Source organism: Paenibacillus sp. CB74 (assembly GCF_055687625.1).
Map to the genome: position 1 here is coordinate 4,612,458 of NZ_CM146009.1, position 57,671 is coordinate 4,670,128.

Sequence of the window (57,671 nt, forward strand, 5' to 3'; positions counted from 1 at the left end):
TTCTTGCGTTGGGCGCAAACGGCATTCAACAACTTCCGTGCAGTTCCACCATCCACAGGGATCGTTCACCAGGTTAACCTGGAGTATCTTGCTTCCGTGGCAGCAACGAAAACTGTTGACGGCGAGACCGTTGTATTCCCGGATTCCCTCGTAGGTACTGACTCCCACACCACCATGATCAACGGACTTGGCGTTGTTGGTTGGGGTGTTGGTGGAATCGAGGCCGAAGCAGGTATGCTGGGCCAACCGCTTTACTTTGTAACACCGGACGTTATCGGTTTCAAACTGACAGGCAGCCTGAGTGAAGGCGCAACAGCAACGGATCTGGCACTGACAGTTACCCAGTTGCTTCGTAAAAAAGGCGTTGTTGGTAAATTCGTAGAGTTCTACGGACCTGGTCTTGCCAACATCGGTCTGGCTGACCGTGCAACAGTAGCCAACATGGCACCAGAGTACGGCGCAACGATCGGTTTCTTCCCTGTCGACAGTGAAACGTTGAACTATCTGCGCAGCACTGGCCGTCCTGACGAGCAAGTGGAGTTGGTTGAAGCTTACTACAAAGCTCAAGGCATGTTCCGTACTTCCAGCACCGTTGACCCTGAATTCACAGATGTGATTGAACTGGATCTCGGCTCTGTTGTACCAAGTCTTGCAGGACCAAAACGTCCACAGGATCGCATCGAGCTGACACAAATGAAAGAAAGCTTCAACAGCATCATCCGTACACCTGTAGATAAAGGCGGATACGGGCTGAGCGATGAGAAAATCGAACAAACCGTACCTGTCAAGCACCCGAACGGTTCCACCAGTGAACTGAAAGCAGGCGCTGTTGTGATCGCGGCGATCACAAGTTGTACGAATACTTCGAATCCAAGTGTTATGGTTGGAGCAGGACTGCTGGCGAAAAAAGCAGTTGAACGCGGCCTGACCAAGCCAGGATATGTGAAAAGCAGTCTGACTCCAGGTTCCCTTGTTGTTACCGAGTACCTGGAAAAAGCAGGCCTGATTCCATATCTAGACCAACTCGGATTCAACGTTGCCGGCTACGGCTGTGCGACTTGCATCGGTAACTCCGGCCCACTTCCAGACGAAGTGAGCGAAGCGATTGCTGAGAACGATATGACCGTTGCGGCTGTATTGTCCGGTAACCGTAACTTTGAAGGCCGTGTGCACGCACAGGTTAAAGCCAACTACCTGGCATCTCCACCACTCGTTGTGGCATATGCACTTGCAGGTACTGTGAATATTGACTTTGAAACCGATCCAATCGGTTATGATACGAACAATGAGCCTGTATTCCTGAAAGACCTCTGGCCTAGCTCCGAGGAAATCAAGGATACCATTGCTAGTTCCCTGAACGCTCAGATGTTCCGCAACAAGTACGAGAACGTATTTACAGCCAATGAGCGTTGGAATGCAATCTCTGTACCGGAAGGTGAATTGTACGAGTGGGATCCAAATTCCACGTACATTCAGAATCCTCCGTTCTTCCAAGAACTTGGCGACAAGTTGAACGATATCGCAGATATCCGTTCTGCACGCGTTATGGCATTGCTTGCGGATTCCGTAACAACGGACCATATCTCGCCAGCAGGTAATATTGCGGTATCCAGCCCGGCTGGACTGTACTTGAAAGAGCATGGCGTAGAGCGCAAAGACTTCAACTCCTACGGCTCACGTCGTGGTAACCATGAAGTAATGATGCGTGGTACGTTCGCCAATATTCGTATCCGTAACCAGGTTGCTCCGGGCACCGAGGGCGGTATCACGAAGTACCTGCCAACGGACGAAGAAATGTCCATCTACGATGCTTCCATGAAGTATCAAGATGAAGGACAGAACCTGATCGTTATCGCAGGTAAAGAGTACGGTACAGGAAGCTCCCGTGACTGGGCGGCAAAAGGTACATTCCTGCTCGGCGTCAAAGCCGTTATCGCAGAAAGCTTCGAGCGGATTCACCGTAGTAACCTGGTCGGCATGGGCGTAATGCCATTGCAATTCCAAGAGGGTCACGGCTGGTCCAGCCTTGGTCTGAACGGACGTGAAACGTATGACATTACGGGTCTCAGCAATGATGTGAAGCCAGGACAAGAGTTGAAAGTTACCGTAACTCGTGAAGACGGTACGCAGTTCGACTTCCCTGTTATCGCTCGTCTGGACAGTATGGTTGACGTGGATTACTACCATAACGGCGGTATCCTGCAAACCGTATTGCGTCAAATGATGAAAAAAGCTTAATGATATGAATCATTAAAGTAATGAAATGATATAGAAAAGCTCCCCACCATGTGCAATCTGCACAGGAATGGGGAGCTTTTTTTGCTTTGCTTTTCATATCGGCATACCTTTTAAAATCATCAATTCTCAATTCAACGACCTGCTAATGCCCAATGTGATGTGAGGCTTGATCGAACAGTTGAATCGTGCCCATGATCAGAAACAGACACGACAGAGCAATTAACGAACCTCCGACCCATCTAGACATGATCAATCGCTCCGTAATCTGTTTTTCCGAAGCATCCGTTACCTTGTGTGGATACACGAGAAACATTAGCCCTACACTAATGAACAGTATCGCGATGATAATCAACGTAATCCCTCCTTACACGTGACTCTCCTTAGAGGTTAACTTCGTCGTCTCGCGGGATTCTCCTCCCACCAACACCCTTTTCAGGCCAATGGCCATGGTGAAAATGATATATCCAATCAAGCCGCCGAGCGTGTTAAGCATCAGGTCATCCACATCAAATATGCCCATGCCAGTCACTAACTGTGTCATCTCATAGCCCAGACTGAGCAGCAGGGACAGCAGGAATACCTTTATTCCAGAGAATAGTTTGTTGCCCGTCAGAACAGGAATGAAGATACCCAGTGGGATAAAAGCCAGAACATTCCCTACCAGATGGATAGCTGTACCTGGACGATGTGATGACAAGCTGTTCCAGTCTCGTGAAATTTCCTGAAATGGCGTCAGGTTGACGGTTCGCGTATGAATCAGATCCGGTTGTTGCAAGAATGCCATCAGTCGAACCTTCACGATGCCAAAGTCGACAGCACTTCCTTTGAACAGGATCAGCTTCGTCAGCAGATATAAATAGATAATGAACACGGCAGTCCAAAGGATGTAATGTTTGCTTTTCTTCTGGTTGTTGTGTTTCATGTTGTTTGGCCTCCCTTGTGTTGCCCTGTTATTTCTTTACGGTGACAATGACTCCGTCCATGTTGTCACCCGATATTTCAGTTTCGCCGTGCTCAGGTATGTAAACAGTCGTATCTCCAGTGGCCCGATAATAGCGGATATGATACGTCTCATCCTCTACTTCAACAGAGATGTTCTCCTTCTCCTTCAACATATCTAGGTACTCCTCCAGTACCAGATTGTTCTTATGCATGATCGCACTGTGGGGCAACCCCACATACCGAAAGTGCCATGGTTCATATTGAATACCCGTGATGCTTACTTTATCTTTCGGGTAACGCAAGATAAATCCATATTTCCATGCATTTTTCTCCAGCCAGTCACCCTCCGGTGCTTCATTCATGGCAGCCAGACTTGAACCGACATCGAGGGATAAGCCAAGATTATGCTCACTGTGACCTGCAGGAAGTGCATAGTCTGAACCCATTTCCTGATATAGCTCGTCCTGCTTCTCAAAGTCCCTGTACCCACTGCTCATGAGAAAATATCGAACTCCCTCTTCCCCTGCTGCCTCAACCATCTTCTGAAACTCCTGCGCCACCAGTCGGGATAACATGATTTTCCGATCCATTATTCCATATCCACGAAGCAGATCATCCTCATCCGCCACATATACAATATCGGATCTAACCCCCTCCTCGTAAACGGGGTATTGCTTATTAACCAGTAACAAATTGCCCTTATGTACCTGATCCTGAATATTTCCTGTGACGGATACCGTATAACCTGCGGGATTTTCACGCGTATTCTGAATCTCGATGGGCAGCTCATTCTTCTGCTGAAGCCATCCCGGTGATTGTGTAACAATATATCCAACCAAAACGATACATATTAAAAAGCCCCACTTTTTCATGCTTGTTCCTCCTTTTAACTCATACATCAAGGATAGACAAAACAAGTTAAAGAAAAAGCAGGGCAATTTTAAAGTTTTTCTTAAATTATACGTTGAACCTTATTGGAATACCGGCAAACGAACTTCGAATTGCGTCCGTACCACATCGCTCTGGGCCGAAATCGTACCGTCATGCTGCTCTACAATATTGCGGGCAATAAATAGGCCAAGGCCTGTCCCACCCTCTTGAGGGGTTCGGGCACGATCTCCTGTGTAATACATATCGAAGATATGTGGCAATTCCTCCGGACGAATATGTCCCCCATAGTTAATCACCTGAATAATGATCCGGTCTGCATCACGATATCCGTTAATATCCACGTACATGCCGTCCTTGCCGTGCCGTGCAGCGTTAATCAGCAGATTCTCGAACACACGAGCCAGCAGCTCACCATCACCGGAGATGGTAAGTTCAGTGTCTATTTTCAACCGGGTAATCAGATGATTCTTTTCAAATACAGGATAGAGCTCTTCGTTCATCTGCTTCAGCAGTTCGCTAAGATCCAGCCGTGTTTTGTTTATAGGCAACATGCCATAATTCATGCGGGTAATTTCGAACAAATCATCAATCAGCTTCTCCAGACGCTGTGATTTGGTGAATGCAATCGATGTAAAGTGTCTTACTTGCTCCTCTGTCAGTTGATCATCCTTCATGAGCAGGTCCAAATATCCAAGCACAGAGGTCAGCGGCGTTCGCAGGTCATGCGCAAGGTTTACGATGAGCTGGTCTTTGCTGTTCTCGGCAAAGTCACCTCGTTCCACCGCTTCCCTTAGCTTCTCACTTGCCAGATTCACATCCTCCGCAATCGTACCTAACTCATCCTTCGAAGAAATCTGTACACGATGCTGAAAGTCTCCATTCGCCAAGTGATTAATGCCTGCGGAAATCTCTTTGAAATACGTGACATAGGGCCTTGTAAACAAGTAGAAAAACAAAATCGCAAGCGGGATGAAGAGCAGCATAAAAACATATAGATCGCCAATACTTCTCATGATATTACGATATTCCGCAAGCGGATCTTCTCTCCTGACCCCTGCATAATACATCTGCAACAGCCTGTACACGATAAATGTTACGACGCCAGAAGACAGCATGCTCAGACCGACCAGCATAATCATCGTTGTGCGAAAGCTTCTGCGTTTAGTCATTGAACGTGTACCCCACGCCCCAGATGGTTTTGATAAACTTGTTCTTGTCCACATCTTCTCCGAGCTTCTTGCGCAGCGTCCGAATATGTACCATAACGGTATTGCCACTTTCGAAATAAGCCTCTCCCCATACCTTTTCAAAAATACTTTCTGCGCTAAAGACCTGTTTTGGATTGCTCGCAAGCAACACTAAAATATCAAATTCCTTCGGTGTTAACTCCAGCGGTTTACCGTAAAGCGTCACGCTATGCTGCTCCGGTACAATGACAAGTCCGCCCTTTTCCAGAATCGAGCGCTGAACCGCCGCTGTGGACTGGCTGAATTGCAATGAGCGCCGCAATTGAGAATTCACGCGTGCTACAAGCTCCATCGGGTTAAACGGTTTGGTCATATAATCATCGGCACCCATCACCAGCCCCGTAATTTTATCCATGTCCGAGGTTTTGGCACTCAGGAAAATGATCGGAAAATGATGCTGCTCCCGTATTTTACGAGTCACCTCGTACCCGTCCATACCCGGCATCATAATGTCCAGTACGGCCAAATCAATGGCATGTGTCTGAATCGCCTGTAGTGCCGACTGTCCGTCAGATGCCTTGACGGTATGATATCCTTCTTTTTGTAAATGTAAAGCCACCAGATCCGCGATCTCTACTTCATCGTCCGCAATCAGAATCGTAATTCGCTTCATTGCTTATTTCACTCCTATATGGGATGCTGAGCAATATAACACCTTTGAATCTAACAGATAAGTACAAGATAAACAATTGAAAGCAATGTTTCCTCTTCCAAAGGGGAAAATCCGGTGATAGCGTATGCTTCCGAAGCAGCTTTCTGGAAGAAAGCTTTTAGGCGAGCGCTTCGCTTCTCCAGGTTTTTTCTGTCCTCTCCGTTCAAGTGTAAAAGAAATAGCTCATTTATATAAACACAAATAAAAAAAGGAAGAGGTAGCTATGAAACTGGAGCGTTTGTTAGCCATCGTTGTACTGCTTATCAACCGGGGGCGATTACAGGCAAAAGACCTGGCCGATATGTTTGAAGTTTCCATCCGGACGATCTATCGGGATATCGACACATTGGGACAAGCCGGGATTCCGGTCGTGACCTATCAGGGAGCAAGCGGAGGCATCAGTCTGGCGGAAGGGTATCGTCTGGATCGCAATCTGTTAACCGACAAGGATCTTGTTTCCATCGTCACTGCCCTGCGCAGCATATCCACCTCACATACAAATGCTGCACGTGAACTACTGGTGGAGAAGCTAAGCAGTATCGTTCCGGAAGCCAAAAATGAAGATTTTCAAGCCAGCACGCACCGATTCATCGTGGATCATTCAACGTGGACGCACCCTGAAGCGCTACAACAGAAATTAAAAGTTATTGATCAGGGAATTGATCAGCTTCAATGCATTTATTTTGCCTATTGCAGCGCCGAAGGTGCACAGACCTATCGTACAGTTGAACCCCACACGCTTGTACTGAAGAGGCACGCGTGGTATCTGTATGCTTTTTGCCATGAACGAAATGAATTCCGCATGTTCAAGCTGGTTCGTATGAAAGACGTCTCTCTTGCTGCAGAGCACTTTGAACGAAAATCCATCAACCTTCAAGACCGGCCGTGGCAGCAGGAATGGAGCCGGCCAGACAACCAGATTGGGATTACCCTGAGATTCCATGCCCGTGTCCATCATCTTGCGGAGGAATGGTTCGGTATTGAAAATGTATTGCCTGACGGGAACGGCTATTATATCAGCCAGGTCGCTTTTCCAGAAGATAACTGGCTGTACGGCTTCATCTTGGGCTTTGGGGCGGATGTTGAGGTGCTGGAACCGTTGCATATTCGGGATAATGTGTGCCGTATAGCCGAACAAATTGTTCAAAATTATAAAACCTCCGCTCAAACCTGACAGACAGCTGTCCAGTTCCTCCCCGTATACTTCAAATATGTTCAGGTTGAAGTTGCATATATACCCAAGGAGGAATGAAAGATGAACGTTACTGTATGTCAAAGCTGCGGCATGCCACTCACCACCCCTGCCCAATTCGGAACGGAGGCAGATGGAGGCACAACCCGTGAGTACTGTATCTATTGTTACAAGGATGGGAAGTTTGCACAGCCAGGAATCTCGCTTGAAGGCATGACGGAGATGTGCACCGCCATTCTGAAGGACGAGGGCATGGATGAGGAATCCGCTCGTTCGATGCTGCGTAATCAGCTTCCTTTTTTGAAACGTTGGCGCACGAATACAACGGATCAACACGAAGTATCTCCGGCTGCAAACTCTGCCACTTCTGCTATACCGGGTCAGGTTACAACAACTCAATCGTTATCTGCCCAGCCCGTTCGTTATGTCACCCTTCCGGGCAAACGCCTAGCCGGCATATCCGCCCGCACAACCAATGCCATTGAGATTAGTGGCAAAGGCTGTATCCAAGGTCTCTGGAACAATTATTTTGCCTCAGAGCATCTCCCTGCACCCGAAGCTGCTCGTTATGGCTGTTACACGAATTATACCGATGGCATAAACGGAGAGTACACCATACTGGTAGGGCATGAGATCAGTTCGGAGGAATCATTGCCTGAAGGATTGGACGACATTCTGCTCCCGCCTGCAACTTACGCCGTATTCACTTCCAGAAAAGGACCAATGGCAGAGGTTGCTCACGAAGCCTGGGGAGCCGTATGGGCATGGGAGAAGCAAAGTGATCGTACGTTCACCGGAGATTTTGAATTGTATGATGAACGCAGCCTGAATCCCGAAAATGTACAAGTCGATATATACATCGCCGTTCGAGATAGTAGATAAAACCAACACTATATCAACTCAGACTGGATCCAAATTTTCCTCACATCCTTCTGCATATCATGCAAGCTGCCGAGTTCACCCGGCAGTTTTTTTGATGTTCCTCCCGTGATACAACCGCCTATAGTACCAAGTTAGTTAGCATGTAACCTACCTATTCAACCAGATAATATGCCTCATAAGCGGGTACCATTGACTTCCTTAAAATTGGGACTATTCACATAACAACCGATTCCATCCTCCCACACAAAACCTTTCAAATCAGGTTCTTTACTCCTGAATTTCCCTAAAACCGTTTACATCTCCTGAATACGGGGTAAAATCACTACAATCCAATTGGAATTACGCTTTAAACTCTTCTATTTCGTCTAACAAGTCACATATACCTATATGCGCACCTGGCAGGGTAACCTGTCGAAATACATAATTCACAAATATGCTTCAAAGGAGGAACCAAGATGATCCGCATGCCTATTCAGCAAATGATCCCGTACCATCACCAATATCCGCGCAACACGGCGACCACTGCTCCTAAAAAGGAGAATGAGAACACTCAAGGTCTATCCTTTCATGAAATTTTACAGCAAAAAATGGCGAAGAAAAATGCTTCTCCTTCCCTTAGATAAAATGAAAGCTGGACGATTGCCAGTCCGGTTATGAACCGTCTTTCCGCAGCTTGGCGGGAGGACGGTTATTGGCGTTGAATCGCAAACAACTGTACAGTTCTCAGGCATGTTTCTATAATGGTTTAAATATCTACGATTACCATGACATTATACGAACTGTAAAAGGGGATTTAGCACATGAACACCATCGGTTGTTTTCACGCTCACTATTCCAACATCGCCTTAATTGAAGAGACGCTCGCTGCTTATGAAGTTGAATTGGTGCATTACGTCGATCCAGGCCTGGATCGTCTTAAACATGACGCTGACTTTTCAGATGTCGTCATCCACGAGAAAGTAGCTCAGACGCTCCGATGGATCGCCGAGTGTCATGCCGATGCCATTCTGGTCACGTGTACCCTGTTTGCGGCAGTACTGGAGCAGGAAGCCACAGAGGTCCCTGTGCCTGTGATCGGCATAGATGATCCGCTATTGCAGGAGATGCGGCAAGTACCAGGAGATTACATCATAGCCTTCACCAACCCGGCAACCATTGAAGGAACGATGGCACGGCTGAATCAGGCATTACAGCAAGAGAATGAGAATGAGCATCCCTACATTGCAAATACATATCAGACGGAAGCGGTGTGCATCCCTGGGACATTTGAGTTGATTATGCGTGGAGATCAGCAAGGGTATTTCGAAGCGGTGCGTGAGGGATTACAGCAGATTGCTGAGCAGTATCCGAGTAAAACGGTAGTGGCAGCTCAACTGTCTATGGCTCCCGCTGCTGCACAGGTTACTGCAGACACAGGCATTGCGATCCATAGTCCGTTGGCATTGCTTGCGGCGCATTTGGAGAAGAATTTGGGCATAGCACCGCAATGAACTCACTTACTAACTAACACCACTAATTAAGGAGGTGAACTAATATGCATTTCCTCTATATTGTTGTTCTGTTTATCGTAGGTTTTTCCTGTTCTGCATTTCTATACGGAGGTGCCCCTAAACTTAGTGATGCCCTCCTATTTGTTATCACAGGCATTTTATATAAGCTATGGACCACGAACAGTCGCAAAGCTAGTTTTGAACAACACGGAGAGCGCTCATAGAGTTTAAAATCATATCATTGAATCAAAAAAAGCCGTCCTTCTCTGCAATGACAGAGAAGAACGGCTTTATCACTATTTCAGACTGCCCAGCTTAAGCTGTACCAGCGCCTAGGAGCGTGTCCGATATTCCTCAGCCTTTTCCTGCATGCCCGCTGCTACAGCCTCATTCTCGGACAATCCTTTATCCGCCGCAAAGGCACGAATGTCCTGCGTAATGCGCATGCTACAGAACTTCGGTCCGCACATCGAGCAGAAATGAGCTTCTTTGGCCCCTTCTGCCGGCAGCGTCTCATCATGGTAGGATAAAGCCCGTTCCGGGTCAAGTGACAGGTTAAACTGATCCCGCCAGCGGAACTCGAAGCGTGCCTTGGACAATGCATCATCCCGGCGCTGAGCACGCGGATGACCTTTCGCCAGATCGGCAGCATGAGCTGCGATCTTGTAGGCGATGACTCCTTCCCGTACATCATCCTTGTTAGGCAAGCCCAGATGTTCTTTTGGCGTAACGTAACAGAGCATCGACGTGCCAAACCAGCCGATCATAGCCGCACCAATGGCGGACGTAATGTGATCGTATCCCGGGGCAATATCGGTCGTCAGTGGCCCAAGTGTGTAGAACGGTGCCTCATGGCATATCTCCATCTGCAGGTCCACATTCTCCTTGATCTTGTGCATCGGTACATGCCCCGGGCCTTCGATCATTACCTGCACATCATGCTTCCACGCGATCTGTGTCAGTTCCCCGAGCGTAGCCAGTTCCGCCATCTGAGCTTCGTCATTCGCATCGTAGATGCTGCCCGGACGAAGTCCATCTCCCAGCGAAAACGCCACATCATACCTTTTCATAATCTCGCAGATTTCTTCGAAATGAGTGTACAAAAAATTCTCCTGATGATGCGCAAGGCACCATGCTGCCATAATGGACCCGCCCCGGGATACAATACCTGTCATCCGCTTGGCGGTCATGGGGATATAACGCAGCAGCACACCTGCATGAATCGTAAAGTAGTCCACGCCCTGCTCTGCCTGCTCAATGAGCGTGTCTCGGTACAATTCCCAGGTCAGCGCTTCCGCTTCGCCATTCACCTTCTCCAGTGCCTGATACAGCGGCACCGTACCAATCGGTACAGGTGAATTGCGGATGATCCATTCCCGGGTGGTATGAATGTTTTTACCTGTCGAGAGATCCATCACGGTATCCGATCCCCATCGTACCGCCCAGGTCATCTTCTCAACCTCTTCCTCGATGGAGGAAGATACGGCAGAGTTACCTATATTAGCATTGATCTTCACGTGAAAATGACGACCGATCAACATCGGCTCACTCTCTGGGTGATTGATGTTGGATGGCAGAATCGCCCGTCCACTTGCCAGCTCCTGCCGCACAAATTCCGGTTCCACGCCTTCACGGATAGCGGCATACTCCATTTCTGGTGTAATGACGCCCTGACTTGCGTAGTGCATCTGGGTGACACAGCGCCCAGCCAGAGCACGCAGTGGTTGTCCCCGAAATCCAGGGTATTCCTCTGCCCCGGCTCTCCGCCCTCCGGGCTTTAGTCCGTTATCCTCAGGTTGAACGGCTCTGCCCTCATATGCTTCAACATCACCGCGTTCCATAATCCAATGATTTCGGAGCGCGGGTAATCCCTTCCGAATATCCATCTGGAATTCGGGATCGGTCATGGGGCCGCTCGTATCGTAGACACGCAGCGGTTCGTTATGCTCCACCCCTTGGGGAGTATTCGTGTCATGAAGGGCTATCTCACGCTCCGGTACAGCTATGTCCGGCCGTGAGCCCTGAATGTAGACTTTGCGGCTGCCCGGAAAGGGCTGAACCCGTCCAGCCGCTCCTGTTTCCTTTTCCACCTGCTGACCGTTATGTTCCTGTTCCATCGCTTGTTGTCCCGTTTGATTTCCTGTACTCATGTTTGCTCGTCTCCTCCTCCGTGTTCGTTCACTTGGTTTGGTTGGCATCGTCATCAGCTCGCTTATGCACCTGTCCCAAATCATGCAGAGCGCAGAGAAGAAAGAGCGATCCTACACCAGACCAAGGGGGAGACATTATTCATGTACAGTTAACGACAGAACGGAGGTTACCACAGATCATGGATCTATAATGACTGCTCTCTCTCCAAGCCCACTTTTGCAGGTTATTGAAAAAACAGTCCATGGAATGTGTATTATCTCGCCCGTCCACTGTATATAAAAAAGCCGGCCCCCGAAGGAACCGACTTTAATGTCCATCACCAATAATGCTCCTGGTTGCAGCTCCATAACGGAGTCCTGCAAGAGTCACACATGTGGTGGTTGTGGTCATATCGCCGATTACTTCCCTACGCTGGTATGATCCAGATCAGGTGCAAAGGGTCCGGAATCTCATGCGATTCCGTCTCAGTCCGGACAATTCGGACTCCCCCAGTAACGTTAACAAGTTGCGGCATACATAAGCCGCTGTTCATATTCAATGAAGCTGACCCCGATGGGCCGTCCATTACAGAGTAGCGCAACCGGAACATAAAAACAACCTTTATATTCCAGAACACCAACCCAATTGGAGAAAAACCTTACATCAATATCAGGATAACATGAGCCCCATCTGCGTAGCAGCTTCCTTTAGCACAGGTGCGTATTCGTGCAAAGTCTCCTGCGAAAGTCGGCTGACAGGCCCTGAGACCGAGAGAGCAGCTGCAATATTGCCTCGGCGATCCATAATCGGTACAGATACCGCTGCAGCTCCCGGCTCACGCTCCTCATAACTCGTCGCATATCCGTTATCCCGGATATCTCCCATTTGCGCCAAATACACCGCCGGATCAATAAACACCGGCCATTCCGGCCCGTTCATCAGTTCCTCACGATCCTCATCCGTGGCAAACGCCATCAAGACTTTGCTGGATGCGCCAACAGACAGCGGAAGTCTAACACCAACGGGAGCAACTCGGCGAATCGCCTGATCACTTTGCACCGCCTGAATCCGAATCCGTTCACTGCCATCACGCAGGTACAGACTCACGGTCTCCCCCAATCGATCTCTCAGTCGCTCCATCGCAGGCAGCAACAGAATAGCGGGATCATCACTGCGGGACATATGAGCCGACAGCTCCCAGATTCGGATGCCTAGTCGATACTTCTCTGTTGCTGCATCGCGGATTACGAACCCGCGATCCTCCAGTGTAGCCATCAAGCGGTGCACTGTACTTTTGTGCAGGCCGATCTGGCTGGCAATCTCGGTGAGTCCCAGATCACTGCGTGTGGTAAAACATAATAATATATCCAGCGCCCGTTCCACAGCCCGGACGGTTAACTTGCGATCTTCCATGGCATAATGCCCTCCTCATGTTTCATCACATGAAACTTGGTTACATAAATTATATGAGAAACGGTCTCATCTGTAAACCAAAAAGAGCCAAAATTGAAATAGACCAACGTGTAAAATTTTCCTTTTTATAAGACTTAATCCCCTGTAATTTACACACTAAGGTAATGTTACCCATATATCTTAAGAACTATATAACAATTGCGTAACAAATGCCCTCAATCAATTGACTTTGACTATATTGGAACATACGATAAAGATATATTACATTAAGATATCGCTCTGAAGCAGGCTCTGAAATAAACGCAATTCTCTTTTCATGTCGTTGTTATCTTCAACTGAACTTCAAAGGAGGGGCATTCATGTATCCAACATCCCAGAGCGAAGCCCCGCTGCAAACAAAAGTGTCCGATCTGCCCTCTTCCCTATCACCGAGGCTGATTCGGTTCAAACATATTATCGTAGCGCTGCTGCTCTCCGTTGTATTTTTTCTATTGTTTTGTTTTATTGCACTGCATGGTTACATCGCATGGGTATTATCCAACCCGACTGTAGCGCCTGTCTTCTCCAATCCGGTGCAGGCCAAGAATATGAAGTACGAAGACATCACGTTCCCGGCAGCAGATGGCAGCCGGACAATGCAAGGATGGTATATCCCTGCTGACAATGCCGCAAGCAAAACGATTATTTTCAGTCACGGCTATGGTGCCAATCGTGAAGAAACATGGGTACCCATGTATGACCTGGCACACTATGCCCATCAACTTGGCTTCAATGTGGTCATGTTCGATTATGGCTTCGCCTCACAGGTGAACAAAGCTGTAGCCACAGGTGGCAAGGCTGAGTCACAGCAATTGCTGGGTGCCATCCAGTTCGCCAAGCAGCGCGGTGCGCAGGAACTGGTAGTCTGGGGTTTCTCCATGGGTGCCGGTACGGCGCTTCAAACCGGACTGATTACACAGGAAGTGGATGCGATGATTCTGGACAGTACGTTCCTGCTTGAGCCGGATACGCTGTACCACAACATTCATAACCAGATCGATCTCCCGCGTCAGCCTACACTGGAGATCATGAAACTGTTGTTCCCTGTTCTGAATGGTACCGGATTGCAGCAGATTCCGTACCAGGAAGTGAAAAAGGAAGATTATCCGTTCCCGATTTTCTTCATTCATGGTACGGAAGATGAGAAGGCGCCTTACCCGATTGCAGAACAGCTCGCCGCCAACCAGACCAATCCGTACTCGGATGTATGGATCGTCCAGGATGCACACCATGAGTTGATCTTCCGGGAGCATCCAAAGGAATATCTGCGCCGTGTCTCGACTTTCCTGAGTCATGTAACGAAAACAAGCAGTGACGATGTGCAGAACACGAATAGTGGAGAATAATCAAACTTCAATCATCGAATTTCCCGTTGATTCTTGAGCCCCTCAGGGGCTCTTTTTTTGCACTCATAGGACAACAGCCCGGCGGAATATACTCTTGGGACGCATGAAGCAACGGTCTACATATGCGATGAAATTCAACTGAAGGAGGCCCACCATATATGAACTGGGATGGATATGGTCACCTGCTACCTCTGCGGACCTTGGAAGAAATCCGTTTCTGGAAAGAGCAGGAGAAAGAACATACACTCGTCATTCGTGCACTGGTGCCCGATCTGGAGCCCCCATACGTCAAGCTGCTGGAGGAATGGGAGGCTACCTTTGCGAACAGTGAGCGAGTAGCGAATCAGCTGTTAAAACAACTATTGCCCGCAACCCATCCACCTGCTCCCTACATCGTTCGTTGTATCGATCAACTTGTGTCGGCTGCTCGGCAACAATCGAGAGAGTTCATCAAACAGCTGTATGTTCTTCTGGAGCAAAGTGCTGCGGTGCAAGCTGTTCCGCTTGCCAAAGTACTTATTTTGCATTTGATCCGCGAATCAGAGTATTTTCTAGGCGTATTGGATACGCTTGGCCAACCTGGCATCTTGCGAGAAACAAATTTGGAGCCGTCACTTTTTCTGGAAAATGCACTGCATACGTCAGGGTCAGCAACCACCCATCGCCAAGCTTCAGAAGCTCCAATTTCTCAAGAAGGGAATGTAAACGCACCTGCTACTTCAGCGCAGATTCAATCCACAACCGTTCAAGTGCCTTCTACCGGAACAACACAAGCCACGCCCAGCACTACTGCACCTCCCGTAAAAGAAAAGCCGGTTCCCATTGGAGGGCACACACTGCCCCCTCTTCCCTATGCGTACAATGCGCTGGAGCCACATATTGACGAACTAACGATGCGTATCCATCACGATAAACACCATCAATCTTATGTGGACGGACTAAATGTAGCAGAGAAGAAGCTGGCGGAATCGCGAAAAAAGAATAACTTTGAACTCATCAAGCATTGGGAACGTGAACTCGCCTTCAACGGGGCAGGCCACTACCTGCATACGATCTTCTGGACAATTATGAATCCTGCTGGCGGCGGTAAACCTTCCGGTATGCTCGCAGAGCAGATCAAGCGGGATTTCGGAAGCTATGAAGCGTTCAAGAATCAATTTACGGAAGCTGCGAACAAAGTGGAAGGCAGTGGCTGGGCGATGCTTGTCTGGAGCCCGAGAGCACATCGTCTGGAGATTTTGCAGGCGGAAAAACACCAGAACCTGTCCCAGTCCGATATCGTTCCACTCCTGCCGCTGGATGTGTGGGAACATGCCTACTATCTGAAACACCAGAATGAACGCAAAAAGTATATCGAGGATTGGTGGAATGTCGTCTACTGGCCGGCTGTTGCCGAGCGTTACGAAACAGCACGCAAGTTGTTGTGGCCGCCTTATTAAGCTTGAGCTTAGTTAGATGGAATGAAAAGAGATATCTCCAGCCGAATGACTGCAAGATATCTCTTTTTGGTGTAAACAAAAAAGCAAGCCCCATGTAATAGAGACTTGCTTATCTTTTGAGAGACTTTCTATTTCAAAATGCTTATGCTCACTTAAGAAGCACAGCCCTCGCACGCTACATAGTTGTCGCCAACCTGTTTGCTAATAGCGATCAGGTCGCCCAGCTTGATATCTGCCTCATCGGTAAACTCCAGATCGGCGATACGAGCAACGATCAGTGCAGCAGCCTCTTCCTTGCTTGTTGCCATCTGGCTGAACTCAGACTTTTCGCCTGTAGATACAACCTCATATAAGTACGTATATCTCAACGTCTCCATCCTAACACTCTCCTTCCGAAATCACATCATATCATCTCTATTACCCAATTCCAAGTCCGATTATCAAGAACTAATCATAGCGCAGCTTCATCTGCTCAGCTGTCAGACGCACTTCTTCAGAGCCAACGCTAAGCACTTTGCTGGCTTCCGCCTGTGGATAGCGATCACGCAGAGTTCGTACCAATGAGGCGGTATAGGCTGCGGCAGAAGGGACACCTGCCAACTCCTTCAGACTGGCCATCGTGCCAGGCTGAACATCAGGATATCCTTCACTGGCTCCACCTGATGCATGCTGATAGAATTGACGCACGTCTGCTGCCAGTTGATCTCCCTGCCCCTCCACGATGATAAAAGCAGTAATAATATACGCCTTTGCCTGTCTGCGCTGGGCAATACCACAGAATTTCAGCCCACCTACACTGACATCATAATCACCGGGGCAAAAAGCACCCTGGACCTCACCCGTTTGCGCCTGGTTCGACCATGGCGTTAGCGACTCGGCAATAATTGACGCCATCTCCCGAAAATCATCATGGATATTGATCGCATGTCCGGGATTAGGCAGAATCAATGACACGTTAACTATCCCTGGATTCAGAGGTACGGCCGCTCCACCGGAAGGTCGAACACAGACTGCTGTCCCTTGGCTTCTTATCCGTTCCATCGCTTCTACAGCCCGTGGCAACCTGCGGTCACGCAGACCGGCTACAAAGGCATCTGGATGTCGCCATATGTGTGCAACTGGCAGATGCCCTGCCCCAACCCGTCTGCACATGACTTCTTCCCATGCAAAAGCGTCGAGTACACTACTGCCTTGTCGCTTGAGTGGTGTCTCCCAGATTTGCAGGCGCAATCTAGCATGTTTATCTGCTTGTAGTTTCTTTTCCGACTGTATCGGGTCTCTTGAATGGGAAGATGCACTCATCGTTCCATTACCTCCGGCTTAACGAATTCGTATGTATTCAGTATATATAGAAATGATAACGCCATATATAAATAAGCCGGTTCCCCTGGGAACACGGCTTATTTATATCCTATCCTGCGGCTTCAGAAGCTCCCGCTTCCAAAACCACAAGGACCTACTGATCCGGCTTGTCCATGAAGTGGACGTACCGAATTTTAATCTTTTACCAAAGACAAGAACTCTGCACGTTGTGCCGGATTCTCACGGAAAGAACCACGTACAGCAGACGTTACCGTCTTGCTTCCCGGTTTCTTCACGCCGCGGGAACACATGCACAAGTGCTCACCTTCCACCACGACCATCACGCCATGAGGCTCGACAGCTTCTGTCAGAATGTCAGCGATCTGTGAAGTAATACGTTCCTGAACCTGCAGGCGACGTGTTACCGCTTCAACCAGACGAGCCATTTTGCTCAAACCAACGATCTTGCCGCTTGGTACATACCCAATGTGCACTTTGCCGAAAAACGGCGCCATATGGTGCTCACACTGGCTGTAGTAGACGATATCCTTGACGATAACCAGTTCTTCATGATTCTCGTCAAACGTGACACCGAGCACATCGCGCGGATCTACTTCATATCCACCAAAAATTTCTTCATACATTCGGGTCACACGTGCAGGCGTTTCAAGCAGCCCTTCACGTGTACTATCTTCTCCGATCAATTTCAGGATCTGCTCTACATGATACTCGATCTTTTCCCGATTGTCGGATACTTTTGAATTCACATAATCTTTAACGCCAGCCACTGCCGAACGCCTCCTTTCGAACCACTACTGTAAGAGGTTGTTCAAAAAGTCCGCTTCAGGTACTGAAAACCCAACTTTTTTGAACACGCACTTTAAGCAGCCATTCCCTGCTATTATTTTCGGCGGCCCGAACTTTTACGCGCAGGATGCTGTTGCGGCTGAGGCATTTTCGCTCCTGGCTGCTGATTCTTCATCATCTGCTGGGCACGCTGCATTTGCTTGCCATTCAGGTTGTAGCCCATTTGCTTCGCCATTTTCTGAAGCATGTCCGGATTGCTTTGCATTTTCTCGAGTTGTTTACGCAAGTAGAACACCCCGATGAAAAATCCCCCGACCAGACCAACAATCAATGTGATAATCGGTATAACAATATCCATCTCTTAGACACCTCTGTATGCATTCTAAAAAGCCTGATAATCCGTGTCAATTCATGATGTTAAGCGCATATGTTGCAAACCTGACACAGACCGGATTTCCTGAAAGTATCATAGCATTTCCGCACGCCTTGAGCAAACGGATTTTCCAGTTGAACCGCACACAAGCTACGTCATGACGGCTTCAATGAAAACGGTTGTATGCTGAGCCAGATCAATTTCAACCACATCCAGAGAATAACGCGTACTTCCGCGCGCCACCCGGATTACAGGTCTGCCGGGCAATCCCCGATGTTGGCGCACAATGACGCCAGTCTCTTTGGTAGACAGTCGTACTGCAGTACCGTTGGGATACACGGATACACTCTTGTTGAACTCGATCAGAATGTCCCGATCCAGCTTTGTACCAGACAACGCCATCATCTCTTCACATGCCTCGTGTGGCAACAGACTGTCCTTCAATAACCCATTAATAAGATTATCATAGATATTAGCCACACTGACGATTCTCGCAAACAGATGGATGTCATTCCCTTTAATACCTCTTGGCATACCTGTACCATCAACATGCTCATGATGTTGCAGGGCTGTATGGGCGACCAACAGACTGAACTCCCGCTTGTTCTTAATCACTTCGAATCCCCGCCATGTATGGTGCAGCGAAGAATTTGCAACCGAGCCACTGCCAGGAGGTTCCCCCACTTTGCCAATATCATGCAATAATGCCCCCACAGCAAGGTCCTTCAGTTGATTATAATTGAGTCCCATATTCAGTCCGATGACCGAAGATAACAAACATACATTCATCGCATGAACATACTGTGCATTGTCTTTGGTACGAATATCGGTAAGCTGCACGAGCAGTTCACGTCCGTTCAGTACATCGTTTAGCAACTTCTCTATACTGAGGGCGACCTTTCTAGGACTCCAATCTTTGCCGGATCGAATGGATTCGAGTGTGACACTCATTTCGTTAATTATTGCCCGTTTCGTGGTTTCATCCAGAATGTCCTCTGTATCCACATCTTTGTACGCTTCATCCTGGATGTATAGCATGGTCACGCCAATACGCTTCAGCGTATTGACCATATATACGGTGAGCTGGACTCCGGCGGACAACAGTACCGTACCGTTACTGGAATATACCGTCTTGCCCAGAAGTTCCCCCGCTTCCACGCTCTCCACGTTTACATACTTCATGAACGTCCCCCGCTCTTACGATTGCTGCTCCAATGCGAGCAATTGCTCCTTGGTTTGCAGACCGCCTACATAACCCACCAGGGTTCCATCTTTACCGCTGATGCGGTGACAGGGAATAATAATCGGAATCGGATTTTTGCTAATGGCGTCCAGAACTGCACGAACAGCCTTGGGTCTGCCGATCTTTTCCGCAACCTGTTGGTGTGATGAGGCCTCTCCATAAGATATATCGGACAGAACCTGCCATACTTGTAGTTGGAATGGTGTTCCAAGCTGATCAAGCTGCAAGTCGAACGTTTTTCTCTCCCCTGCAAAATACTGCTGTACCTGCTGTGCAGCTTCGCTGAGCTTCTCTTCATTCTTCTCATATCGATACTCGCCAATCCAGGTACGGGCCCATTGTTGCAGATGAGCCTCACGTACGTGAAATGCGCCAAAATCAATGTGACACAGTCCTTCATCCGTCGCGCATAACGTAAGTGTACCAATCGGTGTCAGTACCTCATCGTAGTATACGGGCTTGCCATGAAGACCCGTAACTGCAGAAGGCCTCCACGCTGCGGCTTCTGGTTTGGCAGGCTGTGCAGGCTCCTCACTACCCGGTTCATTCCCCGCTTCCATTTTCAAATCCTGTTGTAACGCCTGTAATGCATTGCGCTCTTTCTGTTGCTCTGGCTGCTTCTCACTCACTTGTCCAGCCTCTGGCTGTTTGGGTAAGGTCTCGGACGAACTCAGTCGCTCCTCGGCCTTCTGCAGCATGCTTAGTACGTTCCCATCTTGTTCGTTAGCGGCAGCTTCCCCAATTGCTCTCATGGCGTCTTCTCCTCCAATTCTGCTTAACGCCCAGGCTGCGGTTCCCCGCAACTCGGGGCGCGGATCACGTTTTAGTACTTCTGTAAGTTTGGGTACAGCACTTTTGTCTTTGAAATTGCCCAGGGCAATAACGGCATTGCGTTGAATTGGCTTCTTGCCCCGCCAAGCGGCAGAACTCTGACCGAAACGTTCCTTGAATTCCCGATTACCGATATCCAGTAACGGCAGCAGGAGTGGCTTCACAATCTCCGGATCGGGGTGAAACTCGGGATGGTGATCCCAGTTCTTGCCCCGGTTCTTCGGACAGACAATCTGACATGTGTCACAACCGTACAGACGGTTGCCTATTTTCAGCATAAATTCTTCATCCACGAACCCTTTCGTCTGGGTTACAAAAGAAATACAACGCTGTGAATTCAACTGCCCCGGCCCAACCAATGCGCCTGTCGGACAAGCATCAATACATTTCGTACATTCACCACAGTCTTCGGTCACAGGAGTGTCCGGTTGAAAGGGAATATTCGTCACCAGTTCCCCGAGAAAAATCCATGAACCGAATTTGGGTGATATAATGGCACAGTTCTTGGCGCTAAAACCAATCCCCGCACGCTGGGACACCGCACGATCCACCAGTGCTCCTGTGTCTACCATGCTTTCGATCATGGCTTCAGGTACACGTTCACGTATAAAGTTTACCAACTTGTCCATCGCTGTACGCAGCACCTGATGATAGTCCTGACCCCAAGCTGAACGGGCAAAAATGCCGCGATACGCACCAGGCTCCGATTTCGGTGGATTCACCATCTTGGACTGATACGCTACTGCTATCGCAATAAGAGACGCCGGTTCGCCCTCCTTTAAGGAAGGGTGTACCCTTTTTTCAATATCTGGTTCTTCAAAACCTGAAGCATACCCCTTATCCCGCGACTGCTCCAACAGCGACTTCAGGGAAACAAAGGGATCCGCCGAAGCAAATCCGATATCATCAATGCCCAGTCCGGGGCCAGCTGCCTTGATCTCCTGTTTTAACTTCTCCCATACGGAGGCTTCCTGTGCTGCCCCGGTCTGTACGCTCGTCATTTCTCTTCCCTCTCTTCTTCCGACACGTATTCCGTAAATAGTGAACGCCCGCCTCACGGTAAGAGGACAGGCGTTAATTTCTATATATGCCTTGCTTACTTGCATTCAAAACGGATCGAGTCTATATGGTTTAACGCAAAATGCAGTCTGAAGTTGTTGTCCTGTCATAATTTTACAATTTCTTCAATTCAGAAAACGGCCAGAAAATAAATTCAGCCTTGCCCACAATCTGGTCAGATGTAATACTGCCAAACACTCGGCTATCCTTACTTTTGCCTTCATGACGATTATCTCCCATCACGAAGAAATGATCCGGCTCCAGTGTGATTGGGCCAAAATCGGGATCTTGCACCTCGATATCGGTGTATGTTTCCGCTTGACGCTCGCCGTTCACATACAGATGGTGATCCCTGACTTCAATGGTATCTCCCGGAAGTCCTACGATCCGTTTTACCAGAAAATCCTTCTTCTCCACACCTTCACTTGGATCACGAAGTACAATTACATCGGATCGGGAAGGTGTATCCAGATGATATACAATTTTGTTCACGAAAAGACGATCTCGCTCAACCAATGTCGGCTGCATGGACTGTCCCTTGACCATCGACAGATTAAACACAAACAGGTTCAGCAGCATCATGATGACAAAAGCAACAACAATCGTTTTGACCCAGTCCCACAGCTCGACCACCCAGGATTTCTCCGGTTGTTCAGGCTTTGGCGGTTGATTACGTTCCTCGGAAGCCATATGTTCCATTGAATGATGATTGGAATTCAAAGGGACACCTCATTTATTAATTAGTTGAATTGAGCTTGCAAAATGATGATCATACTCCCCTTCAGTCTACTTCATTTGGAAGAGTGAAACAATTGGTTATGAGCACCAATACCTTGGATATCATGTGTATAGCCTGATTAGGCGCAGTGGTCTAATTGAATGGGAGACACCGAAGCGTGTTCAGAGAATGAGAAAATCAGAGGAATATTACGTAAAGGTCCTTCATACAAATAGAAAGGCACATCTCTCACGTTCTTACACGTTAAAGAGATATGCCTAATATGAAATGAACATCTTTTTTATTTCTTTTTAAACATGCAAACTAAGCTTTAGACAAAATACTAAGATTCTGGAAAGCGCTCATAATCTGATTGGCACCGTAACCCATAGCTTCATATAGAGGCATGGCTACTTTGTTGTGCTCATCACCCGCCACCCATACCTGGCTGACTTTACGCTGCTGGAACCTTTGTTCCATAGCCTCGACAAGTGTTTTGCCGACTCCACGGCGACGATAGTCTGGATGTACCGCAATACGGTAGATGCAACCCTGGTTTTGATCAATCGTACCGATCAAAGCGCCGACGAGGTCTCCCTCTTCTTCCGCAACCATGATTAGGTCAGAATCCCATGACAATTGACGGGCAAACGGGCCCATCGTGTTCTCATAACACTCTTCCGATAGCGCAACCTGGAGAAGCTCCGTCATCTGGCTTGCATCACTCAACTGAAAGGAACGAACGTGCATGTCTTAAATCTCCCTTTTCGTTAGCTTAGATGAGGTTTTTTACAAAAAGGAGTTCCCTTTTACCAAAAACCCAATGTTCATATAATGACAAAAAACGAGAAAATACCGCTTCTTCGTCAATTAAACCATACTTTACTCCATAAAACACGCATTTTCTTTTGAAAGCGCTTAATTGTAACCGTTTACAATAAGATTATTCAAGTTTTTGCTTTTTTGTCTATTAAAATCACATAAATATATTCATAAAGGGTAAAATATGTTTGTTATCTCTGGCCCATGATTAAATCAACGCTTCGGGGGACTTAATAAACAAAAATGTTGCTTAATTAGCCCGAATGCGGTTTAATATTAGTGGCAAGGGTATTATTACATATGTACCTGATTTAAAAAAAACCTAAAATCTCAGGAGGTATTTCATTATGGCTTTTCAATTACCGGCACTTCCTTACGCTAACGACGCATTGGAACCACATATCGATGCACAAACGATGGAAATTCACCACGATCGCCATCACAATACTTATGTAACGAACTTGAACGCAGCTCTGGAAAGCGCTCCTGAACTGCAAGAAAAAAGCTTGGAAGATCTGATTGCTAACCTTGACAGCGTACCTGAAGGCATCCGCACAGCGGTTCGCAACAATGGTGGTGGACATGCTAACCACAGCTTGTTCTGGGAAATCATCGGACCTAACGGCGGCGGCGCTCCTACAGGCGATATCGCTGCAGCAATTGATAGCGAACTGGGTGGCTTTGATAAATTCAAAGAAGATTTCGCTAAAGCAGCTACAACTCGCTTCGGTTCCGGCTGGGCTTGGCTCGTAGTTGGCAAAGATGGCAAGTTGTCCATCACTAGCACACCTAACCAAGACAGCCCTCTCTTCGAAGGTCTGACTCCGGTTCTGGGTCTGGATGTATGGGAGCACGCTTACTACCTGAAATATCAAAACAAACGTCCTGATTACATCGGTGCTTTCTGGAATGTAATCAACTGGGATGAAGTTAACAAGCGTTACGCTTCTGCAAAATAAGACTGTTCGCATGCAACAGTTAACATAAAAGAGAGCCTGATTCGGTCATCGTGACCGTGATCAGGCTCTCTTTTTGCTATCGCAATCGGTATAGTTATAGTTAATGGATATCTTTTCTAACGAACCACAGACACGCTATTGCTCCATATTTCATCGTATCGTGAACCTAACGAATCTCAGCATAACTATTTCCCAAAATAAGGGCGTTGATTCGCACTTTTAGGTTAATTTAGCTAAGATAACGTCACTCAGATTCGTTAGCTCCCCCATTTAATCATTCACTTGATCATACGCACCGGCAAAATAACTGCTGATCATCTTCAGAAATATATTCGGAAATGCCATCTTGTCCATATCTTCCGGTCCGATCCAGCGGTAGGTCAAGCCATCGCCTTTCCCTGTCAGTGTCGGAGTGTTCAGCGCCAGTTCACTAACATCAGATGGGGACATTAACTTCTCTCCATCGTTAAGCGATGTTGAGATAATGTTCTGCGAATCAGGCGTGCCTGGCTCCGATGAATGCGTTGTGGCTGACTCAGGTGACACAGCAGAAGATGAGGCTGTGCCCTCCTTCGTTGCCGCCTGTGCGTCGTAGGCGGCTCTGGCTTCCGCTGCGATTAGCGGAAGCTCACTGCTCTGGTCCTGCTCGGTACACTTGTACACCTGCAAGCTCCAGACAATGTGGCTGAACACATGCTCCGCATGGGTAGCCAGCCCTTCCGGGCGGGCAGCGAAGCCTTCCGCCCACAGACTGCCGGCCAGCAAGGCCATGGCCGGCTCATCCGCCAGCGGCGCCGCCTTCTTGCTGGCTGCGGCGGGCGCCGCGAGCACATGCGGCAGCTCCCACATCCGGGCCAGCAGGCCCGTGTCTGGGCGCTGGCGCACAAGCACTTGGCCGCGGTGATCGCCGCGGCCCTCCACAATCGCGACCAGCCGCTGCTCAGGCCGCGGCGGCTTCGCCTTGGTCTTGACCGGCAGCGTAAGCTCTCTTCCGGCGATGCGGCCGGAACATTGCTCCATGACCGGGCAAGTCAGGCAATGCGGCGCTTTGGGCGTGCACACCAGCGCGCCAAGTTCCATCAGCGCCTGATTGAAATCACGCGCTCGCCCTTCCGGAATGAGCTCTCCTGCGAGCTCTTCCATCAACACCCGGGTGCTGCCCTTCATAATGTCCTCATCAATGAGGAAGTATCGGGACAGGACCCGCATAACATTGCCATCTACCGCAGGCTGCGGCTGGTTGAAGGCAATGCTGAGAATGGCCCCGGCAGTATACGGGCCAACCCCTTTTAATGCGAAGACAGCCTGCTTGTCCTGAGGCATCTCGCCTCCGTGCAGCTCCATGACTTGTCTCGCAGCCGCCTGAAGATTACGTGCACGGGAGTAATAGCCGAGTCCCTCCCAATTTTTCAGAACATCCTCCTCGGGTGCTTCCGCAAGTGCCTGCACGGTTGGAAAATTCCCGATAAAACGATTGAAATACGGAATGACCGTATCGACCCGTGTCTGCTGAAGCATAATCTCTGATACCCACGTAAAATACGGATTGTTGTGGCGACGCCACGGCAAATCCCGTCGGTTGATCATATACCAGTCCAGCAAATTCACGCTGAAATGTTGTTTCTGTTCCTGTAAACCCATATTTCCGTCCTCTCCTATTGCCAAGCTAGCTACTTTTCCATCTGTTCTACGATCGCAAAGGCCGCTGCCAATTCCGTCTGATGCGTAATGCTCAAATGTATGTCATATTGTTTGTCGTATGGCAGCTGCAGGCGTTCCCAGGCCTGACTGGACAGCGAGGCCACCGGACGTCCTGTCCCATCAGGCAGCACTTCGATGTCAGTAAAGCCCATAATGCCACCAATACCGCACCCAAATGCCTTGGACACCGCTTCTTTCGCTGCAAATCGACCGGATACAAACTCCGTCATCCGCTTCCCTCGACGAACCGCGATCTCCCGCTCTGCTGGCGTTAATATTCGTTTCAAAAAAGCTTCCGCATGGCGACCGGACAGCAGCTTCCGCATACGTCCAATCTCCAGCACATCATTGCCAATGCCATATATCATCAACGCTTCACCCGCTTAATCTTTTATACTGTAAGAGGTTGTTCAAAAGTCCCACCTTCTCGGTACTGAAAACCGCTCTTTTTGAACATGCATTGTAAAATATCCCCATTCAATCACATGATCCGTAACTCTCCGAACACGTATTCTATTGTAGCAGGAGGGGCGTCCAGAAGCGAGTACCTATCGGCATTACCATATATGCTAAAATATAAATCAGGAATCGTCTGAAATTCTGAGGAGGTCTGAATTATGCCCATCACTTTTGAATTGCCCACTGACGTAGATGCTATCATTCGCGGCGACTTTTTCCCTGCACAACACCCCGCTCAGGGCGTCATCATTCTGTCTCACGGATACAAAGGCTTCAAAGACTGGGGCATGTTCCCTTACGCAGCTTCACAGCTAAGCCAGACGCATCATGTATTGACCTTTAATTTCTCTCACAACGGTATCGGTGAATATCCGGAGCAATTCTCCGAACTGGAAAAGTTCGCAGTCAATACCTACACCCGGGAGCTTGCCGATCTGGCCCTGGTACTGGAGCATGTAGCTACACAACCTGAATTCACCGGACTTCCTGTGTACCTAGTTGGTCATAGTCGCGGTGCGGGCGTAAGTCTCGTCTATGCACTGGATCATCCCGAACAGGTGGCAGGTGTCATCTCCTGGAATGGCGTAACCAATCTGGATCTCTTCACAGCGGAGCAAAAAGAAGAAATGCGTACGCAGAGCCGCAGCCATGTCGTTAACGGACGTACAGGTCAGCAGATGCCACTGGACGTGTCTATACTGGAAGACCTGGACAAGCACAGCGAACGTTACGCTATTATTGACCGCCTGTCTTCTTCACCTTTGCGAGTCGCACTCATTCAGGGAACGGAAGATCCGCAGCGTCTTCGGGAGGGTTCTGCTGCACTTGTTCAAGCCCGTCCTGATATCCCATGGCACCAGATTAATGAGGGAAACCATACCTTCAATACTGTTCATCCATTTAAAGAAACAACTCCGCAACTGGAACAAGTCATCACCCAGACCCTGCAACAGATCAAAGACTGGAGTAGCTAACTCTTCTTTAATATTGTAGTCACCTGGATTTTTGCAGTTTCTCGTTCCACATAAAAAAAGAGTCACTGTGTGAGCAGTGACTCTTTTGCATTCCCTAAGAGGGAATGTATTTCAATATTGGTGTTAACAGCTTATAACAAGCTTGCTCATCCATCCGTATTAGATACCCGGAATGGCATTGCGTTTGTGATGTGTACGCGTATAGAACGCTTCGAGGCGCTCTTGGGCAGCCGGATCGATCTGTTTTCCTTCGAGATAATCACTGTTCGCTTCATAAGAAATTCCCAGCTCATCTTCGTCCGTCTGACCTTCCCATAGCCCTGCAGATGGTGCCTTGTCCAAAATAGCCTGTGGCACTTTCAAATATGCTGCCAGCTGGCGTACCTGACGTTTGTTCAGCGTGCTCAGTGGTGTGATATCGACAGCACCATCGCCCCATTTGGTATAGAAGCCCGTGATGGCTTCGGACGCATGATCCGTACCTACAACGAGCAGGTTTTCTTCAAACGAAAGCGCATATTGCATCACCATACGAGTTCTCGCCTTAACGTTACCTTTGCCTTGGTGAGTCATATGGCGTGGGCTGCCCAAGGATTTGAATCCTTGCTCCACTTCCAGTGCAATCTCGTTCACCGCATCTTCAATATTCGTTTCCACAACATGCTTCAGATCGTATGCTTTCGCTACAGCGTAGCTGTGGTCGATATCGGATTGTTCACCATAAGGTTGGAACACACCCAGCGTTTTGTACTCTTGTTTATTCTCTTCCGTAAGCTCGTCCGTCGCTTTTTTGCAAAGCGCCGTTGCCACTGCACTGTCAATACCGCCGCTGATCGCAATCAGCAAACCCTTGGCACCCGCATTTTTAACATACGTCTTCAGAAAATCAACACGCTTGCGTACTTCCTCTTCTTCATTAATGCTTGGTTTAACCTTCAATTCAGCGATGATCTGTTGTTGCAAACTCATCGTTCACACACCCCGTTTCTAAATTAATGAAATTTGATGTCCATCTTGAAAGGTCCGAATGGTTCAATAACCTTATCTATCCAAAATGAAACGCCCCGGCATCGGTGATCCGAAGGGCGGGGCGTTCTATGGAGCGAATTAACGGCAATAACGTTCAAATGCATTTGTCAGATCAGCCGCAATTTCCTCTGCAGAACGGTCTTCCACTTGATGACGCTCGATAAAGTGAACGAGTTCTCCGTCTTTCATCAGAGCGATGGACGGTGAAGATGGAGGATACGGTGCAAAGAATTCACGTGCTTTTGCAGTTGCTTCCTTGTCCTGACCAGCAAATACAGTGTACAGGTGATCCGGTGTAATATCGTGTTGAAGTGCTTGGGACACCCCTGGACGGCATTGACCTGCGGCACATCCGCAGACAGAGTTAATGACAACCAGTGCTGTTCCTTTTGCATCTGGAAGACTTGCTTCCACTTCTTCAGGAGTACGCAACTCCTGGATTCCTAGACGAGTTAACTCATCCCGCATGGGTTGAACCATATCTTTCATGTATTGATCAAATGACATTGACATTCGGTTTCACTCCTTATAAATGGTTGTTCTATGATCTCGATCGAATTAAAGGCGAATAACTCTCCAAAACAACGTTACATTCATATCGAACATTATGGATGTAATGATGTGCTATTCCTATTATACATCCATAAGCAATGAAAGCAAGATTCAGAAACCGCCTGCGGAAAGGCTTCTTCTATAATATTATGTCTCATTGTCTGGCAAAATATGCTGAATGACTAACGTTCAAATGCCACTTTGAAGGTGGTACCCTGACCTTCCTCCGATTCCACAGTGATGGTTCCATTATGTCGTTCCACAATACTCAGGCACATCGACAATCCAAGTCCGGTTCCCTTGGCTTTTGTCGTGTAAAAAGGTTCAAACAGCTTTTCCTTCTTCACCCGGGGTATACCCGGTCCTGTGTCACGTACACACAGTTCCACCTTATCATCCACGATCCGCGTTTCCAGCGTAAGCACACCCTTCTCATTCATGGCTTCCATCCCGTTACGGGCCAGGTTCAATACCACCTGTTTGATTTCCTTTGAATTGAGATGCAACTTCGGCACATTATGGGCGAGCATGAGTTCAATACTCTGACCACGCAGGTTCGCATCCGCCCATAACAATGGACTGAGTTCATGGATGATATCGTGCAGCTGGGATTCCTCTTTCTCGGCAATACGATTCTGAGCCAGAGACAAAAAATCATTAATGATACTGTTGGCCCGATCCAGCTCTTCCAGAACGATCCGGTAATAGTGATCCAGGGAGTCCGGACTCTTTTCCTGCATCAGTTGAAGAAAGCCCCGCACAACTGCCATGGGATTACGCACCTCATGCGTAATGCTTGCAGCCATCTGCCCTACCAGACTGAGACGATCCACATTATCGAGTTCACTTCGCAGCATCTCAAGCTCCGTGATATCCTGAATGATCAGCATGGCTCCTGTTACTTCTCTCGCAGACTCTGTTGAAAAGGCATAGATCGGAACGGTTCGGGATTGCAAGACGTTTGCACCGTAACGAACGGTCAATCCACTAATCTCACCATGAACGACGGCTCTGCGAATGCTTTTATCCATCTTGTCCGCCTGACCTTGTTCAACAAATTGAGTGGCAGGCTGTCCAATGAGATCAGGGGTGGAGGTACAGGGAAGCTGTTCTCTTGCCATTTGCTTCATCATCTCATTGACAAACATCACTGTGCCTTGTTTATCTACGGTGGCAATGGAGAGCGGCACTGCGTTCAGAATCTGATGAAGTTTCTCCGATTCGTCTATGTATCGGTTGTGTACTTCCGAGAGATGCTGCTCCAGTCCGCGATAGTGCTTCATCCGTTCCAGCCATAGCAGACTCAGAATGCCCGCAACAATGGCTCCTGCGGTATATCCAAGAGCTGTAAGTATCAGGTAGGTTGCAGAGTACGTGGATTCATTCTGGAGGGATGCGATCCATAACAGACTCGTTACAACCAGTTCCATTGTAATTAGGATAATGAGGATCGTCATTTTGCGTGAAGGTGTATTATGCTTGAATCGTTTGGCAGACAACCATACAATAGGATAGAGAAGAATGCCCGTATGAAGGAGAAATCCGTACAGATCATAGGGATGCGCAAACAGAAAATAGAAGAGAATATGTAGAATGGACAGCGTTACGCCTATAGCGGTTTTACAATACAAAATAACAAGTATCACAGGTACAATACTTAATGATATGGGTACAGCTACCGGGCTTGCATAGAGTGCAAATAGCAGACACAATAGCATGCTCAGGGCACTTGTCACAGCAAAACTGGTATAAACGGTTCCGGCATGATCCATTTTGGCAATAGCCCGCTTGGAGAGTACCAGACGGAATAAGGGAATCAGAAATACCGCCGTCCCTGCCAGCAGTACTTGTAAAAGCATGTCCTTTAACGCAACCACAATGCCATCTCCTCCTCTGCCTGCACATTCCCTCATGTATTTCTGATTAAAACATAGGCGACAGTATATTACAATATATCCCTTAAGACTGCACAATAGAACTGCCTCAACTCCATTATATTTCAGAAAAAGCCAGGAGTAGACACAGTTTACGTAAAACAGACAAAATCAATGAAAAAAGAGGGTAATAACATATGTATGATGTCATTGTAATTGGTGGCGGATCCGCGGGCCTGATGGCTTGCGTTGCAGCTGCCGAGCATGGAGCATCCGTGCTTCTGCTGGATAAAGGAGATCAACTGGGTCGTAAACTCGGCATATCTGGCGGAGGTCGATGCAATGTAACCAATGCCAAGGAAACGGATGAACTCATCCGACACATTCCGGGTAATGGACGCTTTTTATATAGTTCATTCCAGAATCTGGACAACCAGGGAATCATGCGTTTCTTCGAGAATCTCGGAATCGCCCTGAAAGAAGAAGACAACGGCAGAATGTTCCCAGTAACCGATAAAGCAAAAACAGTTGTGGATGCGCTGGTAGGCAAAATTGTCTCCCTCGGCGTTGAGATTCGTACCAAAGAACCGGTGAAGGAACTTATTCAGAACGGTCAGCAAGTACAGGGTGTTAAGTTGATGTCCGGCAAAACGATCCTTGGGCGTTCTGTCATTATCGCTACTGGTGGCAAATCCGTACCTCAAACCGGATCAACCGGAGACGGTTACCCCTGGGCTGAGGCTGCGGGTCACACGATTACGGAGTTGTATCCAACCGAAGTGCCTATTGTATCTGGGGAGAGTTGGATTCAATCCAAAGAACTGCAAGGTTTGTCATTGAGGGATATCGGCTTATCTGTATTGGATGCCAAAGGAAAAACCGTCATCTCCCATCGCGGGGATATGATCTTCACGCATTTTGGAGTGTCTGGACCGGTTGCATTGCGTTGTAGCCAATTTATCCGCAAAGTTCAGATGAAGTCTGGAAACCCGCAGGTCATCATGAGCATTGATCTGTTCCCAGAGCTGTCCGCAGGTGCATTGGAAGCACAGGTTCAACAGGTATTGGAACAAGAGTCCCGCAAGGCTGTCAAAAACATACTGAAAACATGGGTTCCAGAGCGTATGATTCCATTAATGATGAAACGGGCAGAGATCAGTGATGACCTTACGTTCCACCATTTCCCCAAAGGCATGTTAAGCAACTTATGTGGGTTAATGAAAGCTTTTACCTTCCGTGCAGACGGAACGAGATCACTCAAAGAAGCCTTCGTCACTGGGGGAGGAATTCACTTAAAGGAAATATACCCAAAAACAATGGAATCCAAGCTGCTGCCTGGACTATTCTTTTGCGGTGAAGTGCTGGATATTCACGGCTACACCGGCGGATATAATATCACTGCTGCTTTCTCCACCGGATATACGGCTGGCATGCATGCGGCTGAATATAAGCACGCTACATTATAGTAGAGATTGTTCAAAAAAGTCCGCTTTTGATTACAAATCATGCCTACTGGCATCATCAGCGATGAATTGCTTCAGATGTCAAAAACCCCGATATCCACTGTCTGTGGAGTATCGGGGTTTTTGGGCATTATTCCATTTTAGTAAGACGAAACGAACCACTCTTAGCTTGTGATCTTTCCCTTCTATGCCTTGACACTGCCTGAAAATCCATCAGCCGAATCATCGTATGTCGGGTCCTCGCTATGGTTATGTCTGCCCTGCTCCGTCTGGCTTCCCTGGTTTCCGCTCGCATACCCCTCATTCCAGTCCTCATTCACGAGATGAGCCGGAATTGATATGTTCTGAAACTGATCCAGTTCTTCCGTCTGCGAGGCAAATACGGCACTTCCCCCATGAGATTGTACAATCTCTACAGCAGACTGAGGATCTTGGCGATCTGTGGGGATATACAATTCCAGCGGGCCAGACTGATATGGCTTATATCCCAATTCCTCCAAGGTTGCTTTGGCGGCATTCAACGCTGAACCGTCTGAGAAATGCACCTGTAATTCGCTATTATCCATCATCATTATCTCTTCCTCCTTGCTACAGCTAATCTCTCATCACTCATAGATGAGATTCTTCTTCTATAGCATGGTCAGTTATAGCGCGTGATATGCTCTAACTTAGTAAGGAATTCCTTTAGACACGTGTAAGCCGAACCCATCCGGCAATAGATAATACACAAAGTCCGAAGGCCACCGCCCCTGCAGCTGTCAGAATACCCACGATCCAGCCGAGCCAGGCCAATCCCAGCGTGAATCCCATCAGAATACCAATTGGAACGAACAACATTCGAACCATCATAGAACCTGCACGATGCAGGGCCTCCGAGTCATACGTTATAAGCTGAACATAGTCCGACGTTGCAAAAACATCCCAGGAACGATAAAACATCACCGTCAACATGATGATTAATAACGCACACACGATGACATTGACCGGAAAAGGAGGTAATGCAACTGCTGCAATGGATAGTCCGCCAAGCTGCAAATACAATTTCATCGTGGCCGAGTTCCGAAAAAACGCCTTGAACGCAATCTCTGCTGTCCGATTCGCGATGGAACGATTGCGTAACAATTTACGTGGTTTGCGGAAGATTATGGACCGTGTTCGTGGAGCTTTCGGCTTGCTCACCGCCCGACTTAACATTAGAGCTGTAAGCTGCAGCCTGCTCCGCAGATCCTCTCGTACATCCCCTTCAAACGTTCCCTTCATTAACAGCCTCATCTGTCCAACGGTAATCAGAAGAAGCATGATAAGCACGATGCCAAAGATAATCTTCCACGTCTGTTCATGTATCCATGATGTCGCATGGATGGTCATATAACCTATGCCAATCACGAGAGGGACCATCCGAATCCAGCGTCGCCAACCCGTATATCGAACCTTCGTGATATGTAGTGTTATGGCTTGAAATGAAGCTACTGCGCCGAACCAGACAGCCATAAGTGCAATCTGGAGATTCGACATCTCATAGACACGGGACCACAGAGGAGCAGTTAGTGCTGTAACCAAGATCATCTTGCCCAGATGTTGCAGACAGGACCGGTAGAGCCCTTGCCTCATTAGGGTGCGCATCCACAACGACCTTGATTTCAAAAACAATACATCCGCTTCCTCCACAAATATCAGCACACCCCCGGTAAGCATGACCAAGTCAATTAGCCCGGTCAGTACGGGAAGTGGTAATCCTGTTGCCCATGCAGGCAGCATTTTGGTCCATAAACTCATGTACCACCCAATCAGATAGAGCAGACCCGGAACAAGCAGGTATACCCACACCGTCCAATCCACGACGAGTCTGAGGTTTTTCATCTGCTCCCTGAAATGCTCTTTGCGTCTTCGCTTGTATAAACGAAGTGGTGTATAACGCCGGGAAGTTTCCATCCTCTCTCACCCTCTCTATCTAAGTCGTCAGTATATCAAAACAGTCGAACAAAGAGGCTCCCGGCAGTCCTGCCACTTCACGGATCTCATCCAATGTACCCTCGGCAGCAGATCTGCCAGAAGCAATCAGAATAAATCGGTCGCAGATTCGTTCAGCGGTATCCAGCACATGCGTAGACATGAGCACACCCGCACCACGGCGGCGTTCATCATCAAGTAATTTCAGAAAATCCTTGGTTGCACGGGGGTCCAATCCGATGAACGGCTCGTCCACGATATAGATATCCGGCGAAGACAGAAAACCGATCATCAGCATCATTTTCTGCCGCATGCCCTTCGAAAAACTGGCTGGAAGATCATTCCGAACGTGGTCCATGCCGAAGCGAACCAACAACTCCTCCGCTCTGGCGACAAAGACCTCTTCTTCCATTTCATACGCTGCTGCGGCCAGATCAAGATGTTCCCATAGGGTCATATATTCGTAAAAAACCGGTTGCTCCGGGATATAGGCATAGCGACCATCTCCCCCAATTGTCACTTCATAGTTTGCATGTTCCAGCAGACCAAGCAGTGTTTTGATCGTGGTACTTTTGCCCGCACCATTTGGACCGATAATACCTACCAGCTCCCCTCGTGCCACATTCATTCGAATATCGCGAATGGTCGATTGTCCTGGCTCGTATCCTGCCTCTGTAATATGTACGTCCAATATGGACTCCTGTGTAACTGTACCTCCATGCTCTATCTTCATATCGAACACTCCTGTTCTGATTCGGGGCTTATTAGATCAACTCATTTTATTGTATACGAGTTGTGAGCTGTTTGTTTGATCATTTTGAGCGTTTTTATTTCGGCAAAAAAAGAAGCAGGGGTTCCGGAGCCCCTGCTTCTTCATATTACAGTGAAAATCTCATATTACCGATTTGTCTCCACCACAGATGTAGTTTCACTTTCTGCATCCGCATCTACGTTCAGACCCAGATCCAGCGCACCGCGGCTTTCGCTCGCGTAGCTGCTGCTCACGTTACGCTCGCTGTCTTTCACGCTGTTGTTGCGTTCAGTTTGAGTCATTATTGCACTTTCACCTTCCGCTTTGGCGTTCAGACCCAGATCCAGCGCACCACGGCTTTCGTTCGTGAAGTTACTGCTCTTGTTACGCTCGCTGTCTTTCACGCTGTTGTTGCGTTCAGTTTGAGCCATTGTTGCACTCTCACCTTCCGCTTTGGCGTTCAGACCCAGATCCAAGCTTCCACGGCTTTCGTTCGTAAAGTTACTGCTCGTGTTACGCTCACGGTCGTTCACGCTGTTATTGCGTTCAGTTTGAGCCATTGTTGCACTCTCACCTTCCGCTTTGGCGTTCAGACCCAGATCATGCGCACCACGGCTTTCATTCATGAAATTACTGCTTGCGTTACGCTCGCTGTCTTTCACGCTGTTGTTGCGTTCGGATTGAGCCATTGTTGCACTCTCACCTTCGGCTTTCGCGTTCAGACCCAGATCCAGTGCTCCACGACTTTCGTTCGTGAAGTTACTGCTCACGTTACGCTCGCTGTCTTTCACGCTGTTGTTGCGTTCGGATTGAGCCATTGTTGCACTCTCACCTTCCGCTTTCGCGTTCAGACCCAGATCCAAGCTTCCACGACTTTCATTCATGAAGTTACTGCTCGTGTTACGCTCACGGTCGTTCACGCTGTTGTTACGTTCAGTTTGAGTCATTGTTGCGCTCTCACCTTCCGCTTTGGCGTTCAGACCCAGATCCAAGCTTCCACGACTTTCATTTGCGAAGTTACTGCTCGTGTTGCGATCACGGTCATTCACGCTGTTGTTGCGTTCAGTTTGAGTCATTGTTGCACTCTCACCTTCCGCTTTGGCGTTCAGACCCAGATCCAGCGCACCGCGGCTTTCATTCATGAAGTTACTGCTCGTGTTGCGCTCACGGTCATTCACGCTGTTATTGCGTTCAGTTTGAGCCATTGTTGCACTCTCACCTTCCGCTTTCGCGTTCAGACCCAGATCCAGCGCACCGCGGCTTTCGCTCGCAACGTTTTTGCCCACGTTACGCTCGCTGTCTTTCACGCTGTTGTTGCGTTCAGTTTGAGTCATTGTTGCACTCTCACCTTCCGCATTAAGGTTCAGACCGAGACCCAGCGCTCCACGGCTTTCGCTCGTATAGCTGCTGTTTACGTTCCGACCATCGCCGCCTCGTGAATAATCGCTCATCGTTGTACCTTCTCCCGACACATTGGCATTCAAGCCAAGGCCTAGCTTGCCAGAACTGCTACGCTCAGCAGTGTGGTCGGAAGAATGATCATTGTATCGGTTCGTGCTCTCTGAGGATAAGCCGGCATTGAGTCCAAGATCCAAATTCAATGCTCCGCTTGCACTGGATGAACCTCCATAGCTACCATTGGTACCGTAACCTGTGTCACGGTGTCCTGACAGAAGAGATCCCAGTTCCAGACGCAAACCTGCATTCAGATCCAGATTACCATTACTGTTATTGCTATAGCTATCTGCGTAAGTTGACTGCGAAGCTCCCAGCAATCCAGCCACCAACGTACCCGACAATACCGACAATTTTACCCAACGATTCACTTTTTTCATGATTATATACACTCCTTCTCAATTTTGGTTGAATTAACGCCAATGTTGTCTATGAGAAAGAGGTATATTGCGGCGGTCGTCCCGGTGGTGCCTGTGACCATTGACTGAACCCATCCAGGCGTTCCATTCGGAAAGCAAAATCATAATCCGGCGTAACCAGACCTGTTTTTGCTCCCGGAAGTGCAGCTGCTGGAGCGGTTGCTCCACCTCCAGTTACACCTGACGCACCGGAGCTTGTCCCGGCGGAAGCATTCGCTGCTCCGGGAGAAGTTGCCGCAACAGACCAACTTGTTGGTCGTTCTGTGCGAGGCTGCAATGGAGATGCTGCATTATCATCATCTTGTTTCGAATTGGCTTCCAGGTTACTCCGCACTTGTTCAGTGACAGATGGTTTAACAGTGTTCTGATCCACGAGGAATAACTCGTTATCAGGCAAATCTGCATTGACATCGGAATCCTGTGTCAGATCGGTTCCGTCAACAGGCAGTGCCTGCGGGACAACAGGTTGTTCTGGACGTACTCCTGGTTCCGGGGTGACCTCAATCACGTTGCCCGTAACCTGAACTGCGTCCTGCCCTTCCACGTCGTTCTGTGATGAAACAGGATCTGCGAGTGCACTCGTATTGGAAGTTTTAACATTCGGTGTTTTGACAACCGGCTGTTGTTCCGGAGTGACTACAGGCCGTTCCGGCTTCACACTTGGAATCTCCACCTTCTCCTGATCAGGATTGAGTTCAGCGGATACGTCTACAACAGGAACTTCTGCTTTCACAGAAGGTAGCTGGACATTCCCCTTACTCAGATCCACTTGAGATGAAGAGATATTGACCGAAGTAACCTCGGGTACATCCACCTTCACGGAAGGTAATTCAACCTTACCCTGCCGAAGGTTAGTTTTCACAGCAGACGTCTCTGCCTTGATTACCTCGGGTACCTCTGCGGTAACCCCGGGCAAGGAAGCTGTACCTTCGTTCAGATTCACCTGACTGCTTGATACATCGGCTTTGATCACCGGCGTATCCGCCTGTACAGACGGCAGTTCAACGGTTCCCTCCTTCGCATCAATACCTATCTCTGATGTTCCGGCCGATCCAAGCGGTGTATCTACTTTCAGCTCAGATACACTCAGCTTACCTGTGGATTCATTCGCTTTGATCGACGGAACTTCAACATCCAATAATGGTGTGGACACCGATACCGACGGAGTCAGGTTCAACCCGCCATCCGAATCGCGTGAGAGCAGATTCAGCGACAATCCGCTGGACGGTTTTTCAGAAGATATCTGAGCATCATCCGCATACACATGCGAAGATCCAAACCCCAGCATCAAGGTCCCGGCAAGTATTGCCAGTGGTATGCTTCCAAGACGTACTATGGATTTTGGTAACTTTACATTCAAGTTGCTTCACCCCCTTTCCGCTACTGCGTTGGTGGGACAAGGCATATGAGTTTTCCCCTAGGAATAATTAGAATACAGGGATTTCTGCCTGTTCCTCATTAAACGTGAAGGCGTTTACTCAAACGCTTTTTAATCAAAAACTTAAAATTTGAAGTAAATTCAAACCTTCATTTCAATTGTTCTAACCTGAACAGATCCGGCATGTTTTTAGTCGCCTGCAATCATGGTCTTGGCGGCAATGGAGCCATTCAGATCGGCTTTTTCCCTGTTGCGTCTCATCAAATAAATCAAACCAAGCAGGGTCAGCAAAATACCTGAACAGACAAAAGCTGGCACTACACCGAATGAGGTGACCATGAATCCACCTACCACCGGGCCCATAATATTACTGGCTGTCATAATGCTGCCTACCGTTCCAAATACCCTGCCTGTCATTGGCTCGGGTGTCTGTTCCTGCAACAGGATTTGAAAGGGTACAATCGCAAACCCAATTCCAACACCGGCCAAGGCAAAGAGGGATGCTAGCAGCAGATTGGCACCCAGCCCGGCGTGCGGCCAAATCCCAACAATAACACCGGCTCCGCCGATAACCAGACCCATGAGTATGGTACCCAGACCCATTTTCAAAACATGCCCTGCATGCTTCCACTTCCGCACACTCATCGCTGCAATTAATGTACCTACACCACTGGCCGCCACACACCATCCCAGCAGATCACTTGAAATTCCGGGAAGCTGTCTGAATAACACCACGGTCTGTGAATCGGCAAATTGCAGAAAAAGTATGGCTGAAGCAAGCAAGATCAGAGACGTTCCTACATGAGGGAGAGATGCGAGCATGCGGATGCCCTCCTGTGTATCCTTCCAAAAAGAGTCTTTAGGGCGGTTGCGAACACCCCCAGCTGTCTCTTCCTCTACTTCTGTTACGTTATGAATTGCAGATTGGATCACCCGCATTCCAGGAATCCACAATAAAATAATGCCGGAAATCAGAAAAGACGCTGAATCGAGAACAAAACACCAGGTGATGCCAAAAGCGGCTACCAACAGCCCACCAAGCGCTGGACCGATAATTTTGGACATCTGTTCAATGATTGAGCTAATGGATACAGCTTGCGCAAGCTGCTCATGAGGAACAATTTCTTTCAGTTTTCCGTTCTTCGCAGGAGAAAAAATGACATCGAACAGGGATTTGAGGACAAGCAGTAGGTAGACATGCCAGATCTGATCAGCAAAAATCAACGCACCCACGATGATGATCCGTGCACCATCAGCTACAATCATCAGCCATTTTCGGTTCAGACGATCTGCAAGCGTGCCCGCGAATGGCCCTGTCAACAGAACAGGCAGTGCTGCAGATAGTGTGACAAATGTAATCTCCCATGGCGTTGCATTCCAGCGGATACCCACGAGGGTCAGGATTGCGAGCAGATGCAGCCAATCTCCCAGATTGGAAATGGCCTGAGCTACCATCAATGTTACAAAAGATCGGTTATTCTTCAGCGGTCGATGTCCTTCAAACGTTAAATCACTTGTCATGCTTCTTCTCCCCCATTACCTTCCGAATTCATGATATGAACTCATTATAAGAGAGCAGGGCTTGACTCAACCTCCTGCCAGAGGCGGAGAAGAAGCGTCACCTCAAGGATGATTTTTCGGTATGGTGAATGATCAAATTTTAAATGCTAAAAATGCAAATCTTGTGACATATCGCATGTTTTTCGTAGAAATAGAAGTTTACAATTAAACCATGGTGACAACCTGAATCTTCAAACATAACTAACCAACTAACCAACGCATATAAGTTGAAATTATTTTTAATATGAACAGCATAACGATGGGGATAACAGTGATTGGAAGGTTGTTCTATGCTCATCGTGATAGGTTGTAACTTCATCATTTCAACTTATAAAACTAATCTGAAAAGGCGGGATCAGCATGCTGGAATTACAAGAAATCGGAACCGAACGTTCACTTCATCTGTACCGCACCTTGGCCCAGACATTCAAGAGCGTGAATGAACACGCTGTATCCGGAAGCAAAGTGCATGGCTTCAACCCCACCGCATACGGGGTGCTCGAAGTGTTATATATGAAAGGAGCTCAGCCGATTCAACAGGTTGGTGCACAGCTTCTGCTGCAAAGCGGGAATGTGACCTATGTGATTGATAAGCTGGAGCAAAAAGGATTGTTGCACCGCAAACATTGTCCGCAAGACAGACGGATCATTTTTGTGGAACTAACGGAAGAAGGCCAGCGCACCATGGATGACATCTATCCAGGCTATGCGATGAAGATCGATCGTGCTGTCAGTGGACTGAGTGAGGAAGACAAGGAATTGCTGTCCGAACTTTTGGGAAGGCTTGCACATTCTGCAGACCGTTTATCAGCGAACAGCTAGAGCTTATCTTCAGAACAGCCGAAAGCTGGAGCGTAACTGAATGTTCTGGAGCAGATATGGAGCGGGAGTCCTAACGAACCTGTGACGTCATATTCAGGGGTTTGAAGCGCTCGCAGCATTTTAAGGAATCTGACACACGATATCTTTGAATAAACAGCCGTATACAATGTGTTTTTCAGGTGATTTCGGGACATAACGTGTCTCATGTTTCTTACAATTTAAAAAGAGCAGCAGAAGGTCAAATAAGACGTCCTCCGTTCCTTAGAAATTCGTCATTCGTCTGGACGATTCACCAGGATGAGCATGTACTTTAAAATGCTTTTGACTCGGACATCCTCCAGCGTATCCCTCTACTGAGTGAAGGTACACTCTAGTCCAATGCATGTGTGCCAATCAACAAAAAAACCGGATTTGCCTGACAACGGCGAATCCGGTTTTTCGTATACATCCACTTTTTACTTCGAGCCTTGAGGTTGCGGTGGAGCATCTGCATCTTCGGGTACAATTAAACGTTTGCGTAGAGCAAGCGTCGTTACCCAGGAGACCAGTGCAATGACAAACATAATGACAAATAAAGAATGCAAGCTTCCTTCCAGCACACTCCGCAGTAGCGCCCACTTATCATCCGATAGCGCCGCATCCGTATGTGGTGCTAGCAGTTCGTTCAGATCATTCTCCGATATTCCGGCCTCAGCCAGATTCTGCTCACTCGACAACGTGGAGATCCGATAATTCAACCAAGTGCCAAAAGCTGCTGCACCAATCGTCTGTCCCAAGGTACGCATGAACGTATGCAATGCCGTAGAAGAACCACGTTCCTTATATCCTACGGAAGACTGCGAGATAATGGTAAAGATCGTAAACGCAAATCCGAAGCCGAGACCATAAATAAATGTCAAAATAAATAGCACAGCCTGCGGGGATGTCCCTCCCACCAGAAAGAGTCCACCCGATCCGACCGCAATGCCGGTTACTCCAATCAATGCGGTCAACCGTGATCCAATCTTCATCAGCAGACGACCTGCGAGCACACTACCAATGAGCCAACCTACCGACATCGGAGCGAGTAGCAACCCCGATTCAGTCGCATTGCCTCCCCGAACCCCCTGCACCCAGAGCGGCAAATAACTGGTCAGACCGATCATCAGGGTACTGGTTAACAATCCGGCGATATTCGCCACACGAATGTCCCGAATTCGGAACAGATGTAGTGGAACCATTGGGGCCTGAGCTCTTTTTTCCACCACAAAAAATAAAATAATAAACAGAGCGGCAACCACACTCAGTCCTACAATCAACGGAGAACTCCAGGCATAATACTGCCCACCCGCCGACATAACAAATAACAATGCGGTAATGCCCACCGTGAAGGTCAGCGCACCGACATAGTCAATCTTGGCTGTCCGTGGAGAGATATCTTCCTTCAGGTAACGAAATACAAACCACATCGCGAGCAGTCCAAACGGCACATTAAAACCAAAGATCCACTGCCAACCAAGATTGTCTACAAAATAACCGCCAAGCAGCGGTCCTGCCAAAGACGAAATCCCCCAAACGGAGCTGATCCAGCCCTGGATTTTGCCACGTTCTTCAATGGAGTAGATATCCCCAATAATCGTAAATGTAACTGGAACCACCGCCCCCGCACCAATCCCCTGGATAGCACGGAAAATGATCAATTGCTCCATATTCTGCGACAGACAGCACAAGAGTGAACCCAGTAAAAATAAGGCACAACCAATCAGAAATACAGGCTTTCGTCCATACAAGTCACTAATTTTGCCGAAAATGGGCGTACTCACAGCCATCGTCAGCAGGTATGCGGTGAAAATCCAGCTCAGCAGCTGTACACTCCCCAACTCACTGACAATGGTAGGCCCTGCCGGACCAATTACGGTGCCTTCAATCGCTGACAGAAATGTTGCGAGCAACAGCCCCGTCAAGATGAAACTGCGCTTCAAACCTCCAGTTGCATTCACACGAACCCTTCTCTCTTTGTTCTCTATATAATTGGTGCTTCTCCAGCTTTGTTCTGTTTCTTCGTTTACGTGTAAATAAAAAACAAATATATACTGTCTCTTTACTTACCTTTTTTACGAAGAAACTCATCATACAACATCGAATACATCACCATATCCTTGTATCCGGTGGATGTATGTTGCACCTGACGCAGCAGCCCTTCTCGCGTGAAGCCGCGGTTCGTCAGGAACTCACCGGAAGCCACATTACGCGGATCAACCAGCGCTTCAATTCGATTAAGCCCCATGGTCTCATACCCGAAGGGCAGCAATGCCGAGAAAGCCTCTGTCATATAACCGTGACGCCAATAGTCCCGTCCCAGCTCATAACCGATTTCCCCACGGAATGCGCCTTCAAGCTGCCATGTGTTAAATCCACAGCTGCCAATGAGCTTGCCTGTTTCTTTGAGTTCGATCCCCCAGCGGATCGCGTCCTCTTCCCCTGCCATTTGGTTGAGCAGTCCAATCATGTCCGCCGCTTCGCTTGTCCCAATCATGGGTGCAAGATTCATGTAACGGGTCACCTCGCGATCTGACCAGCATGCGAACATCTGGGCCGCATCCCTGCGACGCATTTTACGCAGACGAAGCCGCGCAGTCTCCATTTCGGGAATTCTTCCTTTGCATTTATACATATAAGACACTCCGATCCGATCCATCTCCGCAGACCATAAGATTCATTAGTCATCTAATCATAACCTGCGCCGAATGGCAACTGTTCAGTCACGGATACACGTCAAAAAACCGGGCCAATATCGCTCCCGGTCTTGTTGTCCGTATGGATCCATTCAAGTTTGAATGAATCACGTCATCGTGCTTGTCCGAATAAATTCTAGGCTTTGGACGTTTTCTTGTCCTTCGCCAGCAATTCGTCGCTAACCCGGCCAAGTACGGTGGTGATTTCCTTGAATTCTTCAATACCAGTCCCGGTTAGGCTCCATTGGTCCCCGTGGGCGGTCAGGAAGTTCTCCTGTGTCAGGTGTTCAAGCTCCTGCTTGATCTCCCGCTCTCCAACGCGATATCCCCGTTCTTCCAATAGGGGCAGCGCCTCGCTAACGTTCAAATCCTGATTTTGGGCGAAATATAGTAGATGAATCCGTACAAAAAGATTCTGTACCTCTGCATGCATAAGCCAAGCTCCTTCCCGGGTTGTAGCCCTCCGTGGTTGCTAAGTAATTACCCCACGCGAGAAGCTGAGAAACAGGAGGATTCTTCTGGTATTCCCTTGCCTTTCCGAAATCCTCCGCTTGACTAACCGCATCCTCTGCACTATCTTGAAAATAAGTACCATTATGCTCGGGAGGGTGATTTACCATGTTTCAAGCTGTTTCCTATGAAGGAACACGAAGTGAGCAGCACACCGCCGTCCTGGGACAGTTAAGTGCTCTGATCCGCGATGAACCTAGTGCGATTGCCAATCTGGCGAACGCTGCTGCGCTGCTCAATGTATTTATGACCGACACCAATTGGGTCGGCTTCTATCTGTATGATGGAAAAGAATTGGTCCTCGGACCATTCCAAGGACTGCCTGCCTGTATCCGAATTCCACTGGGACGTGGGGTATGCGGCACATCTGCTGCGGAAAAACGTACCCTGGTCGTTGACGATGTTCATGCCTTCCCAGGCCATATTGCCTGTGATGCAGCATCGAACAGTGAGATTGTCGTACCTATTATCAAAAACGGCGAACTGTACGGGGTGCTGGATATCGACAGCCCGCTCAAAAATCGTTTTGATGACGAAGACCGTGTCTTCCTGGAGAAAGCCGTAAGCCTGCTCACTGAGCAGTTGGAAGCAACCATAACTCTCTAGGAAATGATGAGGAGTCTCATCACACGATGATGAAGAACCCGTAATAACAAAGAGCGCAGTCCTCTTGGAGGTCTGCGCTCTTTGTTATCCAAGTTGTTTCACACCCATGTTCTTGCTCGCCCATGTTACTTTATGCATCTAGGATAAATCGTGTTCCGCTTTAATCATCATCCCGTCCCTCAGGAATTCAGCCAGCCTCGGGTGGTAACCATCATACATCTGGCGGAAATTTTTATGTTCTACGTACAGATTGGCCAGATCCCGATAGATCTCAGCAGTGGGTGTATAATAACCTTTGATCCATTCAAGATGCCTGCCGATAATCCGTTGTACTTTCGCACTACCGGGTTCCAATCCATCCTCAATGGCCTGTTGCAAGTCGAGATGAACCTGATCAATTTTCGCCTGGGAGTCCAGATAATCTTCTTTCGATTTTATCTCCTGGTCAGACTTCTGAACGCTCTCTTTCTGCACTCGTTTCACATCATTATTGACAGGGTTAGAACCCGATTCATTCAACAACTGATGACGCCCCTTATCTACAAAACCGATATACAGCTCATGTTCGTCAATTTCCTGATCTCCTTGCAAATGCGCGATCGTTTTGTCCAGTGTCTGAATCAATCCATGCAAGCGGAGTGCCTTCTCCAGAATCTCAATGCGATGCTGTTTCATGATGCGTATGACATCCTGAGGATCATCCCTTAGCATAGGGCCAATCTCAATTTCCTCCATACCCACTTCCTTACAGAAAAGGATTTGCTGGAGTCTCAGTAATTCCTGCTTTTCATAATAGATAGCTTCATCCAAATCCCCAAAGGCCGGATTCAGAAGACCTGTCTCCGCATACTGGCTCAGTTCGTTCAGACTTACGCCTGACATTCCCGATACATCAACCATGGAATATGCCATTTGAATACACCTCCTGCCTGTCCTGCAACTCCAGAGTTCAGGCTTATTATTTCATACTGCATTTTATTTGAATAATGAGAGAATTTAAGACTTTCGGCAGTGCTGTACCGCTTCATTCCGCTCGTGCTCTGGATAGGTACATCATGCTTCGGTGATATGAGCGGCGTTTAGTCATTTAAGTTACGGTATGTTAACTATGTTATACCCGCCTCATCAGATGTGAACCCGCAGTCAGTGAAGAATCCGTATGTATTTTTTAAACTTTTTCCATGATCTTCAATTAAAAAAATCCTGTGCCATTATTCTGGCACAGGAGCGTCTGGTTATATTTCCATTAGCATACGGTATATTGAGTAAAAGAATGGAAGAGGATCATCCTTTGTTAAACATGACAAACTTCAATTCCGTCATTTCTTCTACTGCATATTTTACACCTTCACGCCCAATCCCGCTTTGTTTCACCCCACCATAGGGCATGTGATCGACTCGGAACGTGGGAATATCATTAATCATAACTCCGCCTGCTTCGATCTGATCGACTGCATGGAGGGCGGTATGAATATCGTTTGTAAATACGCCTGCCTGAAGCCCGTATATCGAATCGTTAACATGTTCAATACCCTCTTCAACGGAATCCACCGGATTGATCACAACGATGGGTGCAAACACTTCCTGGCAGGATACCTTGGCATCACGTGGAACGTTAACCAGCACCGTTGGACGCAGAACGCCTTCTTCAGCTTGACCACCTGCTGCCACTTTAGCCCCGGCCTGTTTGGCTTCTTCAATCCAGTCGAGTGTACGCTGTACATCCTTGGAGGTAATCAGTGCAGAAACCACCGTATCCGGGCTCAGCGGGTCTCCGATCACCACTTGATTAGCCGCCTCAGCGAAACGCCGGATGAATTCTTCCGAGATATCACGATGTACGTAGATTCGCTGTAGTGAGATACACACCTGTCCCTGATACGTGAACGCACCGGTCACACAACGAGGAACCACTTTATCCAGATCCGCGTCCTTATCCACGATCACCGCTGCATTCGACCCAAGCTCCAATGTCACGCGTTTTAGTCCTGCTTTGCTACGAATGCTCGTACCTACCGCTGGACTGCCTGTAAACGTAATGTGGGCAACACGAGGGTGTTCAACAAGCACATCCCCAATAGTTTTGCCGTCACCACTCACCACGTTCATTGCACCATCCGGCAGTCCGGCTTCCTGAAGCAGATTAGCGATGTAATAGGATGACAGGGGTGTCTGCTCCGCTGGTTTGAGAACAATCGTATTACCTGCTGCAAGCGCTGGGCCTACCTTATGTGCTACCAGGTTCATTGGAAAATTAAACGGCGTAATCGCACCGATGACACCTAGAGGTTGCCGCATCGTATAGCCGATACGCCCTTCTCCCCCTTTGGCTGCATCCATCGGAACGGTCTCACCGGTCAGTCGCTTGGCTTCTTCAGCGGCAAAACGATACGTTTCCACTGTCCGGTCAACCTCAGCCAGTGCTGCGGTAATCGGCTTCGCTGCTTCAAGCGCAATGATTCGCGCTGCTTCTTCCTTGCGTTCTTCAAGCATGGAGGACAACTTGTACAGAATATCTGCACGCTGATGTGCAGGCATCTGGCGCATTGCCTTTCCAGCCTGAACCGCAGCAGCAACAGCAGCCTCCGCTTCCTCGGCTGAAGCCGACGAGACTTCTGCCAGCGTTTCCCCGGAGTATGGTGCTTGAAGTGCTTTATAATCTACGGATTCGGTCGGCTTGCCACCGATGAACAGATGTTGTTTTTTCATATGCTGCATCCTCCATCCAATAATGACTACAAGAATATGGCGGTATATTACCTTATCTATTTATACACTACTTTGGGGCACTCAACCCACTCACCTATTTAACCGTCAGGACAGGGCACTCTGCATGTTTTAATACGCCATGGCTGACACTGCCCACGATCATCTCTGTGAGCATGCCTTTCCCACCTGTACCTATCACGATCATTCCACAATCTCGTTCGCGCGCCACACGGCAGATCTCATTAACAGGATCACCCGCAATCAGCAGTGTCTCATATGCAACGTCTCGCCCAGATAACTGTCTGGTCACCGGTTCTATGATATGTTTCCCTTCTTCAGCAATCCGAGCTTCCAAATCAACACCCAATGCAGGTTCATTAATAGAGATAGCAGGATTAACATGCACGATCAACAGACTTACAGGTTGTTTCAGATCCTCAGCCAGAATCAATGCTTGCTCCAAAGCCTTATGCGCATGATCCGAACCATCAACAGCAACCAATATACGTTTCAGCATTGCATTTCCCCCTATGAATTAATGAGATGTAATAGCGGAATCGATATCCCGCAGATGACGACGACGTACTAACAGTACCACGACACCAATGAGAACCATTAATGCGCCAAAATAAAACGGTGTTTCTGGCAGGAACCACTCGGACAATTTACCTGCTAGCCATGGAGCAAGTGCACCACCCAGGAAGCGAACGAAGCTGTATGCAGCAGAAGCAACCGAACGCTCCACAGGTGCAGCTTCCATAACAGCCGTTGTAATCAATGTGTTGTTAATCCCAAGGAAGATCCCTGCCACAATGACCGCCACTATAACGGTAGTTGGTGACCCCATCACCGTACCCATGGCCATAACAACCAGATCGATCGCGAACAATGTAAGCATGACACTCATGGACGGCACCGAACCGAATCGGCGTTGCAGTCTTGGTGCAACAAATACCGACGTAATGGCCAGCATCAGTCCCCAACCAAAGAATACATAACCCAATCCGTGCTCATCCAGATTCATGACATAAGGTGAATAAGCCATCAAAGTAAAGAATCCAAAGTTATATAGGAAGGCGGTAATCGCCAAAGTTTTCAGTGAAGGATAGCTTAATGCTTTGAACGGATCAGACAACGAACTGCGTGTTTTTGGTTTTGCCATTTTGGGCAACATAAATGTAATGCTGATAAAGGCAATAGCCATCAGTACAGCCACGCCGTAGAACGGGCCACGCCAAGAGATGGAACCCAGTTCACCACCAAGGAGCGGCCCAACCGCAATCCCGAGACCCAGTGCTGCTTCATACAAAATAATAGCCTTGGCTGTCCCTGAAGTGGACAGTCCCACAATAGCGGATAACGCTGTTGCGATGAACAAGGCATTACCAAGTCCCCAACCGCCCCGGTATCCGACCAATGCACCTACCGTGTCTGAGGTACCCCCAAGGAAGGAAAAGATAATAATCAACAATATGCCGCTAAGCAGCGTCCATTTCACACCGATCCGGCTGGATACGACACCCGTAATCAGCATCGCTACCCCCGTTACAGCGTTATAGCTGGTAAATAGCAGCGACACTTGGCTTTTGGAAGCATGCAGCTGATCAGCAATTGCGGGCAAGATTGGGTCAACCAGACCCAGACCCATAAAGGATATGATACATGCAAAGGCGACCGCCCATACCGCTCTCGGTTGAGACAGCAAGCCTCCACGGGATGACGGCAATTCGTCCGGTAACGATGGCTCTCTTTTCATACCTAATTCCTCCTGTGAATGATTTATGTGGTGAATTTTTTTATTTGAAAATGTTGCGAAAGACAATGAAAACCCGTGTCCATTTTCAGAATTAGAGGTGACAAAACGGCACAAATGACACCGGAACATCCGGTGTTTGTACAGGATTGCCACAGTCACTATGGTGCTCACTCCATGTAGCGATTATGTGTATATACAGTTTTGTATATAACTTTGATTGGCTTCGGGTTACCCGTCTTCATCACTCTGCGGATCGTGTGCCTGTAATTTCTGAATACCGCTCCGAACGCGTTCTCGCAGCTCTTCCAATTCAGTCTGTACGGCATGTATGCTCTGAAGTTTCTGCTCAATCAGTTGCAGCTGACCATCTAGTGTTATTTCCATCGTGTTGAGCTTCTCAATACGCTCTCTCACTTCGGTCGTCTGCTGGTAGTCAAAACGTTGTTCGTTCAGTGCATCTGCTGTTGCCACATAAGTATGTAGCTCCTGAAGAGAGAATCCAAGTACCTCTTTGGCACGAACCACCTTCTTCAGAAAATTGATATCGTCACGAGTGTACAACCGCGTTCCGCCATCTGTCCGCTGAGGTGAAGGCATGACACCAATCTCTTCATAATACCGAATGGTTCGCTTGGTCAAACCGCATTCCTTGGCTACGTCGTCGATTTTATATAAACTCATTTCCCTCACCCCTCTCATATGTCCGTAATGTTATGTATATAATTATATATAATATTGACGTTAACGTCAACGTTAGATTTCATGCCTGAAGTTTTAGCGAGTTTAACAGCGTGTTCGCTTCTCCAATTACAACAAAAAAAAGACCCGCTTCACTCGCGAGTCTTCCTCTCTACACTATTCATTCAATTTTCCTTATCCGTTCTGCTCATTTTGTTGCTGTTGCGCTCGCTGCATTTGCTTCAAACGACCTTCCACTCTGGTAAACAGTCTGAACGTATAGAACCCTGTAGCAACCAGACTCAGCACCAAAGCTCGTACATCTGTAAGCCAGAAACCGATAATGCCGAATATCGTAATAATCACACCAAATTGCATCATCAGATTGGCGCTATAACTTTGCGCTTCGTCCCACAACTCGGGATTACTCATTGCGCGCGGGGTCCGATATCCATATATTCCGTTAATCATTTTCGGTGGTTTTTTGAACACCATTAACCCCAGAATGAAATAGCACACGCCAATAATGATCCCAACTACTGCTCCTGTCAAAACGTTCTCCCCTTCTCTGTTGTCTTCCATCGACCTGCTTACACTGGCACTTCGATGACAGAATAACCTTAAATATAAAAACGGCTCTACGTATATACGAAGAGCCGCCTGGATCGTTTCGTAAACTTAGATATTCTTCACACGAAGTACACGCATGGCGTTCAGGACAGCCAGTACTGTGACACCGACATCCGAGAATACCGCTTCCCACATGGTGGCAATGCCGAACACACCCAGTAGCAGGAAGATCGCCTTAACCCCCAGAGCAAACGCGATATTTTGCCACACAATCATGCGTGTACGCTTTGCAATGCGGATTGCGCTCGCAAGTTTGGACGGTTCATCGGTCATGATGACCACGTCTGCCGCTTCAATGGCAGCATCTGAACCGAGTCCACCCATCGCTACTCCCACGTCGGCTCGTGCCAGCACAGGTGTATCGTTGATACCATCACCGACAAACACCATTTTTTCCTTCGGAGATTTGGCCGCTTCCAATTGCTCCAGTCGTTCGACTTTATCCTGTGGCAACAATTCAGCATAGACCTCATCCACACCCAGCTCGCGTCCTACCGCTTCACCCACGGCTTTGGCATCTCCTGTCAGCATAACCGTTTTGCGGATGCCAAGCTTCTTCAGCGCCTGAATAGCAGCTGCTGCATCGTCCTTCACCTCATCAGCAATGATCAGATGACCAACATATGTGCCAGCTTCAGCAACATGCACTATCGTTCCGGCCGTCTCAGGTGTGGTATAGGATATACCGGCCTGCTTCATTAATTTAGCGTTGCCTGCCAGCACTTCCCTACCATCCACGCTCACCTTGATCCCGTGTCCGGCAACTTCATCATAACCTTCCACACCTTGTGTAGGAATCGCTTTGGCCCAAGCTGCGCGAATGGATTCGGCAATCGGATGATTGGAATTAGCTTCGGCAATGGCTGCCAGTTTCATTAGTTCTTCTTCCGTGCGTTCGCCTTCGGGGCGAATGGCTGTTACTTTGAATACACCTTTGGTTAGTGTACCCGTTTTATCAAAAACGACAACTTTCACATCGTTTAATGCTTCTAGATAGTTACTGCCTTTGACAAGAATCCCGTTACGTGAAGCCGCTCCGATACCACCGAAGAATCCAAGTGGAATAGATACCACCAGCGCACAAGGGCATGAGATGACCAGGAAGACCAATGCACGATAGATCCAGTCGGCAAATGTTGCACCACTGAGTATCAACGGCGGAACAAATGCAATCAGGGCTGCAAGAATCACAACAACCGGGGTGTAATAACGGGCGAATTTACTAATAAAATGCTCTGTTTTGGCCTTCCGACTGCTTGCGTTCTGCACCAGATCCAAAATTTTGGATACCGTTGATTCACCAAACGTTTTGGTTACTTCAATGGTCAACATCCCGTTTTTGTTTACAAATCCACTAAGTGCATCACTTCCGGGCTCCAGCTCACGAGGTACTGACTCACCTGTCAGGGCAGAAGTGTCCACCATAGAACGCCCAGCTTGAACGATACCATCCAGCGGTACTCGCTCTCCTGCCTTCACGACAATACGATCACCGATCCGTACGTCTTCCGGAGATACCCGCCGTGTCTCGTCACCCGAACCCGTCAGGATATTCGCGTAGTCCGGGCGAATGTCCATCAGGGACTGAATGGACTTACGTGACCGATTAACCGCCATGCCCTGAAACAGCTCTCCGAGCTGATAGAAGAGCATGACCGCTACCCCTTCCGGATACTCTCCAATGGCAAAGGCACCCAAGGTAGCGACGGACATGAGGAAGTATTCATCGAACACCTGACCGCGGATGATGTTTTTGGACGCCTGGAGCACGATATCTCCCCCGGCAATCAGATACGCGAGCGCATATAGGGTGAACTGTGCCCAGCCCTCCAGCGGCGACCAGATCGCAGCTGCGAGCAACACAGAACCGGCAGCAAGACGAGCAAGCAATATTTTGGTCTGACCTGCACCATGTTCATGTGAATGGCCTGCATGAGCATCGTGATCATGGGTATGGCTGTGATCGTGATTATGTCCAGCATGACTTCCGTGATCGTGTGCGTGGCCCTGCGGATCTCCATGATCATGAGTATGCGAGTGATCGCCATGTGTATGTGAATGTCCATGATCATGTCCGGCATGGTCATGACTGTGTTCGTGTGAACCAGTCGCACTCCCTGCATTAGTCTGTACATGTCCGTTTACTTGTTTTCCTTTTTCCGAGATACGAATATGAGGCTCCAACCGAAGCACTTTGCGCTTCGCTTCTTCCACTACTTGTTCATCCATATCGGAGGTGGTGTGTAGCGATAATGTTTTGGTAACAAAATTGACGGAGCATTCGTTAATGCCCTTAATTTTTTTAACGCCGTTCTCGATCTTTAATGCGCAGTTCGCACAGTCCAATCCATCAAGCAGCAGTTCCCTTTTCACCTGTTCCTGTCCGGTTCCCATGTGAATTCTCCCCTTTGCAGTACAAAAACAATGTTATCATCCAACTACATTCAATATATGAGCATTCATTCATATGTTTAATTACCCCTATTATATGCACGCCCAAACATGAGTGTCAACATCCGTTGTTGATTTTTCATACAGATTATGCTAATAGTAATCATTTCGCTTTAGGCCGTTTTTGGATATAATAGAGCTATAGTTGTTAACATAGGCGGTGATATGAAATGGAACAACCGGTTAAAGCACCAAGCGAATGTGATGCAACCTGCTCGGGTACTGAAGCGGATGTGCAGACGATTCGCACTTCACTCATAGATCGGGATACCTCTTCCGAGATGGCAGATTGGTTCAAGGCATTCAGCGACCCAACACGGCTACGTATTATTGATGCGCTGTTACAGAAGGAATTATGTGTGCATGACCTGACGGTTCTGCTCGACATGGGACAGTCGGCCATTTCACACCAGTTGCGTTCACTCCGCAATATGCGGATCGTCAAGCGGCGCAAGGAAGGCAAGACCGTGTACTACTCTCTGGATGATACTCATATTGAGCAGATTTTCCTGCAAACGCTCCAGCATATTAAACACAGCTAGGCAGCCGCCAAGCTGGTTCATGAAGAAGAACCCCCGCCTCTCGGCTATATGCCGATGGACGGGGGTTCTTCTTGGTAAGGGTACCGTTTTGTACAGAATACAAAGTGACTATTCTTTCCAATTACCAATCATTGGAGAGCATACCAATTCGGGTTATAAAAGATTGTTCTTGTTTGGATCGTACAGGCCGGATCTGTCCTTGAACCAGTTAAAGATATGCGATACACATACTTTCAGCACCGCGTATCCTGGAACAGCGAGCAGAATGCCTACGACTCCGAACAGATTACCCGAAGTCAGGATGACAAAGATAATCGTGATGGGATGGATCTTCAACGTTTTACCCATGATCTGTGGTGAGATGAATTTACCTTCGATTAACTGCACAATCGTCCATACGGCAACCATTTTCAACAGCATCACCGGCGAAGTGACGAGTGCCACGATCAACGCAGGTGTAATGGCAATTGCAGGTCCCAAGTACGGAACAACACTTGTAAACGATGCGATTATTGCAAGAATCAGTGCATAATCCAGACCAATGACCATATATCCGATGTAGAGCAGAATACCGATGCAGAAGCTGACGATAATCTGTCCACGGATGAATGAACTGATCTGGTGATTGATGTCTTCCAGCACATGCATGGCGCCTGTACGGCTCTTGATTGGCAGGAAAGACAGAATTTTCGCCGGCAGCTTCTTGCCGTCTTTCAGCAGATAGAACAGGATGAACGGGACAGTTACGATGGACAGCACGGTCTCCGTGAAAGCTCCGAGGAATCCGCCCAACTTGGTCCAGGTCGAGTTCAGAATTTCAGTGGCCTTTTGGGAGATGGTTCCCCACCAATCCTGAGAATTCAAATTCACCGTCTCCTGGAACTGACCGAACAGTTTACTGCCCGTAAGCTCCTCAAACTGCTGTTTTACCGTCTCACTGTACGTTGGGAAATTTTCAATCAGCCCCACAATCTGGTTACGCACAACCGGAATAACCGCCAACACGACGACTGTCAGAATGCCTCCTATTGCAAGATACAGGAGCAGAATGGACCAGCCGCGCTTGATTTTCCATCTCTCCATCACATCCACAATCGGATTCAACAGATAGTAGAGTATGCCTGACAGAATGATAGGTAACACAATGGTTTTAATGAGTACTGCGAGCGGATGAAGAACAAAGGATACTTTGGTCAGAACCATGACGTTCAGTCCCACTAACAGCAGAATTAGCAGAAATAGGACAAACTTGTTGTTAAGAAAAAATCGCTTGAACCGCTCCGGCCAAACGCGGGGTTGCTCAGGTTGCTCCATAGGCGTGTCGTCCTCTCATATGTATCCTTAATCAAAACAAGCTGTAAATCTGATAAATGTCCCTTGCCTGAAAAAAATAAAGTCCCTTGTACAAGCCAACATATGTATAACTCTCTGGATTTATACGTATGGCGCTGATTAACCGTTTCAAATTAAACCGGTAAAGTCATTTTACCCCATAATGAGTCTTCTGCCCCATATGAATTATTTGAAAATTTTCCCTACTCAAAAACGGTCCGCCTCACTGGGAGACGAACCGTCAATTTAGATCTATAGCTTACTGTTAAGCCAGCTTTTATGGTGAAAATTAAAGATTAGGCTTTTCCCGCCAATTGTGCGATTAACTCATAGGAATGCAGACGCGCCTTATGATCATAGATCATCGACGTAATAATCAGCTCATCTGCCTGCGTCTGCCGAATGAAGGATTCCAGCTGTCCACGAACGGTTTCTGGGGAACCATTAACAGCTGCCTTCAGCGTCTGCTCCACACCAGCTTTCTCGCGGTCCGTCCACTTGCCTTCCATCTCAGCCGGAGGCTGTACCAATCCCGTTGTGCCGCGAATAATGTTCAGGAACTGCTGTTGCATCGTTGTACCCAGCCATGCTGCTTCCTCATCTGTATCCGCAACAACAGCGTTGACCCCAACAATCACATGTGGTTCCTTCAAGTGATCAGATGGTTGGAAATTGTTTCGATACGTTTCCAGTGCAATCCGGGTGTAATCGGGCGAGAAGTGACTGGCAAAAGCAAACGGCAATCCCAGCTGACCTGCCAGACGTGCGCTGAAATCACTGGACCCGAGCAGATAGATTGGAATATTCAATCCTTCTCCAGGAACTGCGCGAACAGGCGCATGATAAGATGTCGCCGAAGCATCAAAGTATGCTCTGAGCTCTGCGAGCAGCTCCGGGAAATCTTCCCCGCTATTCAGATCTTTGCGTAGCGCAAGCGATGTCCGGCGATCACTGCCTGGTGCACGACCCAGTCCCAAGTCAATTCTGCCAGGATACAAGGATTCCAGTGTACCGAACTGCTCAGCGATCACAAGCGGTGCATGGTTTGGCAACATGATGCCTCCTGAACCCAAACGAATCGTTTTGGTTCCACCAGCAAGATATCCAATAACTACCGAGGTTGCAGAAGAAGCAATACCTTGCATGTTGTGATGTTCTGCTACCCAGTAACGGTGATATCCCCAACGCTCAGCATGCTGTGCCAGATCCAGACTGTTGCGCAAGGCATCGGCTGGTGTTGCGCCTACAACAACTGGAGCCAAATCAAGGATGGAAAGCTTAACGTCTTGAATATGTTCTTTATGAGATGAAGCTGTATTTTCTGTAGTCATTATCGTTTAATCCCCTCGATGATTATATTTTTGTATATCCAGATATATAGATTAATTAAAACGCAACTGGATGTAGTGATGTGATACTGAACTAGCCGTTTACATCCGGACGGAATCCCTGCCTGCATGTGCATCCTAGCTTCCGTTCCGGCATCCGGCTTATAACTCGTTCTGCACGTACTCGGCAAACTGACGGATCGTCTCTTCGTTGCGCCGATAATACGTCCATTGTCCTCTTCGCTCGGAGAGCAGTAACCCTGCCTTGAGCATAGTCAGCAGATAACTGGATATAACCGACTGAGCCAGTCCAGCCTTCAGTTGAATCGTGCCGACACAGATTCCGTTTTTGCCCCCATCCGGATGCTGGGACAGTTCCAACGGTGAAAAGTGTTGCTCCGGGCTTTTGAGCCACAACAGGATTTGTCTACGTGTCTCGTTCGATAATGCTTTGAATATAAGTATAGGTTCCATGGGTACGATTATACCCCCTTTCAGGCATTTTGCAAACACATGAACAAACAAACCGACTCATGATCGAGTCGGTCTGGTATCATATGGAATTCCTATAGAGAACCAAAATCTATATTAGAATTTGGTCGTTACCGTCTGTTTAACCTGACCCAACATGGCTTGATATGCAAGTGCATCCAGGTATCCAATACTACCGAAGAGCAGATGATCTACGGCTTCAATGCCTACAAAATCGAAGATACCTACGTCCGAAGTTATTTTCAATCCAGCAGTCATGCCAATCTGATCATAAATTTCACTTGGTGTACCATGTGTGTTGATGATGAGTCCTTTTTTGCCTGTCAGCAATTTCTCGATTCCCGCTTCACCCGCTGCATATGCAAAACCATAGGCGAATACACGGTCAACATATCCTTTCATAATGGCAGGAAGTCCTGTCCACCAGATCGGATAGATGAATGTAATGGCTTCTGCGTCAGTAACATACTGTTGCTCTGTCGCGATATCCTGTGGTGTCTGTCCTGCGCGCATGGAAGCTGTATCGGCTTCAGTCAGTACGGGTTGGAATCCAAGCTTATACAAGTCACGAACAACCACTTCATGGCCTTGAGCTTCGAGAGCTTCTACAGCAGTATTGAGGATTGCGTTATTAAAGCTGTCTGTGTGCGGATGAGCATATACGATAAGATGTTTCATAGTGTGAATCCCTCCAGGTTTGGTTTGAGTTAGGTTTCGAAAATAGGGTTACATTGATACGTTCCCGCATGCATAGACATCTATGTATATGGGCAAAAAATATTTGGGCTCCTCTGCCTCCATCCCAGTCAAATCTGGAAAGGGTTGCAGACAGAAGAGTTCATTCATTATAACTTTCGGACAATAATGGACAGCAAGCTCTCCAATTGCTCCGACTGTTCATCGGACAGGCCACTATAGATGATGTCATTAATCTGCTCTGATACCTGATGGAAGATCGGTTCGAGCCGCTTCCCCTGCTCAGTGAGGCGAATCATCGTCACCCGGCTATCTTCGGCACTCTTGCTGCGTTCAACATAACCAAGCTTCTCCAGCTTGTTGACCAGTACCGTTACCGTTGGTTGCGTGCGTTGAACACGTTCTGCCAACATCTTGATTGACAGCGTCTCTTCACGGTACAAGAACATCAATACATCCCCATGAGAAGGTACAATGCCTGTCACTTCATGCTGTTCCAATTCGTGAACAATCCGTTTGTTGACATGATTTCTGATTCTTGCAATCAGTGCAATTGCGTTGTATTTTGGCATGACCTCATTATATATAGACATCTATGTATTTTCAAGTGCTTTTTTATAAAAAAACAAAACAGCCCTTTCCATCCTTTGAAGCTGTGGAAAATATCGGGCTGTTTCGATCCTGTTTTGTTTTTCTGATCCTCTATACTATAATGTTAGATCTTGATCTTAAACCTTGATATTAGATCATCGTTCCTTGATTCATATTGAATTTTGCTGAATTCAGTTAATCCATTGGGTTATTTTCTCAACCGATTGTCTGGAC

The 57,671-nt window shown here is 48.1% G+C and carries 55 protein-coding genes and 1 riboswitch (2 of these 56 cut by a window edge); of the genes, 13 read left to right on the forward strand and 42 right to left on the reverse strand.

All coding sequences use genetic code 11. From position 1 onward, the window contains the following. Positions 1–2,238, forward strand: the 3' portion of a protein-coding gene (acnA, locus tag ACX9NY_RS20300; RefSeq protein ID WP_124118742.1) for an aconitate hydratase AcnA. 477 nt of this gene lie to the left of the window's left edge; only the last 2,238 of its 2,715 coding nucleotides appear in the window; the start codon falls outside the window, past its left edge; its stop codon occupies positions 2,236–2,238. A gap of 142 nt (positions 2,239–2,380) precedes the next feature. On the opposite strand, the gene ACX9NY_RS20305 is transcribed toward acnA, so the two are convergent. From ACX9NY_RS20305 to ACX9NY_RS20325, 5 genes are all read right to left on the reverse strand, one after another. Further along, entirely contained in the window at positions 2,381–2,590 is a 210-nt protein-coding gene (locus ACX9NY_RS20305) for a hypothetical protein (RefSeq protein WP_339304239.1), read from the reverse strand. Between the two features lie 12 nt (positions 2,591–2,602). Continuing rightward, a complete protein-coding gene (locus tag ACX9NY_RS20310) occupies positions 2,603–3,160 on the reverse strand; it encodes a VanZ family protein (protein WP_472474720.1) in 558 nt (185 codons plus the stop codon). Positions 3,161–3,188: 28 nt separating this feature from the next. Then, positions 3,189–4,052 carry a M15 family metallopeptidase gene (locus tag ACX9NY_RS20315; protein WP_342571779.1) on the reverse strand — a complete coding sequence of 288 codons (864 nt, stop codon included), beginning with the start codon at positions 4,050–4,052 and terminating at the stop codon, positions 3,189–3,191. A 99-nt stretch (positions 4,053–4,151) separates the two neighbouring features. After that, the gene (locus ACX9NY_RS20320) at positions 4,152–5,240 is read right to left on the reverse strand and encodes a HAMP domain-containing sensor histidine kinase (RefSeq protein ID WP_342571778.1); all 1,089 of its coding nucleotides are present in this window, start codon (positions 5,238–5,240) and stop codon (positions 4,152–4,154) included. After that, on the reverse strand, positions 5,233–5,931 hold the full coding sequence (locus ACX9NY_RS20325) for a response regulator transcription factor (protein ID WP_253429893.1): 699 nt from the start codon (positions 5,929–5,931) through the stop codon (positions 5,233–5,235). Before ACX9NY_RS20325 ends, ACX9NY_RS20320 begins: the two co-directional genes overlap by 8 nt. A gap of 262 nt (positions 5,932–6,193) precedes the next feature. Between ACX9NY_RS20325 and ACX9NY_RS20330 the strand changes: the two genes are divergently transcribed. The 4 genes from ACX9NY_RS20330 (at position 6,194) to ACX9NY_RS20345 (ending at position 9,534) form a co-directional block, all read left to right on the forward strand. Further along, positions 6,194–7,144 (forward strand): helix-turn-helix transcriptional regulator, encoded by a 951-nt coding sequence (locus ACX9NY_RS20330; RefSeq protein ID WP_472474723.1) that lies wholly within the window; start codon positions 6,194–6,196, stop codon positions 7,142–7,144. Positions 7,145–7,225: 81 nt separating this feature from the next. Next, positions 7,226–8,044, forward strand: a complete 819-nt coding sequence (locus ACX9NY_RS20335; protein ID WP_472474725.1) for a zinc ribbon domain-containing protein — start codon at positions 7,226–7,228, stop codon at positions 8,042–8,044. A gap of 455 nt (positions 8,045–8,499) precedes the next feature. Next, entirely contained in the window at positions 8,500–8,667 is a 168-nt protein-coding gene (locus ACX9NY_RS20340; RefSeq protein ID WP_017690769.1) for a hypothetical protein, read from the forward strand. A 177-nt stretch (positions 8,668–8,844) separates the two neighbouring features. Further along, positions 8,845–9,534, forward strand: a complete 690-nt coding sequence (locus tag ACX9NY_RS20345) for an aspartate/glutamate racemase family protein (RefSeq protein ID WP_472474727.1) — start codon at positions 8,845–8,847, stop codon at positions 9,532–9,534. Between the two features lie 332 nt (positions 9,535–9,866). Here ACX9NY_RS20345 and thiC read toward each other — a convergent pair whose 3' ends face one another. Then, positions 9,867–11,651 carry a phosphomethylpyrimidine synthase ThiC gene (thiC, locus tag ACX9NY_RS20350; RefSeq protein WP_472479359.1) on the reverse strand — a complete coding sequence of 595 codons (1,785 nt, stop codon included), beginning with the start codon at positions 11,649–11,651 and terminating at the stop codon, positions 9,867–9,869. A gap of 420 nt (positions 11,652–12,071) precedes the next feature. After that, a riboswitch (TPP riboswitch) is annotated at positions 12,072–12,185 on the reverse strand. A gap of 148 nt (positions 12,186–12,333) precedes the next feature. Beyond that, complete coding sequence (locus tag ACX9NY_RS20355) at positions 12,334–13,077, reverse strand: IclR family transcriptional regulator (protein WP_076216717.1); 744 nt, start codon at positions 13,075–13,077, stop codon at positions 12,334–12,336. Positions 13,078–13,436: 359 nt separating this feature from the next. Between ACX9NY_RS20355 and ACX9NY_RS20360 the strand changes: the two genes are divergently transcribed. Both ACX9NY_RS20360 and ACX9NY_RS20365 read left to right on the forward strand, forming a co-directional pair. After that, entirely contained in the window at positions 13,437–14,462 is a 1,026-nt protein-coding gene (locus ACX9NY_RS20360) for an alpha/beta hydrolase (protein ID WP_472474729.1), read from the forward strand. Between the two features lie 158 nt (positions 14,463–14,620). Continuing rightward, the gene (locus ACX9NY_RS20365) at positions 14,621–15,901 is read left to right on the forward strand and encodes a Fe-Mn family superoxide dismutase (RefSeq protein WP_472474731.1); all 1,281 of its coding nucleotides are present in this window, start codon (positions 14,621–14,623) and stop codon (positions 15,899–15,901) included. A 152-nt stretch (positions 15,902–16,053) separates the two neighbouring features. Here ACX9NY_RS20365 and ACX9NY_RS20370 read toward each other — a convergent pair whose 3' ends face one another. The 8 genes from ACX9NY_RS20370 to ACX9NY_RS20405 all read right to left on the reverse strand — a co-directional run bounded on the left by ACX9NY_RS20370 (position 16,054) and on the right by ACX9NY_RS20405 (position 22,984). Further along, positions 16,054–16,278, reverse strand: a complete 225-nt coding sequence (locus ACX9NY_RS20370; protein ID WP_091039003.1) for a hypothetical protein — start codon at positions 16,276–16,278, stop codon at positions 16,054–16,056. Positions 16,279–16,348: 70 nt separating this feature from the next. Then, positions 16,349–17,203, reverse strand: coding sequence for a lipoate--protein ligase family protein (locus ACX9NY_RS20375; protein ID WP_472474733.1), 855 nt, complete (start codon positions 17,201–17,203; stop codon positions 16,349–16,351). 194 nt (positions 17,204–17,397) lie between these two features. After that, positions 17,398–17,991, reverse strand: coding sequence for a GTP cyclohydrolase I FolE (folE, locus tag ACX9NY_RS20380; protein ID WP_339239415.1), 594 nt, complete (start codon positions 17,989–17,991; stop codon positions 17,398–17,400). 113 nt (positions 17,992–18,104) lie between these two features. Beyond that, on the reverse strand, positions 18,105–18,368 hold the full coding sequence (locus ACX9NY_RS20385; protein ID WP_017690778.1) for a YneF family protein: 264 nt from the start codon (positions 18,366–18,368) through the stop codon (positions 18,105–18,107). A gap of 165 nt (positions 18,369–18,533) precedes the next feature. Then, complete coding sequence (locus tag ACX9NY_RS20390; protein ID WP_339239414.1) at positions 18,534–19,565, reverse strand: HD-GYP domain-containing protein; 1,032 nt, start codon at positions 19,563–19,565, stop codon at positions 18,534–18,536. 15 nt (positions 19,566–19,580) lie between these two features. After that, a complete protein-coding gene (gene queG / locus ACX9NY_RS20395) occupies positions 19,581–21,458 on the reverse strand; it encodes a tRNA epoxyqueuosine(34) reductase QueG (protein WP_472474736.1) in 1,878 nt (625 codons plus the stop codon). A 172-nt stretch (positions 21,459–21,630) separates the two neighbouring features. Then, positions 21,631–22,215 carry a signal peptidase I gene (gene lepB, locus ACX9NY_RS20400; RefSeq protein WP_445252807.1) on the reverse strand — a complete coding sequence of 195 codons (585 nt, stop codon included), beginning with the start codon at positions 22,213–22,215 and terminating at the stop codon, positions 21,631–21,633. A gap of 343 nt (positions 22,216–22,558) precedes the next feature. Continuing rightward, positions 22,559–22,984, reverse strand: coding sequence for a GNAT family N-acetyltransferase (locus tag ACX9NY_RS20405; RefSeq protein ID WP_278297013.1), 426 nt, complete (start codon positions 22,982–22,984; stop codon positions 22,559–22,561). A 419-nt stretch (positions 22,985–23,403) separates the two neighbouring features. Here ACX9NY_RS20405 and ACX9NY_RS20410 point away from each other — a divergent pair, with 419 nt between their 5' ends. After that, positions 23,404–24,015 carry a superoxide dismutase gene (locus ACX9NY_RS20410; RefSeq protein ID WP_150364015.1) on the forward strand — a complete coding sequence of 204 codons (612 nt, stop codon included), beginning with the start codon at positions 23,404–23,406 and terminating at the stop codon, positions 24,013–24,015. Positions 24,016–24,285: 270 nt separating this feature from the next. Here ACX9NY_RS20410 and mutY read toward each other — a convergent pair whose 3' ends face one another. After that, positions 24,286–25,656 carry an A/G-specific adenine glycosylase gene (gene mutY, locus ACX9NY_RS20415; RefSeq protein WP_472474739.1) on the reverse strand — a complete coding sequence of 457 codons (1,371 nt, stop codon included), beginning with the start codon at positions 25,654–25,656 and terminating at the stop codon, positions 24,286–24,288. A 29-nt stretch (positions 25,657–25,685) separates the two neighbouring features. Further along, positions 25,686–26,084 carry a holo-ACP synthase gene (acpS, locus tag ACX9NY_RS20420; RefSeq protein ID WP_342571768.1) on the reverse strand — a complete coding sequence of 133 codons (399 nt, stop codon included), beginning with the start codon at positions 26,082–26,084 and terminating at the stop codon, positions 25,686–25,688. A 249-nt stretch (positions 26,085–26,333) separates the two neighbouring features. Here acpS and ACX9NY_RS20425 point away from each other — a divergent pair, with 249 nt between their 5' ends. Next, positions 26,334–27,149 (forward strand): alpha/beta fold hydrolase, encoded by an 816-nt coding sequence (locus ACX9NY_RS20425; protein WP_472474741.1) that lies wholly within the window; start codon positions 26,334–26,336, stop codon positions 27,147–27,149. 159 nt (positions 27,150–27,308) lie between these two features. On the opposite strand, the gene nadE is transcribed toward ACX9NY_RS20425, so the two are convergent. The 3 genes from nadE to ACX9NY_RS20440 form a co-directional block, all read right to left on the reverse strand. After that, positions 27,309–28,118, reverse strand: coding sequence for an ammonia-dependent NAD(+) synthetase (gene nadE / locus ACX9NY_RS20430; RefSeq protein ID WP_339239406.1), 810 nt, complete (start codon positions 28,116–28,118; stop codon positions 27,309–27,311). 138 nt (positions 28,119–28,256) lie between these two features. After that, positions 28,257–28,691, reverse strand: a complete 435-nt coding sequence (locus ACX9NY_RS20435; RefSeq protein WP_278297014.1) for a BrxA/BrxB family bacilliredoxin — start codon at positions 28,689–28,691, stop codon at positions 28,257–28,259. 221 nt (positions 28,692–28,912) lie between these two features. Then, the gene (locus tag ACX9NY_RS20440) at positions 28,913–30,607 is read right to left on the reverse strand and encodes a two-component system sensor histidine kinase NtrB (RefSeq protein ID WP_339239405.1); all 1,695 of its coding nucleotides are present in this window, start codon (positions 30,605–30,607) and stop codon (positions 28,913–28,915) included. A 194-nt stretch (positions 30,608–30,801) separates the two neighbouring features. Here ACX9NY_RS20440 and ACX9NY_RS20445 point away from each other — a divergent pair, with 194 nt between their 5' ends. Then, positions 30,802–32,070, forward strand: a complete 1,269-nt coding sequence (locus tag ACX9NY_RS20445; protein WP_472474743.1) for a BaiN/RdsA family NAD(P)/FAD-dependent oxidoreductase — start codon at positions 30,802–30,804, stop codon at positions 32,068–32,070. Between the two features lie 182 nt (positions 32,071–32,252). Here the strand turns inward: ACX9NY_RS20445 and ACX9NY_RS20450 are convergent, their stop codons facing one another. The 6 genes from ACX9NY_RS20450 to ACX9NY_RS20475 form a co-directional block, all read right to left on the reverse strand. Continuing rightward, positions 32,253–32,639: a hypothetical protein gene (locus ACX9NY_RS20450; RefSeq protein ID WP_472474745.1), complete on the reverse strand. Its 387-nt coding sequence runs from the start codon at positions 32,637–32,639 to the stop codon at positions 32,253–32,255. A 112-nt stretch (positions 32,640–32,751) separates the two neighbouring features. Beyond that, entirely contained in the window at positions 32,752–33,999 is a 1,248-nt protein-coding gene (locus ACX9NY_RS20455; protein WP_472474747.1) for an ABC transporter permease, read from the reverse strand. 19 nt (positions 34,000–34,018) lie between these two features. Continuing rightward, the gene (locus tag ACX9NY_RS20460; protein WP_472474749.1) at positions 34,019–34,750 is read right to left on the reverse strand and encodes an ABC transporter ATP-binding protein; all 732 of its coding nucleotides are present in this window, start codon (positions 34,748–34,750) and stop codon (positions 34,019–34,021) included. Between the two features lie 164 nt (positions 34,751–34,914). Beyond that, complete coding sequence (locus ACX9NY_RS20465) at positions 34,915–36,603, reverse strand: hypothetical protein (protein ID WP_472474751.1); 1,689 nt, start codon at positions 36,601–36,603, stop codon at positions 34,915–34,917. Between the two features lie 49 nt (positions 36,604–36,652). Further along, complete coding sequence (locus ACX9NY_RS20470; protein WP_472474753.1) at positions 36,653–38,002, reverse strand: hypothetical protein; 1,350 nt, start codon at positions 38,000–38,002, stop codon at positions 36,653–36,655. 207 nt (positions 38,003–38,209) lie between these two features. Further along, the gene (locus ACX9NY_RS20475) at positions 38,210–39,541 is read right to left on the reverse strand and encodes an MFS transporter (protein ID WP_472474755.1); all 1,332 of its coding nucleotides are present in this window, start codon (positions 39,539–39,541) and stop codon (positions 38,210–38,212) included. Between the two features lie 399 nt (positions 39,542–39,940). Between ACX9NY_RS20475 and ACX9NY_RS20480 the strand changes: the two genes are divergently transcribed. Beyond that, positions 39,941–40,402: a MarR family winged helix-turn-helix transcriptional regulator gene (locus ACX9NY_RS20480; RefSeq protein ID WP_339258681.1), complete on the forward strand. Its 462-nt coding sequence runs from the start codon at positions 39,941–39,943 to the stop codon at positions 40,400–40,402. A 455-nt stretch (positions 40,403–40,857) separates the two neighbouring features. Here the strand turns inward: ACX9NY_RS20480 and ACX9NY_RS20485 are convergent, their stop codons facing one another. The 3 genes from ACX9NY_RS20485 to ACX9NY_RS20495 form a co-directional block, all read right to left on the reverse strand. Beyond that, positions 40,858–42,363, reverse strand: a complete 1,506-nt coding sequence (locus tag ACX9NY_RS20485; RefSeq protein ID WP_472479362.1) for an MDR family MFS transporter — start codon at positions 42,361–42,363, stop codon at positions 40,858–40,860. A gap of 119 nt (positions 42,364–42,482) precedes the next feature. Further along, the gene (locus ACX9NY_RS20490; RefSeq protein WP_339239394.1) at positions 42,483–43,055 is read right to left on the reverse strand and encodes a GNAT family N-acetyltransferase; all 573 of its coding nucleotides are present in this window, start codon (positions 43,053–43,055) and stop codon (positions 42,483–42,485) included. Between the two features lie 197 nt (positions 43,056–43,252). Further along, positions 43,253–43,549 (reverse strand): hypothetical protein, encoded by a 297-nt coding sequence (locus ACX9NY_RS20495; protein ID WP_339239393.1) that lies wholly within the window; start codon positions 43,547–43,549, stop codon positions 43,253–43,255. Between the two features lie 185 nt (positions 43,550–43,734). Here ACX9NY_RS20495 and ACX9NY_RS20500 point away from each other — a divergent pair, with 185 nt between their 5' ends. Next, a complete protein-coding gene (locus tag ACX9NY_RS20500) occupies positions 43,735–44,232 on the forward strand; it encodes a GAF domain-containing protein (protein ID WP_442034752.1) in 498 nt (165 codons plus the stop codon). Between the two features lie 138 nt (positions 44,233–44,370). Here the strand turns inward: ACX9NY_RS20500 and ACX9NY_RS20505 are convergent, their stop codons facing one another. The 7 genes from ACX9NY_RS20505 to ACX9NY_RS20535 form a co-directional block, all read right to left on the reverse strand. After that, positions 44,371–45,144, reverse strand: coding sequence for a MerR family transcriptional regulator (locus ACX9NY_RS20505; protein ID WP_472474759.1), 774 nt, complete (start codon positions 45,142–45,144; stop codon positions 44,371–44,373). Between the two features lie 372 nt (positions 45,145–45,516). Beyond that, the gene (locus ACX9NY_RS20510; protein ID WP_472474761.1) at positions 45,517–46,941 is read right to left on the reverse strand and encodes an aldehyde dehydrogenase family protein; all 1,425 of its coding nucleotides are present in this window, start codon (positions 46,939–46,941) and stop codon (positions 45,517–45,519) included. A gap of 94 nt (positions 46,942–47,035) precedes the next feature. Next, complete coding sequence (locus tag ACX9NY_RS20515; protein ID WP_472474763.1) at positions 47,036–47,458, reverse strand: universal stress protein; 423 nt, start codon at positions 47,456–47,458, stop codon at positions 47,036–47,038. A gap of 18 nt (positions 47,459–47,476) precedes the next feature. Further along, positions 47,477–48,697 carry an MFS transporter gene (locus ACX9NY_RS20520; RefSeq protein ID WP_339239386.1) on the reverse strand — a complete coding sequence of 407 codons (1,221 nt, stop codon included), beginning with the start codon at positions 48,695–48,697 and terminating at the stop codon, positions 47,477–47,479. A 228-nt stretch (positions 48,698–48,925) separates the two neighbouring features. Beyond that, on the reverse strand, positions 48,926–49,378 hold the full coding sequence (locus ACX9NY_RS20525) for a MerR family transcriptional regulator (RefSeq protein WP_472474766.1): 453 nt from the start codon (positions 49,376–49,378) through the stop codon (positions 48,926–48,928). A gap of 192 nt (positions 49,379–49,570) precedes the next feature. Then, complete coding sequence (locus tag ACX9NY_RS20530; RefSeq protein WP_339239384.1) at positions 49,571–49,927, reverse strand: SdpI family protein; 357 nt, start codon at positions 49,925–49,927, stop codon at positions 49,571–49,573. 126 nt (positions 49,928–50,053) lie between these two features. Further along, the gene (locus tag ACX9NY_RS20535; protein ID WP_472474768.1) at positions 50,054–52,399 is read right to left on the reverse strand and encodes a heavy metal translocating P-type ATPase; all 2,346 of its coding nucleotides are present in this window, start codon (positions 52,397–52,399) and stop codon (positions 50,054–50,056) included. A gap of 227 nt (positions 52,400–52,626) precedes the next feature. On the opposite strand from ACX9NY_RS20535, the gene ACX9NY_RS20540 reads away from it, so the two are divergent. Then, positions 52,627–52,998, forward strand: a complete 372-nt coding sequence (locus ACX9NY_RS20540) for an ArsR/SmtB family transcription factor (RefSeq protein WP_339239382.1) — start codon at positions 52,627–52,629, stop codon at positions 52,996–52,998. A 153-nt stretch (positions 52,999–53,151) separates the two neighbouring features. Here the strand turns inward: ACX9NY_RS20540 and ACX9NY_RS20545 are convergent, their stop codons facing one another. The 6 genes from ACX9NY_RS20545 to ACX9NY_RS20570 form a co-directional block, all read right to left on the reverse strand. Then, positions 53,152–54,312, reverse strand: a complete 1,161-nt coding sequence (locus ACX9NY_RS20545; RefSeq protein ID WP_472474771.1) for an AI-2E family transporter — start codon at positions 54,310–54,312, stop codon at positions 53,152–53,154. 314 nt (positions 54,313–54,626) lie between these two features. Next, positions 54,627–55,661, reverse strand: coding sequence for an LLM class flavin-dependent oxidoreductase (locus ACX9NY_RS20550; RefSeq protein WP_339239381.1), 1,035 nt, complete (start codon positions 55,659–55,661; stop codon positions 54,627–54,629). 159 nt (positions 55,662–55,820) lie between these two features. After that, positions 55,821–56,132, reverse strand: coding sequence for an ArsR/SmtB family transcription factor (locus ACX9NY_RS20555; protein ID WP_339239380.1), 312 nt, complete (start codon positions 56,130–56,132; stop codon positions 55,821–55,823). Positions 56,133–56,246: 114 nt separating this feature from the next. Next, the gene (locus ACX9NY_RS20560; protein WP_472474773.1) at positions 56,247–56,828 is read right to left on the reverse strand and encodes an NAD(P)H-dependent oxidoreductase; all 582 of its coding nucleotides are present in this window, start codon (positions 56,826–56,828) and stop codon (positions 56,247–56,249) included. 167 nt (positions 56,829–56,995) lie between these two features. After that, positions 56,996–57,418, reverse strand: coding sequence for a MarR family winged helix-turn-helix transcriptional regulator (locus ACX9NY_RS20565; protein WP_472474775.1), 423 nt, complete (start codon positions 57,416–57,418; stop codon positions 56,996–56,998). A gap of 210 nt (positions 57,419–57,628) precedes the next feature. Continuing rightward, positions 57,629–57,671, reverse strand: partial view of an NAD(P)H-dependent oxidoreductase gene (locus tag ACX9NY_RS20570; protein ID WP_472474777.1) — the end only. The gene runs 635 nt beyond the window's last position; only the last 43 of its 678 coding nucleotides appear in the window; its start codon lies beyond the right edge, outside the window — the gene reads right to left on this strand; its stop codon occupies positions 57,629–57,631.

What these genes read in the sequence shown, in the direction of transcription:
- ACX9NY_RS20390 (WP_339239414.1), bottom strand. Translation starts at nt 19,565, where the DNA reads ATGAAGTATGTAAACGTGGAGAGCGTGGAAGCGGGGGAACTTCTGGGC.
- ACX9NY_RS20545 (WP_472474771.1), bottom strand. Translation starts at nt 54,312, where the DNA reads ATGGAGCAACCTGAGCAACCCCGCGTTTGGCCGGAGCGGTTCAAGCGA.
- ACX9NY_RS20360 (WP_472474729.1), top strand. Translation starts at nt 13,437, where the DNA reads ATGTATCCAACATCCCAGAGCGAAGCCCCGCTGCAAACAAAAGTGTCC.
- ACX9NY_RS20455 (WP_472474747.1), bottom strand. Translation starts at nt 33,999, where the DNA reads ATGGAAACTTCCCGGCGTTATACACCACTTCGTTTATACAAGCGAAGA.
- ACX9NY_RS20385 (WP_017690778.1), bottom strand. Translation starts at nt 18,368, where the DNA reads ATGGATATTGTTATACCGATTATCACATTGATTGTTGGTCTGGTCGGG.
- ACX9NY_RS20445 (WP_472474743.1), top strand. Translation starts at nt 30,802, where the DNA reads ATGTATGATGTCATTGTAATTGGTGGCGGATCCGCGGGCCTGATGGCT.
- ACX9NY_RS20320 (WP_342571778.1), bottom strand. Translation starts at nt 5,240, where the DNA reads ATGACTAAACGCAGAAGCTTTCGCACAACGATGATTATGCTGGTCGGT.
- ACX9NY_RS20330 (WP_472474723.1), top strand. Translation starts at nt 6,194, where the DNA reads ATGAAACTGGAGCGTTTGTTAGCCATCGTTGTACTGCTTATCAACCGG.
- ACX9NY_RS20460 (WP_472474749.1), bottom strand. Translation starts at nt 34,750, where the DNA reads ATGAAGATAGAGCATGGAGGTACAGTTACACAGGAGTCCATATTGGAC.
- nadE (WP_339239406.1), bottom strand. Translation starts at nt 28,118, where the DNA reads ATGAGTTTGCAACAACAGATCATCGCTGAATTGAAGGTTAAACCAAGC.
- ACX9NY_RS20310 (WP_472474720.1), bottom strand. Translation starts at nt 3,160, where the DNA reads ATGAAACACAACAACCAGAAGAAAAGCAAACATTACATCCTTTGGACT.
- queG (WP_472474736.1), bottom strand. Translation starts at nt 21,458, where the DNA reads ATGACGAGCGTACAGACCGGGGCAGCACAGGAAGCCTCCGTATGGGAG.
- ACX9NY_RS20555 (WP_339239380.1), bottom strand. Translation starts at nt 56,132, where the DNA reads ATGGAACCTATACTTATATTCAAAGCATTATCGAACGAGACACGTAGA.
- thiC (WP_472479359.1), bottom strand. Translation starts at nt 11,651, where the DNA reads ATGGAACAGGAACATAACGGTCAGCAGGTGGAAAAGGAAACAGGAGCG.
- ACX9NY_RS20525 (WP_472474766.1), bottom strand. Translation starts at nt 49,378, where the DNA reads ATGAGTTTATATAAAATCGACGACGTAGCCAAGGAATGCGGTTTGACC.
- ACX9NY_RS20410 (WP_150364015.1), top strand. Translation starts at nt 23,404, where the DNA reads ATGGCTTTTCAATTACCGGCACTTCCTTACGCTAACGACGCATTGGAA.
- ACX9NY_RS20515 (WP_472474763.1), bottom strand. Translation starts at nt 47,458, where the DNA reads ATGCTGAAACGTATATTGGTTGCTGTTGATGGTTCGGATCATGCGCAT.
- ACX9NY_RS20490 (WP_339239394.1), bottom strand. Translation starts at nt 43,055, where the DNA reads ATGTATAAATGCAAAGGAAGAATTCCCGAAATGGAGACTGCGCGGCTT.
- mutY (WP_472474739.1), bottom strand. Translation starts at nt 25,656, where the DNA reads ATGGGTTTACAGGAACAGAAACAACATTTCAGCGTGAATTTGCTGGAC.
- ACX9NY_RS20435 (WP_278297014.1), bottom strand. Translation starts at nt 28,691, where the DNA reads ATGTCAATGTCATTTGATCAATACATGAAAGATATGGTTCAACCCATG.
- ACX9NY_RS20560 (WP_472474773.1), bottom strand. Translation starts at nt 56,828, where the DNA reads ATGAAACATCTTATCGTATATGCTCATCCGCACACAGACAGCTTTAAT.
- ACX9NY_RS20325 (WP_253429893.1), bottom strand. Translation starts at nt 5,931, where the DNA reads ATGAAGCGAATTACGATTCTGATTGCGGACGATGAAGTAGAGATCGCG.
- acpS (WP_342571768.1), bottom strand. Translation starts at nt 26,084, where the DNA reads ATGATATATGGCATTGGCAATGATGTGCTGGAGATTGGACGTATGCGG.
- lepB (WP_445252807.1), bottom strand. Translation starts at nt 22,215, where the DNA reads ATGGAACATATGGCTTCCGAGGAACGTAATCAACCGCCAAAGCCTGAA.
- ACX9NY_RS20495 (WP_339239393.1), bottom strand. Translation starts at nt 43,549, where the DNA reads ATGCATGCAGAGGTACAGAATCTTTTTGTACGGATTCATCTACTATAT.
- ACX9NY_RS20345 (WP_472474727.1), top strand. Translation starts at nt 8,845, where the DNA reads ATGAACACCATCGGTTGTTTTCACGCTCACTATTCCAACATCGCCTTA.
- ACX9NY_RS20315 (WP_342571779.1), bottom strand. Translation starts at nt 4,052, where the DNA reads ATGAAAAAGTGGGGCTTTTTAATATGTATCGTTTTGGTTGGATATATT.
- ACX9NY_RS20425 (WP_472474741.1), top strand. Translation starts at nt 26,334, where the DNA reads ATGCCCATCACTTTTGAATTGCCCACTGACGTAGATGCTATCATTCGC.
- ACX9NY_RS20565 (WP_472474775.1), bottom strand. Translation starts at nt 57,418, where the DNA reads ATGCCAAAATACAACGCAATTGCACTGATTGCAAGAATCAGAAATCAT.
- ACX9NY_RS20535 (WP_472474768.1), bottom strand. Translation starts at nt 52,399, where the DNA reads ATGGGAACCGGACAGGAACAGGTGAAAAGGGAACTGCTGCTTGATGGA.
- ACX9NY_RS20510 (WP_472474761.1), bottom strand. Translation starts at nt 46,941, where the DNA reads ATGAAAAAACAACATCTGTTCATCGGTGGCAAGCCGACCGAATCCGTA.
- ACX9NY_RS20375 (WP_472474733.1), bottom strand. Translation starts at nt 17,203, where the DNA reads ATGAGTGCATCTTCCCATTCAAGAGACCCGATACAGTCGGAAAAGAAA.
- ACX9NY_RS20540 (WP_339239382.1), top strand. Translation starts at nt 52,627, where the DNA reads ATGGAACAACCGGTTAAAGCACCAAGCGAATGTGATGCAACCTGCTCG.
- ACX9NY_RS20405 (WP_278297013.1), bottom strand. Translation starts at nt 22,984, where the DNA reads ATGCACGTTCGTTCCTTTCAGTTGAGTGATGCAAGCCAGATGACGGAG.
- ACX9NY_RS20355 (WP_076216717.1), bottom strand. Translation starts at nt 13,077, where the DNA reads ATGGAAGATCGCAAGTTAACCGTCCGGGCTGTGGAACGGGCGCTGGAT.
- ACX9NY_RS20450 (WP_472474745.1), bottom strand. Translation starts at nt 32,639, where the DNA reads ATGATGATGGATAATAGCGAATTACAGGTGCATTTCTCAGACGGTTCA.
- ACX9NY_RS20480 (WP_339258681.1), top strand. Translation starts at nt 39,941, where the DNA reads ATGCTGGAATTACAAGAAATCGGAACCGAACGTTCACTTCATCTGTAC.
- ACX9NY_RS20465 (WP_472474751.1), bottom strand. Translation starts at nt 36,603, where the DNA reads ATGAAAAAAGTGAATCGTTGGGTAAAATTGTCGGTATTGTCGGGTACG.
- ACX9NY_RS20500 (WP_442034752.1), top strand. Translation starts at nt 43,735, where the DNA reads ATGTTTCAAGCTGTTTCCTATGAAGGAACACGAAGTGAGCAGCACACC.
- ACX9NY_RS20335 (WP_472474725.1), top strand. Translation starts at nt 7,226, where the DNA reads ATGAACGTTACTGTATGTCAAAGCTGCGGCATGCCACTCACCACCCCT.
- ACX9NY_RS20520 (WP_339239386.1), bottom strand. Translation starts at nt 48,697, where the DNA reads ATGAAAAGAGAGCCATCGTTACCGGACGAATTGCCGTCATCCCGTGGA.
- ACX9NY_RS20550 (WP_339239381.1), bottom strand. Translation starts at nt 55,661, where the DNA reads ATGACTACAGAAAATACAGCTTCATCTCATAAAGAACATATTCAAGAC.
- ACX9NY_RS20370 (WP_091039003.1), bottom strand. Translation starts at nt 16,278, where the DNA reads ATGGAGACGTTGAGATATACGTACTTATATGAGGTTGTATCTACAGGC.
- ACX9NY_RS20365 (WP_472474731.1), top strand. Translation starts at nt 14,621, where the DNA reads ATGAACTGGGATGGATATGGTCACCTGCTACCTCTGCGGACCTTGGAA.
- ACX9NY_RS20340 (WP_017690769.1), top strand. Translation starts at nt 8,500, where the DNA reads ATGATCCGCATGCCTATTCAGCAAATGATCCCGTACCATCACCAATAT.
- ACX9NY_RS20475 (WP_472474755.1), bottom strand. Translation starts at nt 39,541, where the DNA reads ATGACAAGTGATTTAACGTTTGAAGGACATCGACCGCTGAAGAATAAC.
- ACX9NY_RS20505 (WP_472474759.1), bottom strand. Translation starts at nt 45,144, where the DNA reads ATGGCATATTCCATGGTTGATGTATCGGGAATGTCAGGCGTAAGTCTG.